This window comes from Heyndrickxia sp. FSL W8-0496 (assembly GCF_038007825.1).
In the GTDB taxonomy this organism is placed as follows: Bacteria; Bacillota; Bacilli; order Bacillales; family Bacillaceae_C; genus Heyndrickxia; species Heyndrickxia oleronia.
In genome coordinates this window covers 4,975,344-5,033,014 of sequence record NZ_JBBOXX010000001.1, presented here as the reverse complement: position 1 = coordinate 5,033,014, position 57,671 = coordinate 4,975,344, and the positions used below count along the sequence as shown (strand labels likewise).

55 protein-coding genes and 1 pseudogene (2 of these 56 cut by a window edge) are annotated in these 57,671 nt (G+C 36.0%); 43 read left to right on the top strand and 13 right to left on the bottom strand.

The window, feature by feature from the left end:
• The 17 genes from NST63_RS25505 to recQ all read left to right on the top strand — a co-directional run.
• Window positions 1–513 carry the 3' portion of an HAD family hydrolase gene (locus NST63_RS25505; RefSeq protein WP_341044045.1) on the top strand. It extends 252 nt beyond the left edge of the window, so the window shows 513 of its 765 coding nt (coding positions 253–765); its start codon lies beyond the left edge, outside the window; its stop codon occupies window positions 511–513.
• Window positions 514–744: 231 nt separating this feature from the next.
• On the top strand, window positions 745–1,704 hold the full coding sequence (locus NST63_RS25500; protein WP_341044044.1) for a GNAT family N-acetyltransferase: 960 nt from the start codon (window positions 745–747) through the stop codon (window positions 1,702–1,704).
• Window positions 1,705–1,760: 56 nt separating this feature from the next.
• On the top strand, window positions 1,761–2,690 hold the full coding sequence (gene murQ / locus NST63_RS25495; RefSeq protein WP_071977488.1) for an N-acetylmuramic acid 6-phosphate etherase: 930 nt from the start codon (window positions 1,761–1,763) through the stop codon (window positions 2,688–2,690).
• Window positions 2,680–3,717 (top strand): serine hydrolase domain-containing protein, encoded by a 1,038-nt coding sequence (locus tag NST63_RS25490; RefSeq protein WP_212945041.1) that lies wholly within the window; start codon window positions 2,680–2,682, stop codon window positions 3,715–3,717. Before murQ ends, NST63_RS25490 begins: the two co-directional genes overlap by 11 nt.
• An 18-nt stretch (window positions 3,718–3,735) precedes the next feature.
• Complete coding sequence (locus NST63_RS25485; protein ID WP_212945042.1) at window positions 3,736–4,437, top strand: PIG-L deacetylase family protein; 702 nt, start codon at window positions 3,736–3,738, stop codon at window positions 4,435–4,437.
• Between the two features lie 15 nt (window positions 4,438–4,452).
• The gene (gene nagZ, locus NST63_RS25480; RefSeq protein WP_341044043.1) at window positions 4,453–6,057 is read left to right on the top strand and encodes a beta-N-acetylhexosaminidase; all 1,605 of its coding nucleotides are present in this window, start codon (window positions 4,453–4,455) and stop codon (window positions 6,055–6,057) included.
• Window positions 6,058–6,160: 103 nt separating this feature from the next.
• On the top strand, window positions 6,161–7,528 hold the full coding sequence (locus NST63_RS25475; protein ID WP_212945043.1) for an ABC transporter substrate-binding protein: 1,368 nt from the start codon (window positions 6,161–6,163) through the stop codon (window positions 7,526–7,528).
• 84 nt (window positions 7,529–7,612) lie between these two features.
• Window positions 7,613–8,536: a carbohydrate ABC transporter permease gene (locus NST63_RS25470; RefSeq protein ID WP_078110345.1), complete on the top strand. Its 924-nt coding sequence runs from the start codon at window positions 7,613–7,615 to the stop codon at window positions 8,534–8,536.
• A gap of 11 nt (window positions 8,537–8,547) precedes the next feature.
• Entirely contained in the window at window positions 8,548–9,444 is an 897-nt protein-coding gene (locus NST63_RS25465) for a carbohydrate ABC transporter permease (protein ID WP_078110346.1), read from the top strand.
• An 11-nt stretch (window positions 9,445–9,455) separates the two neighbouring features.
• A complete protein-coding gene (locus NST63_RS25460) occupies window positions 9,456–10,556 on the top strand; it encodes an ABC transporter ATP-binding protein (protein WP_251339595.1) in 1,101 nt (366 codons plus the stop codon).
• 38 nt (window positions 10,557–10,594) lie between these two features.
• On the top strand, window positions 10,595–11,281 hold the full coding sequence (locus NST63_RS25455; RefSeq protein ID WP_212945045.1) for a DUF624 domain-containing protein: 687 nt from the start codon (window positions 10,595–10,597) through the stop codon (window positions 11,279–11,281).
• A gap of 22 nt (window positions 11,282–11,303) precedes the next feature.
• Entirely contained in the window at window positions 11,304–12,452 is a 1,149-nt protein-coding gene (locus NST63_RS25450) for an exo-beta-N-acetylmuramidase NamZ family protein (protein ID WP_341044039.1), read from the top strand.
• A gap of 31 nt (window positions 12,453–12,483) precedes the next feature.
• Entirely contained in the window at window positions 12,484–13,431 is a 948-nt protein-coding gene (locus NST63_RS25445) for a GNAT family N-acetyltransferase (RefSeq protein WP_212945046.1), read from the top strand.
• A gap of 106 nt (window positions 13,432–13,537) precedes the next feature.
• The gene (locus tag NST63_RS25440; protein ID WP_212945047.1) at window positions 13,538–14,413 is read left to right on the top strand and encodes a MurR/RpiR family transcriptional regulator; all 876 of its coding nucleotides are present in this window, start codon (window positions 13,538–13,540) and stop codon (window positions 14,411–14,413) included.
• 213 nt (window positions 14,414–14,626) lie between these two features.
• Entirely contained in the window at window positions 14,627–15,817 is a 1,191-nt protein-coding gene (locus NST63_RS25435; protein ID WP_058005740.1) for a glycine C-acetyltransferase, read from the top strand.
• Between the two features lie 297 nt (window positions 15,818–16,114).
• Entirely contained in the window at window positions 16,115–17,062 is a 948-nt protein-coding gene (locus NST63_RS25430) for an L-threonine 3-dehydrogenase (protein ID WP_212945048.1), read from the top strand.
• Between the two features lie 211 nt (window positions 17,063–17,273).
• Window positions 17,274–19,397: a DNA helicase RecQ gene (recQ, locus tag NST63_RS25425; protein WP_212945049.1), complete on the top strand. Its 2,124-nt coding sequence runs from the start codon at window positions 17,274–17,276 to the stop codon at window positions 19,395–19,397.
• Window positions 19,398–19,451: 54 nt separating this feature from the next.
• Here recQ and NST63_RS25420 read toward each other — a convergent pair.
• Window positions 19,452–20,778, bottom strand: a pseudogene (locus tag NST63_RS25420) (short-chain fatty acid transporter).
• Window positions 20,779–20,989: 211 nt separating this feature from the next.
• On the opposite strand from NST63_RS25420, the gene NST63_RS25415 reads away from it, so the two are divergent.
• Window positions 20,990–21,856, top strand: a complete 867-nt coding sequence (locus NST63_RS25415) for a Cof-type HAD-IIB family hydrolase (RefSeq protein WP_341044037.1) — start codon at window positions 20,990–20,992, stop codon at window positions 21,854–21,856.
• A 14-nt stretch (window positions 21,857–21,870) separates the two neighbouring features.
• On the opposite strand, the gene NST63_RS25410 is transcribed toward NST63_RS25415, so the two are convergent.
• The 6 genes from NST63_RS25410 to pdxK all read right to left on the bottom strand — a co-directional run bounded on the left by NST63_RS25410 (window position 21,871) and on the right by pdxK (window position 26,781).
• On the bottom strand, window positions 21,871–22,530 hold the full coding sequence (locus NST63_RS25410) for a TetR/AcrR family transcriptional regulator (RefSeq protein WP_212945050.1): 660 nt from the start codon (window positions 22,528–22,530) through the stop codon (window positions 21,871–21,873).
• 44 nt (window positions 22,531–22,574) lie between these two features.
• Window positions 22,575–23,630, bottom strand: coding sequence for an ABC transporter permease (locus NST63_RS25405; RefSeq protein WP_341044036.1), 1,056 nt, complete (start codon window positions 23,628–23,630; stop codon window positions 22,575–22,577).
• Window positions 23,608–24,348 carry an ABC transporter ATP-binding protein gene (locus tag NST63_RS25400; RefSeq protein ID WP_341044035.1) on the bottom strand — a complete coding sequence of 247 codons (741 nt, stop codon included), beginning with the start codon at window positions 24,346–24,348 and terminating at the stop codon, window positions 23,608–23,610. Before NST63_RS25400 ends, NST63_RS25405 begins: the two co-directional genes overlap by 23 nt.
• 415 nt (window positions 24,349–24,763) lie before the next feature.
• Entirely contained in the window at window positions 24,764–25,447 is a 684-nt protein-coding gene (gene bshB2 / locus NST63_RS25395) for a bacillithiol biosynthesis deacetylase BshB2 (RefSeq protein WP_058005748.1), read from the bottom strand.
• Between the two features lie 29 nt (window positions 25,448–25,476).
• Window positions 25,477–25,824 carry a YojF family protein gene (locus NST63_RS25390; RefSeq protein ID WP_071977497.1) on the bottom strand — a complete coding sequence of 116 codons (348 nt, stop codon included), beginning with the start codon at window positions 25,822–25,824 and terminating at the stop codon, window positions 25,477–25,479.
• 141 nt (window positions 25,825–25,965) lie between these two features.
• A complete protein-coding gene (gene pdxK, locus NST63_RS25385) occupies window positions 25,966–26,781 on the bottom strand; it encodes a pyridoxine/pyridoxal/pyridoxamine kinase (protein WP_071977498.1) in 816 nt (271 codons plus the stop codon).
• A gap of 1,009 nt (window positions 26,782–27,790) precedes the next feature.
• On the opposite strand from pdxK, the gene rsgA reads away from it, so the two are divergent.
• The 12 genes from rsgA to NST63_RS25325 all read left to right on the top strand — a co-directional run bounded on the left by rsgA (window position 27,791) and on the right by NST63_RS25325 (window position 38,430).
• The gene (gene rsgA, locus NST63_RS25380; RefSeq protein WP_341044034.1) at window positions 27,791–28,849 is read left to right on the top strand and encodes a ribosome small subunit-dependent GTPase A; all 1,059 of its coding nucleotides are present in this window, start codon (window positions 27,791–27,793) and stop codon (window positions 28,847–28,849) included.
• A gap of 362 nt (window positions 28,850–29,211) precedes the next feature.
• Window positions 29,212–29,883 (top strand): response regulator transcription factor, encoded by a 672-nt coding sequence (locus tag NST63_RS25375; protein WP_212945054.1) that lies wholly within the window; start codon window positions 29,212–29,214, stop codon window positions 29,881–29,883.
• Window positions 29,880–31,241 carry a HAMP domain-containing sensor histidine kinase gene (locus NST63_RS25370; RefSeq protein WP_341044033.1) on the top strand — a complete coding sequence of 454 codons (1,362 nt, stop codon included), beginning with the start codon at window positions 29,880–29,882 and terminating at the stop codon, window positions 31,239–31,241. Before NST63_RS25375 ends, NST63_RS25370 begins: the two co-directional genes overlap by 4 nt.
• Window positions 31,242–31,344: 103 nt before the next feature.
• On the top strand, window positions 31,345–33,045 hold the full coding sequence (locus NST63_RS25365; RefSeq protein ID WP_212945056.1) for a methyl-accepting chemotaxis protein: 1,701 nt from the start codon (window positions 31,345–31,347) through the stop codon (window positions 33,043–33,045).
• Between the two features lie 126 nt (window positions 33,046–33,171).
• On the top strand, window positions 33,172–34,086 hold the full coding sequence (locus NST63_RS25360) for an ABC transporter ATP-binding protein (RefSeq protein WP_212945057.1): 915 nt from the start codon (window positions 33,172–33,174) through the stop codon (window positions 34,084–34,086).
• The gene (locus NST63_RS25355) at window positions 34,083–34,793 is read left to right on the top strand and encodes an ABC transporter permease (RefSeq protein WP_341044032.1); all 711 of its coding nucleotides are present in this window, start codon (window positions 34,083–34,085) and stop codon (window positions 34,791–34,793) included. The genes NST63_RS25360 and NST63_RS25355 overlap by 4 nt, the downstream gene beginning before the upstream one ends.
• A complete protein-coding gene (locus tag NST63_RS25350) occupies window positions 34,794–35,519 on the top strand; it encodes an ABC transporter permease (protein WP_212945059.1) in 726 nt (241 codons plus the stop codon). It begins immediately after the preceding gene.
• A gap of 181 nt (window positions 35,520–35,700) precedes the next feature.
• On the top strand, window positions 35,701–36,084 hold the full coding sequence (locus NST63_RS25345; protein ID WP_078109663.1) for a VOC family protein: 384 nt from the start codon (window positions 35,701–35,703) through the stop codon (window positions 36,082–36,084).
• 12 nt (window positions 36,085–36,096) lie between these two features.
• Complete coding sequence (mobA, locus tag NST63_RS25340) at window positions 36,097–36,720, top strand: molybdenum cofactor guanylyltransferase (RefSeq protein WP_078109664.1); 624 nt, start codon at window positions 36,097–36,099, stop codon at window positions 36,718–36,720.
• Window positions 36,710–37,174 carry a molybdenum cofactor biosynthesis protein MoaE gene (locus NST63_RS25335; protein WP_058005760.1) on the top strand — a complete coding sequence of 155 codons (465 nt, stop codon included), beginning with the start codon at window positions 36,710–36,712 and terminating at the stop codon, window positions 37,172–37,174. Before mobA ends, NST63_RS25335 begins: the two co-directional genes overlap by 11 nt.
• A complete protein-coding gene (gene moaD, locus NST63_RS25330) occupies window positions 37,167–37,400 on the top strand; it encodes a molybdopterin converting factor subunit 1 (protein ID WP_212945060.1) in 234 nt (77 codons plus the stop codon). The genes NST63_RS25335 and moaD overlap by 8 nt, the downstream gene beginning before the upstream one ends.
• A 7-nt stretch (window positions 37,401–37,407) precedes the next feature.
• Entirely contained in the window at window positions 37,408–38,430 is a 1,023-nt protein-coding gene (locus NST63_RS25325) for a ThiF family adenylyltransferase (RefSeq protein WP_212945061.1), read from the top strand.
• Window positions 38,431–38,503: 73 nt separating this feature from the next.
• Here the strand turns inward: NST63_RS25325 and NST63_RS25320 are convergent, their stop codons facing one another.
• On the bottom strand, window positions 38,504–38,863 hold the full coding sequence (locus tag NST63_RS25320) for a general stress protein (RefSeq protein ID WP_078109668.1): 360 nt from the start codon (window positions 38,861–38,863) through the stop codon (window positions 38,504–38,506).
• Between the two features lie 397 nt (window positions 38,864–39,260).
• On the opposite strand from NST63_RS25320, the gene NST63_RS25315 reads away from it, so the two are divergent.
• Both NST63_RS25315 and NST63_RS25310 read left to right on the top strand, forming a co-directional pair.
• Window positions 39,261–39,539 carry a YwdI family protein gene (locus NST63_RS25315; RefSeq protein WP_212945062.1) on the top strand — a complete coding sequence of 93 codons (279 nt, stop codon included), beginning with the start codon at window positions 39,261–39,263 and terminating at the stop codon, window positions 39,537–39,539.
• A gap of 73 nt (window positions 39,540–39,612) precedes the next feature.
• A complete protein-coding gene (locus NST63_RS25310; protein ID WP_212945063.1) occupies window positions 39,613–39,984 on the top strand; it encodes a DUF423 domain-containing protein in 372 nt (123 codons plus the stop codon).
• Between the two features lie 86 nt (window positions 39,985–40,070).
• Here NST63_RS25310 and gerQ read toward each other — a convergent pair whose 3' ends face one another.
• Entirely contained in the window at window positions 40,071–40,541 is a 471-nt protein-coding gene (gene gerQ, locus NST63_RS25305; RefSeq protein ID WP_058005766.1) for a spore coat protein GerQ, read from the bottom strand.
• Between the two features lie 310 nt (window positions 40,542–40,851).
• A complete protein-coding gene (hemQ, locus tag NST63_RS25300; protein ID WP_212945064.1) occupies window positions 40,852–41,607 on the bottom strand; it encodes a hydrogen peroxide-dependent heme synthase in 756 nt (251 codons plus the stop codon).
• Window positions 41,608–41,809: 202 nt separating this feature from the next.
• On the opposite strand from hemQ, the gene pta reads away from it, so the two are divergent.
• The 4 genes from pta to NST63_RS25280 all read left to right on the top strand — a co-directional run bounded on the left by pta (window position 41,810) and on the right by NST63_RS25280 (window position 47,769).
• Window positions 41,810–42,781 carry a phosphate acetyltransferase gene (gene pta, locus NST63_RS25295; protein ID WP_212945065.1) on the top strand — a complete coding sequence of 324 codons (972 nt, stop codon included), beginning with the start codon at window positions 41,810–41,812 and terminating at the stop codon, window positions 42,779–42,781.
• Between the two features lie 54 nt (window positions 42,782–42,835).
• Window positions 42,836–43,669, top strand: a complete 834-nt coding sequence (locus tag NST63_RS25290; protein ID WP_341044031.1) for a lipoate--protein ligase family protein — start codon at window positions 42,836–42,838, stop codon at window positions 43,667–43,669.
• Window positions 43,670–44,005: 336 nt separating this feature from the next.
• Complete coding sequence (locus NST63_RS25285; protein ID WP_212945067.1) at window positions 44,006–45,763, top strand: ABC transporter ATP-binding protein; 1,758 nt, start codon at window positions 44,006–44,008, stop codon at window positions 45,761–45,763.
• Window positions 45,760–47,769 (top strand): ABC transporter ATP-binding protein, encoded by a 2,010-nt coding sequence (locus tag NST63_RS25280; RefSeq protein ID WP_341044030.1) that lies wholly within the window; start codon window positions 45,760–45,762, stop codon window positions 47,767–47,769. The genes NST63_RS25285 and NST63_RS25280 overlap by 4 nt, the downstream gene beginning before the upstream one ends.
• A 167-nt stretch (window positions 47,770–47,936) precedes the next feature.
• Here the strand turns inward: NST63_RS25280 and NST63_RS25275 are convergent, their stop codons facing one another.
• On the bottom strand, window positions 47,937–48,650 hold the full coding sequence (locus tag NST63_RS25275) for an RsfA family transcriptional regulator (RefSeq protein ID WP_212945069.1): 714 nt from the start codon (window positions 48,648–48,650) through the stop codon (window positions 47,937–47,939).
• 307 nt (window positions 48,651–48,957) lie between these two features.
• Between NST63_RS25275 and NST63_RS25270 the strand changes: the two genes are divergently transcribed.
• A complete protein-coding gene (locus tag NST63_RS25270) occupies window positions 48,958–50,259 on the top strand; it encodes an HD domain-containing protein (RefSeq protein WP_212945070.1) in 1,302 nt (433 codons plus the stop codon).
• A 41-nt stretch (window positions 50,260–50,300) separates the two neighbouring features.
• Window positions 50,301–50,813, top strand: a complete 513-nt coding sequence (locus NST63_RS25265; RefSeq protein ID WP_058005774.1) for a YwgA family protein — start codon at window positions 50,301–50,303, stop codon at window positions 50,811–50,813.
• Window positions 50,814–50,866: 53 nt separating this feature from the next.
• On the opposite strand, the gene NST63_RS25260 is transcribed toward NST63_RS25265, so the two are convergent.
• Window positions 50,867–51,070, bottom strand: a complete 204-nt coding sequence (locus NST63_RS25260; protein ID WP_251339699.1) for a 2-hydroxymuconate tautomerase — start codon at window positions 51,068–51,070, stop codon at window positions 50,867–50,869.
• A gap of 243 nt (window positions 51,071–51,313) precedes the next feature.
• Here NST63_RS25260 and NST63_RS25255 point away from each other — a divergent pair, with 243 nt between their 5' ends.
• Both NST63_RS25255 and NST63_RS25250 read left to right on the top strand, forming a co-directional pair.
• Window positions 51,314–51,988 carry a site-2 protease family protein gene (locus tag NST63_RS25255; protein WP_212945072.1) on the top strand — a complete coding sequence of 225 codons (675 nt, stop codon included), beginning with the start codon at window positions 51,314–51,316 and terminating at the stop codon, window positions 51,986–51,988.
• 11 nt (window positions 51,989–51,999) lie between these two features.
• Window positions 52,000–52,512: a YwhD family protein gene (locus NST63_RS25250; protein ID WP_058005777.1), complete on the top strand. Its 513-nt coding sequence runs from the start codon at window positions 52,000–52,002 to the stop codon at window positions 52,510–52,512.
• A 415-nt stretch (window positions 52,513–52,927) separates the two neighbouring features.
• Here the strand turns inward: NST63_RS25250 and NST63_RS25245 are convergent, their stop codons facing one another.
• Window positions 52,928–54,985: a transglycosylase domain-containing protein gene (locus NST63_RS25245; protein ID WP_212945073.1), complete on the bottom strand. Its 2,058-nt coding sequence runs from the start codon at window positions 54,983–54,985 to the stop codon at window positions 52,928–52,930.
• A gap of 299 nt (window positions 54,986–55,284) precedes the next feature.
• Here NST63_RS25245 and speE point away from each other — a divergent pair, with 299 nt between their 5' ends.
• The 3 genes from speE to NST63_RS25230 all read left to right on the top strand — a co-directional run.
• Entirely contained in the window at window positions 55,285–56,115 is an 831-nt protein-coding gene (speE, locus tag NST63_RS25240) for a spermidine synthase (RefSeq protein WP_212945074.1), read from the top strand.
• A 55-nt stretch (window positions 56,116–56,170) separates the two neighbouring features.
• Complete coding sequence (speB, locus tag NST63_RS25235) at window positions 56,171–57,043, top strand: agmatinase (RefSeq protein WP_058005779.1); 873 nt, start codon at window positions 56,171–56,173, stop codon at window positions 57,041–57,043.
• A gap of 191 nt (window positions 57,044–57,234) precedes the next feature.
• A protein-coding gene (locus NST63_RS25230) for a sulfite exporter TauE/SafE family protein (protein WP_341044028.1) crosses the window boundary here: on the top strand, window positions 57,235–57,671 show its 5' portion. 310 nt of this gene lie beyond the right edge of the window; only the first 437 of its 747 coding nucleotides appear in the window; the start codon lies at window positions 57,235–57,237; its stop codon lies off the right edge, out of view.

Genomic DNA, 57,671 nt, shown 5'->3' with positions numbered 1-57,671 from the left:
TTGGTGGAAAAACATTCAACCTTACCAAAAGTTTATCTCTTAGAGGATGAGTCTTTATCTGTTCTTGAATATTTAAAAGAAAGAGGGTACTCATTGGCAGCTGTAACAAATGGCTTTTATAAATATCAATATCCTGTAATGAGGGAATTAGGACTGACTCGCTATTTTGAAAGAATTATTACACCTGATCAAGTAGGGTATGGTAAGCCAGATCATAGAATTCTTCAATCACTTACTAAGGATGGAGAAATCATAGCACATATAGGTGACAGACTGGATGATGATGTTCAATTAGCGAATGCATTTGGGATTTATTCAGTTTTTATTTATCGTCAGCTACCATATCACTTACTTACAATTAAGGCTGACCAAAGAAGTAAGGATGTAGAAATAAAAAAAATCTTAGAATCGAAATGGAAAAGGGAAACACAACATCAATTAAATTCGCTAACTGAATCTGCTATTCCGGATATTATCGTATCTTCACTAAATGAATTAAAAGATATATGGTAACGTTCATTAGTCAGTAAAAATAAAAAAGTGGAATTTTATTTTAAAAATAGTTGAAAAATAATGAATATTAATTATAATTACTATATCAGGAATTATAAATTCTTTAAATAAATGACAGCGCTACCATTATTTAGAGAATTTTATTTTTGGTGTTTCTGAAATAATATTACATGTATTGTGACTGTTTTTTATTATTTTTTTTTACGTACGAAAGAAAAAGGGGTGAAAAACTTGCGCTTAACCAATTGGGATGAGGGGAAACTAAAGGAATTAGTAGATTTATGGAATAAAGAACTCGGTAAGCATTATCCAATGAGGGAAGAGTTATTTAAGCAAAATAGCTTTGATGATAAAAATATTTATTTATCAGGTTCTGCCATCGCTCTTGATAATGATAATAAAATTATAGGATTTGTAGTATCTAAGAAATGGAATGAGGATAATTGCCCTGTTCAATTAAGTAATAGGGTTGGATGGATTCAAATTCTCTTAGTTGCAACAGATCATCGAAATCAGGGGATCGGCCAAAAGTTACTAGAACACGCAGAAAAGGCATTAGCAGTAGCCGGTGTTCAGGAAATATTATTAGGTAGGGACCCATGGCATTATTTCCCTGGAATTCCCTCTGAATGTAAAGCGATTAACCCATGGTTTGAAAAACAAGGATATATAAATAATGGCTATGATTATGATTTAATCTCCCACTATAGTAAAGAATTAACTTCACAAATGCCCATTAAGGATAAAGTAGATTTTACTTTACTTAAAGAAACGGAAAAGGATGAACTATTAAGCTTCTTACATCGATGTTTTCCGGGTAGGTGGGAATATGAGGCCCTCCACTATTTTAATAAAGGTGGAACAGGACGTGAATTTGTAGTCTTGAAAAAGAATAATAGAATCATAGGTTTTTGCCGAGTAAATGACCCCGAATCACCATTTATTGCTCAAAATGTGTACTGGTCACCTCTATTGAATCGAGCATTAGGTGGAATTGGCCCTTTAGGTGTAGATTCTTCGGAAAGAAAGAAAGGTTATGGTATAGCCATCGTCGAAGCTGGAATTGCCGTCCTTCGATCACGTGGGATTAATGATATTGTCATAGATTGGACGGGGTTGGTAGATTTCTATGGGAAACTAGGTTATACCAAATGGAAAAGCTATGCTAAATATAGTAAAAGTTTAGACTAAACCTATTAATAAGTATTCTTATCTTATTTACGTAATGCTTGGAAAGGCGTGTGGAAATGAAAGTAAATCTTTCAACATTAATGACAGAACAAACAAATAATCGATCAAATAATATTGATCAACTTTCGACATTAGAAATTATCGAGCTGATGAATGATGAGGACTACACTGTTGCTGCTTCAGTAAAAAAGGTCCTTCCATTAATATCAGTAGGAATTGAGTTGATCTATACGGCTCTATCAAATGGAGGAAGATTATTTTATATTGGTGCCGGAACGAGCGGAAGAATAGGTGTCCTTGATGCTTCGGAATGTCCACCAACATTTTGCACTCCTCCTGAATTGATACAGGGAATTATAGCAGGCGGCAACACAGCCATGTTTACCGCTGTAGAAGGGGCAGAAGACAATCGAGAGAATGGAGCAAAAGATTTACAAGATAGACAACTAAAAGAAATGGATATAGTAGTCGGAATAGCCGCCAGTGGTCGAACTCCCTATGTTATTGGCGCACTAGAATATGCCAGAAGTATAGGCGCAAAAACCATTGCACTTTCATGTAATGAACAAGCTGAAATTAGTCATTATGCTGATTTGGGTATTGAAGTAATAGTTGGCCCGGAAATATTAACAGGCTCGACTCGCTTAAAATCTGCTACTGCACAAAAAATGGTGTTAAATATGTTTACTACAGCTACGATGATAAAACTTGGCAAAGTATACGGCAATTTGATGGTTGATTTGAATCCAAGTAACATCAAACTCATCGAAAGAGCTAGAAATATTGTGAAAAACATTACAGGAGTTAGCTATACAGAAGCAGCAAACATATTAAATAAGACCGATCAAAAAGTAAAGCCAGCAATCGTTATGCTTCTCGGTGGAGTTTCCTTTGAAAAAGCCAAACATTTACTGGATGTTACAAATGGATTTGTTCATGAGGCAATTGAAAAGGCGAAAGGAGGCACAGTAACCTGTGAAAAATAAGGTGATTCAATTCCTCGAACATGAGATTCTTTTAGGGAATATTCCAGGTGCTGTTATTCAGATTACCCACCAAGGTCAAACGCTTCTACAAGAATCGATAGGAAATCGTGTTTTATATCCAGAGAAAAAGCCTATGCATAATGATACAGTATTTGACCTTGCTTCCTTAACAAAGGTAGTCGCTACATTACCAGCTATATTGAAATTAATAGAAACAGGTACAATCAGACTTGACGACTCAGTTCATTTCTATCTTCCAAATTTCCACATCAAAGAAATCACTTTAAAGCATTTATTAACCCATACATCAGGACTTCCAGCACATCGACCGTTTTACAAAGAAAAGTTAAATAAAGATCAGATAATCGAGAAAATATGTCGAGAACCTTTGACATCAAAAGTTGGTGAAAAGGTAGTATATAGCGATCTTGGACTCATTCTACTATATAAAATAATTGAAATTGTCACAAAAGAAAAATTTGAAGACTTTATTCAAAGGGAGATTTTCAATCCGCTTGAAATGAAAGATACAGGATTTAACCCGAAGCATAATCGTGAGCAATATGCTGAAACAGAGTTTAATGAAACAATTGGTGATTATAAGGCGGGCATTGTTCATGATGAAAACGCAGAAAGTATGGGAGGAATAAGCGGTCATGCTGGTTTATTCTCTACAATTAAAGATTTACGAAATTATGCATTGATGATTGAAAACGAAGGATTGTATAAAGGCAAGCGAATTTTATCAAGTTCAGTTCTTTCATTAGCAAAGCAAAATTTCACTCCATTTGATAAGGAATATAGAGGATTAGGTTGGATGCTAAAGAGTAACACATATTCCTCATGTGGAGATTTGTTTTCCAATAACTCTTATGGACACACGGGTTTTACAGGAACTAGTATTTGGTTTGATCCAGAAATAAAGCTCCATGTCATCTTATTAACCAATCGTGTTCATTTAGGGAGAAAGGATGGCATTATCCGTTTACGTCCTCGCTTACATAATTTGATTCGTTCTTACTTTTAACAATTTGGAGGTATCATTATGCATTTAGTAGTTTTAGGTGCTCATTGTGGTGATGCGGAAATACAGGCTGGAGCGATTGCACATAAATATGCGAAGGCCGGGCATGAGGTAACCTTTGTTCATTTAACCGCAGGTGAAAAAGGAAATCCAGCAAACATCTCAGTAGAAGACTATAGAATACAAAAAATACAAGAGGCCGAAAAAGTCGCTAAAATTCTAGGGGGCAAAAGTATAACTCTAGATTATAAAGATGCAGAATTGACCTGTGATGATGCAACTATTACAAAGGTAGCAACTTTAATGCGAAAGCTTAAACCTAATGTGGTGATTACCCATTGGGTGAATAGTATCCACCCAGACCATGCACTATGTCCCAAAATTGTTCAAGCTGCTCAACTTAAGGCTGGTCTCCCTGGATTTGACTTAGACGGACTGCCACCCCATTATTACGGCTTTTACCATAGTGAAAACTGGGAGGATATGGAGGGATATGAACCAGATGTTTTTATTGATGTATCGGAGGAGTTTGATACATATTTAGAAGCATTGTCCAATTATTGGTTCATTATGAATTCAAAATCCTTTCGTTATTATGATTACTATAAAGCATTAGGCACGGTGAGAGGATGTGTGAATCGAACCCAATATGCACAAACTCTGAAGTTTCCTGTTGGAGCGAATGTAAGAAAGGGGTCTATTATTCCGGGCTTTGAACTATAGATTGGAGGGAATGTTTTGGACTTAAAGAAAAAAGTAGGGCAATTAATGGTATTTGGTTTTAATGGAAAAGAAGCTACACCTGAAATTAAACAATTAATCCGAGATTATCATTTAGGTGCCATTATTTTATTTGGAAGAAATATTGGAACACCTGAAGAGGTTCTTCATTTAACTACAGAATTGCAGATGGTGGCTAAGGAAGCAGGTCATAAACATCCATTATTAATATGTACAGATCAGGAAAATGGTGCCGTTCGCAGACTAGGCGAAGGTACTACTGTATTTCCAGGTGCCATGTTATTAGGAGCAACTAATAACCCAGACAACGCTTTTAAAGTTGGTAATGCTACGGGGAAAGAACTTAAAGCCTTGGGCATCAATTGGAATTTGTCTCCCGTTTTGGATGTTAATAATAATGCTGAAAATCCTGTTATTGGTGTACGGTCTTTTGGAGAGACACCATCAAATGTTTCATTGTTAGGTCAACAACTTATGAAAGGCATGCAGGATGCTGGAGTTATTACAACGTTAAAACATTTTCCTGGACATGGTGATACAAGTGTAGATTCTCATTTAGATCTGCCAACGATAGAACATGATTTAGAAAGATTAGAAGTTACCGAGTTACTTCCTTTTAAAGAGTGCATTAATAATGGAGCAGATACTGTTATGACTGCGCATATTTGTTTCCCTGCGATAGAAAGCCAAGCAGGTCTTCCTGCGACATTATCCAAAAAGGTTATCAGTGGTCTACTACGGGAGAAACTACATTTCGACGGGGTAGTAACAACGGATTGCATGGAGATGAAAGCCGTATCGGAAACATTCGGAACACCAAAAGGTGCAGTAGAGGCTATTAAGGCAGGGGTCGACTTAGTCATGATTTCACATAACTATACTCCTCAAATAAGGTCCCTTGAGGCAGTTATGGAAGCAGTAGAGTCAGGGGAAATTGAAAATGGTGTTATTGATTCTGCTCTAAGTCGGATCACTAAGCTGAAAGAAACATACTTAAATTGGGATGATATACCTCTTAATGAAAAAGGAAAAGTACCAGAATTAGTGGGGAGTAAGGAACATTTAGAAATGGTCAATGAGGTCTATCGCCAAGGGGTAACAGTAGTCAAGAATGATGCTGGGATTTTACCGTTATCAAATGACAAAGCAAGTAGAGTATTAATGGTTTACCCTGAAAATATATCCACAATGGTGGTTGAAGATAAAAGATACTCTACCTTTTCTTTAGGTGAATCGATTAAAGAGATCCACCCATCTGCGGAGGTGGTTAAATTATCGAACCCGCCAACAGAAGATGAAATACAAGAAATCGCAAAAAAAGCCAAACAATTTGATACCGTAATCATTGCAACATTATCAGCGCAGAAAGGTAGTAATCAAATAAAGTTAGTTGAAAAAGTTTTCGAGGTTAATAAAAGAGTCATAGTTGTAGCAACGAGAAGTCCCTATGATTTATCGAATCTTCCTGATATTCCTGGGTATATTTGTACTTATGAATTTACAACGCCTGCATTAAGAACAGCAGCAGAAGCGATATATGGTGAGAAGCAGGTAGAAGGTGAATTGCCTATTACACTACCAAACATTCTTGCTCAAATGTAAAAAATCATTTTTCTACTAAGGAGGTGAGGGGGAAGGGAACGGAACGGTCACATATCATTTTAGGCATTTATTATCACAGTTATGAATGATAGGGGGAAAGTATATGAAAAAGCTACTGGTCTTATTTGTTTCATTGATTCTAGTTGTTTCAATGGTTGGCTGTAGTAGTAAGGAATCAAGTGGGGAGTCAAAGGATGGGAAAGATGTAATCACAGTTTGGACGTTTCCACATTACCGAGAAAACAAGGAAACTGGCCAAAAGGGCTATGAGGACCATTTAAAGGAACTAATTGCTGATATTGAAAAAGAAAACCCAGATATTAAAGTAAAATATGAAATTTTATCATGGGAAGAAGGAGATAAAAAGTTTGATATTGCTTTAAACTCAGGCAATCCTCCTGATATCTTCTTTTCTGTTATGCAGCCAAAGTATATAAAAACAGGTTTAGCGGTTCCGTTAGATAAATATTTAACTCAGGAAGACTTAGATGATATAGAACCATTTGCTAAAAATAACTTCTCGAGTGATGGGAAGATTTGGGCTATTTCTCAATGGATTTCGATTCATACTTGGGGTGGAAATAAGAAACTGCTAGAAGCTGCTGGGGCTGATGTAGCGAAAATTCAAAAAGATGGATGGACATGGCAGGAATTTTACGATATTTCAGAAAAAATTTCGAAAATGAAATCAAAAGATGGAAAGAAAGTTTATGGATTTGCTACTCAAGGTAAAAATGAAGAAACATTTACCCACTTAATGAGAAATAACGGCGTTGTAAAGTCTGTATCCGAAGATGGAAAATTCCATTGGAATGATGAAAAGGCTGTTGAAACGCTTAATTTCATGAAGAAGCTAATGGATACAGGAGTAATGCCAAAGGAAACTGCTGGTATTGATGAACAAAAGGTTATTGATATGTTTACTGCTGGTGAGGTTGGCATCTATGGTAGAACTGGTCCGTATCAAGTCCGCTTTAATGATAACCGAAATAAAGAAATTGATGCAGGAAAAACAAAGGGTGAAAAAATCGACTTTGTTTTACTTCCATTCCCACATAATGAAGGGGAGAAAGAAGTAGCTACCGGTGGTGGTGGCGGTATGTGGTTATTTAAGCAAAAGAAATATAAAGGAGATAAACATACTGACAATGCAGCGAAAGTATTGAAATATATTACTGGCACAAAGTCTAGTGTAACAGCTGCAACAATGTTTATTCCGCCGGCAAGAAAATCTGGCCAAGAAATGTATAAAGATCTCTTACAATTAAATACTGATAACGGTCAATTTATTAAAAGAACATTGGATTATGTTGTTCCGGGTGCAAAATTAGAACCTGAACTTGCGCAAAAGCAAGACCAAATTCTAAATGATGGAATACGACCAAAATTCCAAGGATTTTTAGCTGGTGAACTAACACCTGAACAAGCTGTTAAGGAATGGTCAGAGGTTGCCAAAAATGTACTAAAGTAATAATCGCTAGGGCTGTCAAGGGGGGGCTTCTCCCTAAAGATAGCCCTATCTATACTAATAGAATTAGAGTGAGGGGATGAATCTATGGCCTTTGCAGTAAGAGGAACTCCTAAAAAATGGTCATGGGAAAACTTTAAACAGTTTATGAAGGATTATGGCTGGTGCTATGCATTTATTGCGTTACCATTTCTTTTATTTCTTGTTTTTACTGTGTATCCATTAATAACGGCCTTTATCATGAGTTTTCAAGAATATGGAATCATGGAATCAAAATTTATCGGATTAGATAATTATAAGTATTTACTAGAAAATGATATATTCTGGAAATCAATGAAAAATACAGTTATCTATACAATAGGTACTGTACCAGTGAATATCATTATTACATTTTTCTTAGCTTTAATGATTTTTCCCCTTAATAAACGTTCTCAAACATTTTTTAAGGCTTCATTTTATCTTCCGGCAGTCACATCGGGAATAACTATGTCATTAATTTGGTTATGGATGTTCGACCCTACTCAATCAGGATTAATGAATATTATTTTAGGTTGGTTTGGAATAGACCAACAAATGTGGCTTGCTAGTTCTAGTTCCGCATTATTCTCAATTATGTTAATGACATATATTGGAGGACATGGGAGTGGGGTTATCCTATATTTGGCAGCAATGGGTGGAATTCCGAGATCGCTTTATGAGGCTGCTGATATTGATGCTGCGAGCTGGTGGTCAAAATTGAAGAATATTACTTGGCCATTATTAAAACCAACCACACTTTATATGCTAATCACTGGTGTGATAGGCTCGTTCCAAGTATTTGAAGCTACATATGTGATGACCCAAGGTGGCCCTAACTTTGCCACGACAACCATTGCTTATTTAATTTATCAGCATGCCTTCCAATATTATCAATTTGGGTTAGCTTCTGCTGAGGCATTTATTTTAGGTTTTATTATTATCGTCATTTCAATCTTACAATTCAAATATATGTCTAGTGACGTAGAATACTAGGGGGAATTGATATGGAGCTTAAATCTGTAACTGATCCTCAATATCAAATTATACTTGATGAGAAAAGAGATTTAAGAAGAAAGACATTTAAACGGATAGGACTATCTGTTGTTTATATTATTTTAGGAATATGGGCAGTATTTACCTTCGTTCCTTTACTGTGGATGCTCAGTTCCTCCTTCAAGGATTCATCAGCAATTACGGCTGTCCCACCAGAATTAATACCTAAAAGGCCAACTTTAGATGCTTTTAAAAGAATTTTTGAGGTAGGTGGAATGGCGAGATGGTTTTTAAACAGTACGATTGTAGCGGGAGTAAGCACGATTATTAATGTATTTTTTGCTGCATTAGCTGGATATGCATTTTCGAAGCTTAAATTTCCGGGGAGAAACTCTATTTTTTGGATTTTGCTTTCATCGATGATGATTCCTGGACAAGTTACTCTTATTCCACTTTATATTTTGGTTGTAAATACATTCCAACTGGAAAATACATTTGTCGGTTTAATCGTACCAGGAATGATTAGTGTGGGCAGTATTTTCTTAATGAAGCAATTCATGAGTTCACTTCCAAGTTCTCTTATTGATGCTGGACGAATTGACGCATGTAGTGAATTCGGAATCTTTTGGAAGATCATTCTACCGATGTCTAAGCCTGGCTTAGCAGTTCTAGGTATTTTTACTTTCGTTGGTCATTGGAATAATTTTTTCTGGCCTTTCCTAGTAACGAATACTAATAGTATGAGAACTTTACAAGTTGGTTTAACAAGTTTTCGATTTGAGAATTTGCAAGATTATGGAGCAATGATGGCAGGAGCAGTATGCAGTGCCATTCCTATGATTATAGTATTCCTTGCGTTGCAAAAGTACTTCTTAAAAGGTATCACTATTGGGGCTGTTAAAGGATAGGGGGAATTTCTATGGCAGAAGTAAAATTTATTAATGTGGTAAAAGAATTTGAGGATGAAAGAAAGGGGAAAGTTCGCGCAGTAAATGATGCGAATTTTACTGTTAAAGATAAAGAATTTCTTGTATTCGTTGGTCCATCTGGTTGTGGGAAAACTACTTCCTTACGAATGATAGCTGGATTGGAAAGGCAATCTAGTGGAGATATCTATATTGGAAATCGACTAGTGAATAAGGTTCATCCAAAAGATAGAGATATAGCGATGGTATTCCAGGATTATGCACTCTATCCGCATATGACAATAAAGGAAAACTTAGCCTTTGGATTAAAAAATTTAAAAACTCCTAAGGCTGAAATAGAGAAAAAAATCAATGAGGCAGCAGCTATTTTAAGCATCGAAAATTTATTAGATAGAAAACCACGTGAATTAAGTGGTGGACAAAAGCAGCGTATTGCTGTTGGAAGAGCCATTGTCCGTAATCCTAGTGTATTTTTATTTGACGAACCATTAAGTAATTTAGACGCTAAATTACGGGTACAAATGCGTGTAGAGCTTTCGGAATTACATAAAAGATTAGGGGCAACTGTTATATATGTAACACATGATCAAGTAGAAGCGATGACACTAGGTCAAAGAATAGTAGTCATGAATCAAGGGGAAATTCAACAAATTGCTGCACCTGAAGAATTATATGAGAATCCTAATAATATGTTTGTTGCAGGTTTTATTGGTTCACCGCCAATGAACTTTATAAAATGTAGATTAGACGGAAATAAATTAATTGCTGCTGATTGTACTTTCACAGTACCTACAGAAAAGCTAGAAAAATACAAAGAGTATCAAGGTAAAGAGGTGATCTTAGGGATTCGACCTGAGGATATTCTTTCTACTAATCTATTAAGTTATCAACCTGAGACAAATATTGTCCAACGAACATTAAAGGTGGTCGAGCATCTCGGAGCGGAATTGCTATTTTACTTTAGTGTTGGTGATGATCAGGTTACAGGCAGAGTAAGTGCGGACGCAAAGCTTACTGGTCTGACGAAAGTTGAACTATTCTTTAATCTCGAAAAGATGCATCTATTCGACCCAACTACACAAGTAAGAATTTAGGAAAATATTTTAATGGAAAAGGAACGGTGATCATTTATATGTTATCAATCAGCAAACTTCTGAAAAAAACAGGACATCAAATATTTTTAAATATCCTTACAGTGCTGGGGGTTAGTATATGTTGGTCTTTATTTATCGTTCCTGCCATTTTTCTACTCCCTATTCAATGGGCAATTGTCTTTCTTATCTTAACCTTTATTCCCTCGACAACTGCTGCATATGCAGTCATGCATCATGTATTAGAAGGCAAAAAGTATAAGTTCGGAATGTTTTTAAAGTCATTTCTACGTTATTACAGAAGAGCATTTCTATTAGGATTGGTTTATAGCTTAGCTGTTCTTATTCCATTATCTGAATGGTGGTATTACTTCACTATCAATCATAGTTATTTTATTTTTATCTTTAGTGTCTTTCAGACGTATTTATGCTTAACATTTCTTGCAACCCAAGTTTACGCGATCCCAATGTTAGTCCTTAAAGATTGTAAGATGTTAGCAGCTATGAATCAATCGATTAAAGAGTTTATGGGGCACACTTGGTACACTATTGGTCTTTTTATACAAATTTTATGCATTACCGTATTGATTAGTTTTACAGTTATAGGTTTCTTTTTACTCTTCATCGGAATGCTAGCCGTTTTTGTATTAAATGCAACAAGGAACTTGGAGCTTGATAAGAAAAAAGAATCGATTATAGAAAAAAGTAGAATTGAGCAAACGGTATGAAGTAAAAGGATGTGTTGATTATATGAAATTGGGTGTAACGGTATTTTTAGAGGATTATATCCAAAAGTTCCAAGGACAGAGGATAGGATTAGTGACAAATATGACTGGGGTGGATAGTTCTCTAATTCCAACTATTGATTTATTTTATGAGCATTCTGACATTCAGTTAACCGCATTGTACGGTCCAGAGCATGGAATTAGAGGTGATATGAAAGAAGGAGAAAAAATAGAATCCTCTATTGATCCGTACACCAATCTACCAGTATATAGCCTATATGGAGAGCATCGAAAGCCAAGTAAGGAAATGCTTGATCCTGTTGATGTAGTTGTATTTGATTTGCAGGATATTGGTGCCAGGTATTATACCTATATCTATACAATGGCTTATGTAATGGAGGCATGTGCAGAGAATGGGAAGCATTTTGTTGTACTCGACAGACCGAATCCAATTTCAGGAATAGCGACAGAAGGAAATTTAGTAGAGGAAGATTTGCGTTCATTTGTTGGTCTATATCCCATTCCAAATAGACATGGGATGACAGTAGGGGAGATTGCTCAACTCTATAAATATGAGTTTGGAATCAAGTGTGAACTAACTGTTATTCCTATGCAAGATTGGCATCGAGATATGTATTTTGATGAAACAGGTCTTTTTTGGGTCCCGCCATCACCAAATTCAACTGGTATTGATATGAGTATTCTTTATCCAGGTACGTGCTTAATTGAGGGGACGAATTTATCAGAAGGAAGGGGGACGACGAAACCTTTTGAATATATTGGTGCTCCTTTTATTGAGGGTTATCGTCTAGCGAGAGCTTTCAATGAGAGAAACATACCTGGAATACTAGCGCGGCCAGTTTCCTTTATGCCTATGTATCAAAAGTATAAGAACGAGATTTGTGAGGGCGTGCAGTTACATATTGTTGATCGTTACCAACTGCATTCCCTATCTGCAGGCTTGACCTTACTTGAAATAATCGCCCAACTGCACCCTAATGAATTTGAGTTTAAGCAGGACAAAGAGAAAAATAGGTATTTTTTTGATTTAATTGCGGGAACTAGAAAGGTAAGAAATCACATATTAAAAGGTACAATACAGGACTTTGTGGATAATTGTCGTAAAGGTCTTGAAGATTTTAATAAGAGGAAACAAGCATATTTACTATATTAGTAGTGGTCTTTTTTGTTAAGGAGGACATATCATGATTAGCTACAATGATTATCGACCAGGCGACGAAAAGTCAATTGTACAACTATGGAACAAGTGTTTAGTCACAGACCCGATTAATCAAATTAGATTTAGAAATTTAGTTTTATTAGATGCTAATTTTGATCCTGAAGGGTTAAAACTTGCTTTTGATCAGAACCAACTGGTTGGTTGTGCTTATGCAGTTCGGAGAATATTACCTATGCATGGTACTGACTTGGAACAAGACAATGGGTGGATCACCTTCTTTTTCGTCCATCCATCCTATCGACATTCAGGAATTGGTAGGAAATTATTGGAGGATGCCATATTATTTTTGAAAACGAAAGGGAGAAGAAATGTATTCTTCTCCTCCTATGCACCAAACTATATATTACCTGGAATGGACGAAAGCGAATATCCTAATGCATATAAGCTATTACAAAGTCTAGGATTTGAGACATTATATTCGCCTGTAGCTATGGATAGAAATTTAGTTGGTTATGAGAAACCTCAGGATGTGAATACATTAAAAAGTCTAAGGGAATCGGAAGGATATGTTTTTTCTACAGCTGAAGATAAAGATTTATTTGAAGTTATTCAGTTTGCAAATGAGAAATTTAATCCTGATTGGGGAAGAGCAATTCGTGAGGGAATATTGCAAGGCCTTCCATTAAATCGAATATTAGTTGCTAGGCATGAGAAAAAGATAGTTGGATTCTGTATCTACGGAGGATATGAAGGGGTAGCCGATCGATTTGGCCCCTTTGGAGTTGATCCCGAACAGCAAGGTAAGGGATTGGGGAAGGTTCTCTTGCATGAATGTTTAACCTTAATGCGCTCTGAGGGACTACATGGAGCATGGTTTTTATGGACCGGAGAGAAAAGTTCGGCGGGTTATTTATATCGAAAAACAGGATTTGAAATTACCCGAAAATTTCATGTGATGAAGAAAACTCTTTAAAAATTATTTTAATAAGATCTTAAACAGCTATTTATATTGACATATATATCTTAAAATAGATATAAAATGACATAGTAAATAGAATGTTCGAAAGAGATGATGGTATATGACAGTTACAACTGGAGGATTAGCGATGCTTTCGGAAATGCTTTCAAAGCTACCTCCGTCCGAAAGGAAAATTGCCTCTTATATATTAGAAAACCCTCAAGAATCGATCTCGATGACTGCAAGTGAATTAGGGAAAAATAGTCTAACAAGTAGTGCAGCTGTTATTAGACTATGTAAATCCCTAGATTTAAAAGGTTTTCAGGATTTGAAGTTACGAATTGCAGGGGATTTACAAAAAACGGGTGAGAATGGTTTCAGAGATATTGAACCAAATGAATCGAAGTTTAATATTATTGAGAAAATGACAAGTAATAGTATCCAAACAATTAAAGAAACAGCAGAGCTGCTTAGTATTGATGAACTATCAAAGGCTGTAGAGGATCTGCAAAAGGCAAATAATATACACTTCTTTGGTGTAGGTGCATCTAGTATTATTGCTCAAGATGCTCAACAGAAATTTTTGCGGATAAACAAAAATGCCACTGCATTTTCTGATATTCATATGGCAGCGACCTTGGTGGCGAACTGCCAAGAAAATGATGTAGTGTTTGGTATTTCGTTTTCAGGAAAAACATTTGAGGTTGCAAAGCTACTTGAATTGGCCAATAAGCAGGGGGCTAAAACCATTAGTTTAACAAAATATGGAACATCCATTGTAGGTGATCAGGCGAAAATTAGGTTATATACCTCAGCTACAAGAGAACCCACTTTCAGGAGCGGGGCAACTTCATCACGAATTGCGCAATTGCATGTGATTGATATTCTTTTTATGTGTGTAGCATCACAGGCGTATGATGAAACGGTTACGTATTTAGACGAAACAAGAGATGCAATCAATTTTTTGCGAGAAAAAATAAAAATTAAATTAAAGTAAATGAGCAAAAGGATTAGAATTTCGTTTCTAATCCTTTTTATTATGGAATACTAAATGAAAGGTAAAATAGTTAATAAAAAATGTCCTCTACATATAAACATTTTTTTATATATGTGATAAAATGCTGCTATAAGAGGATTTATAATTGAATATTGTCTTTTTCTGGAGGACATGTGTTTGTAAAACGTTTACATAAAAATGGAGGGGTTGAATATGTCAAGTAACGCATTAGATCGCTTTTTAAATGAAAATCTCGAGGATTTAAGAGACAAAGGGCTTTACAATGAAATTGATGTTGTAGAAAGTGCAAATGGTCCAGTAATTAAAATTAAGGGAAAAGAACTTATCAATCTTTCATCCAATAACTACTTAGGATTAGCTACTGATAACCGCTTAAAAGAAGTAGCCGTTGAAGCGATTAAAGATTGGGGTGTAGGCGCAGGAGCCGTTCGTACAATCAATGGAACCTTAGACTTGCATATTCAATTAGAAAAAAAATTAGCAGAATTTAAAGGAACGGAAGCTGCTATTGCTTATCAATCTGGTTTTAATTGTAATATGGCTGCAATTTCTGCTGTTATGGATAAAAATGATGCGATTTTATCTGATGAACTAAACCATGCTTCAATTATTGACGGCTGCCGTTTGTCTAAGGCAAAAATTATTCGAGTGAACCATTCAGATATGGATGACCTTAGAAAAAAAGCCAAGGAAGCGAAGGAATCAGGTTTATACAATAAAATCATGGTCATTACTGATGGTGTATTTTCGATGGACGGGGATATTGCGAATCTTCCAGGGATTATTGAAATCGCAGAAGAATTTGATTTAATTACTTATGTCGATGATGCTCATGGTTCAGGTGTGACGGGAAAAGGTGCAGGTACAGTAAAACAGTTTGGCCTTGCCGATAAAATTGATTTTCAAATTGGAACACTATCTAAGGCAATTGGTGTTGTTGGTGGCTATGTTGCGGGTAAGAAAAATCTAATCGATTGGTTAAAAGTGCGTTCTCGTCCATTTTTGTTTTCAACCGCGGTTACTCCTGCAGATGCTGTAGCAGCTACGAAGGCGATTGAAATTCTAATGAGTTCAACTGAATTAAATGATCGTCTATGGGAAAACGGAAATTACTTGAAAAAGGGATTAAAACAACTTGGATTTAATATTGGCGACAGTGAAACTCCAATTACTCCATGCATTATAGGAGATGAAAAAGCAACACAAACATTCAGTAAACGTCTGATTGAAGAAGGGGTATATGCGAAATCAATCGTATTCCCAACTGTTCCAAAAGGTACTGGACGTGTCCGGAATATGCCGACTGCTGCACATACAAAAGAAATGCTAGATAAGGCAATTTCGATTTATGAAAAGGTTGGAAAGGAAATGGGTCTAATTTAAGTGTATTAATTTCTATAAATGAGCTGTTTTTTGAAAAGGGTGTTATCGTCTAGTTTGTTGTTTATGTAAAAGCCAAACAGCCGGCTTTTCCACCTAATATAGGATTCAACAGTCTAATGAAGTTTGCGGCTCTTTTCTCTGTGAAATGAAAGGTGTAGCCCTCTTCAATCGAAAGTTATTTTTTAAAACTTTACTTTAATAGCAACAATGACTGAGAAAAAAGCTTTTGAAAAACATTAGAAAACAGCTCACAGGAATTATCAACTAGAATGGGCAGCATTTACAGGAGGTATTCGTGTGAAAAAGATACTTGTGACCGGTTCATTAGGACAAATCGGCAGTGAGTTAGTAACAAAAATGAGAGGTATATATGGTTCAGACCATGTCATTGCCACAGATATAAGGGATAATGGCAGTGAGGTTGTAACATCAGGTCCCTTTGAAATACTTGATGTAACAGATGGAGCAAAGATGTATGAACTAGCAAAGAAATATGAAGTGGATACGATTGTCCATTTAGCCGCTCTCTTATCAGCAACTGCAGAAAAGAAGCCATTATTAGCATGGAATTTAAATATGGGTGGTTTGGTGAATGCACTCGAAACAGCTAGAGAACTAAATTGTCAGTTTTTCACTCCAAGCTCTATTGGTGCCTTTGGTCCAACTACACCAAAGGATCAAACACCACAGGATACCATTCAACGACCAACGACCATGTATGGAGTAAATAAGGTTTCGGGCGAACTTCTATGTGATTATTACTATACTAAATTTGGGGTAGATACAAGAGGTGTACGTTTTCCTGGGCTAATCTCTTATGTAGCAGAACCAGGCGGCGGAACAACTGACTATGCCGTTGAAATCTATTATGAGGCGATCAAAAATCAGCGATATACTTCTTATATCGATAAAGGTACATACATGGACATGATGTATATGCCGGATGCCTTACAAGCGATTATCGATTTAATGGAAGCAGATCCAAGTAAATTAAAACATAGAAATGCCTTTAATATTACGGCAATGAGCTTTGCTCCGGAGGAAATCGCTACAGAAATTAAAAAGCATATTCCTCATTTTGAAATGAGCTATCAAGTAGATCCTGCAAGACAAGCAATTGCAGATAGTTGGCCAAATTCCATAGATGCATCAGCTGCTAAGGAAGAATGGGGTTTTAAAGCGAATTATAATCTTGAAAAAATGACTATAGATATGTTAGACAAGCTAAAAATCAAATTAAAATAGGTGGGGACGGTGAAAACCGTTCTCTTCTTTTTTCATCTTTTAGCATGTATCTTACATACATTCCGAATCGCTTTTTATGCTAAAATAGTAGAAAGTCCTAAAGATAATGCTATACAGCCTATCAACATTACCGCAAATCTCTACTTCGTTTTTTATTCCTCTAATAAATATTCCAATACAAATAAAGTAATGATGAAAAGGAGGTTTTATTTTGCTTAATCATGCGAAGGAAATTCTTCAGACCTATTATGGATATGATGAATTTCGAAATGGACAAAGTGCAATTATCGAACAGGTACTTTCAGGGAAAGATACTGTTGCAATTATGCCCACTGGCGGAGGAAAGTCAATTTGCTATCAGGTTCCAGCTCTCATGTTACCAGGAATTACGATTGTTATTTCTCCGCTAATTTCATTGATGAAGGATCAGGTAGATGCATTAAATAATGCGGGTATACCTGCAACATTTATTAATAGTTCGATTAGTGGAAGTGAAATGTATGAACGGATACAAGCGATTGAAGAAGGTAAGTACAAATTACTGTATTTGGCTCCTGAAAGGTTAGAAGCACCTTCCTTTGTTGAATTAATCAAGAAAATGAATGTGTCATTAATAGCTATAGATGAAGCACATTGTATTTCTCAGTGGGGTCATGATTTCCGTCCTAGCTATCTCTCAATTAAAAAGTTTATTAATGGGATTCAACCAAAGCCTGTTATTTTGGCTTTAACGGCTACAGCAACACCAAATGTTAAGGAGGATATTTGTGAGTTACTTGATATCCCTTTAAATCATGTCGTTCTTACGGGTTTTGGGAGAGAGAATTTACTATTTAAAGTTGTTAAGGGACAGGATCGTGATGTTTTTATCGAGGAGTATATTAGGAAAAATAGCGGACAAGCTGGGATCATCTATGCCGCGACTAGAAAGGAGGTAGAGCGAATATATCTTCAACTAAAGAAAAAGGGAATATCTATTGGTAAATATCATGCTGGAATGACGGAAAACCAGCGGAATGAATATCAAGAACAATTTCTTTACGATAATATAAGTATCATGGTTGCAACAAGTGCATTTGGTATGGGAATCAATAAATCGAATGTACGATATGTCATCCATTATCATATTCCAAGAAATATGGAAGCTTACTATCAGGAGGCAGGGCGTGCTGGTCGTGACGGAGTAGAGAGTGAATGCATATTAATGTTTGCTCCTCAAGATGTTCATATTCAAAAGTTTCTAATTGATCAGTCTGAAATGGAAGTGGAACGAAAGGAATATGAGTATGCAAAGCTTCGGAAGATGGTTAGTTACTGTCATACGGAATCATGTTTTCAACAATATATCTTAAATTATTTTGGTGAGGATAATGCAGGGGAATGCCAAAAATGTGGCAACTGTACGGATGATCGATCCCAAGTGGATATAACGAAGGAAGCACAGATGGTATTATCCTGTATAAAACGAATGAATGAAAAGTTTGGCAAAACCTTTGTTACGAAAGTCCTTACAGGATCAGCAGACAAGAAGATTATTAGCTTTGGCTTTAACCAATTAACCACTTATGGAATTATGAGAGATCGAACTCAAAAAGATGTGAATGAGTTGATTGATTATTTAACAGCAGAAGGTTATTTACGCCCAACTGATGGTCAGTATCCTGTTTTAATGCTAACTAACTTAGCCGTTGATGTTCTTCGTGGGGAGATAAAGGTACTAAGAAAAGAAAAAATAAAGGTGAAACAAATAATTGAGGATAATCAACTATTCGAGCAATTGAGAATGCTACGGAGAGAAATTGCTGAACAAGAGAAGGTACCTCCATATATTATTTTTTCAGACCAAGCATTAAAAGAAATGAGTGCAAAATTACCTACAACTCCAAGTGCATTATTACAAATAAAGGGTGTAGGAGAAAGAAAGCTTGAGATGTATGGGGAATCTGTCCTTTCAACCATTCTTTCCTATTGTGAACAAAATCATATTGATTTAGGACAAAATCATAGTTCCGTCAATAGTAATGAATTGAAGCCACAGGAAGAAAAGGAAAAGAGTCATCATGCTACCTATTCTTTCCTTAAGAAGGGAATGTCGTTAGAGCAAATTGCTGCCCAAAGACAAATGACTGAAAGAACGATTGAAGGGCATGTAATGAAATGTGCAGATGAAGGATTGTCCATTGATTGGGAACAATTTATTCCTACACAGTTTGAACCGCTAATTGAAGAGGCAGTGAAAGAAGCTAACTCAGAAAGGTTAACTCCTATTAAAGAATTATTACCAGATGAAATTAGCTTTTTTATGATTAGAGCCTATTTACAAAAGAGTAAATGAATAAAAAGTGGATGTCTGAAGGAAATTTTCCTCTGACACCACTTTTTTGAGCATTTATAAAAATAACATTCCTAAACTAATAATCACTCCACTTACGATTAGAATAATGACACAGAACCCCATAATATCCTTTGCTTTTAATCCAGCAATAGCAAGTGCTGGCAATGCCCAGAATGGTTGAATCATATTGGTCCATGCATCCCCCCATGCCAATCGCCATTGCTGTTTTAGACAATGAAGCTCCCATTGATTGAGCAGCATCCAACATAATAGGGGCTTGAACCGCCCATTGTCCTCCTCCAGAAGGAACAAAGAAATTTACCAAACCACCACTAAGAAAAGCAAAGCAATAGAATGTAAAATCATTGGAAATGGATACAAATGCTTCTGACATAACTGCTGCAAGACCAGAAGCTGTCATCATTCCCATTATCCCTGCATAAAAAGGAAATTGAATGATGATTCCAGCTGCTCCTTTAACGGCGTTTGCAACGGCATCTAAAAAGCGCTTTGGTGTCCAATGACAGAGTATCCCTAGAAATAAAAATGTAAAGTTAACAATATTTAAATTTAATTGAAATCCATGAGTAATAATGTAATAACTAATGAAAATTAAACCTAAAATTCCTATAATAAGAGAAACAATAAAACTATTTTCTAATCTAGTAGCCGGAGTTATACTTTCTTTCTCAATAGAAGCTGCATGTGTACTTGTTGCATCATCAAGAATGGCTGGGTCAACGGTAATGGTTTTGTCTTTAGACGGCATCATAAATCGATTTAATAATGGTAGAATAATAAAAAGGGCGAGAACAATAGCGATATTATACGTAGAAAAAATAGTTTCACTTGTAGATATAATCCCCATTTTGCTTTCAAAAGGATGTTTGTCCGTTGCGATTGATAATGGTATCGATCCAGAAATACCACCATGCCACACAAGGAAACCGGAGTAAGCGCTTGCGATCAAGAGGCGATAATCTACACTTTTAACTCGTTTAGCTAGCTCTTTAGCAAATAGTGCTCCAATGACTAAGCCAAATCCCCAATTTATCCAGCTGGCAATGATTGAGATGACGGTGACAATAATAATAGCTGACCCCGGTGATTTTGCAGTGGTTGCCAGGCCACCTAATATTTTTTTAAATAATGGACTACTTGCTAAAACATGGCCAGTTACAAGGACCAAAACCATTTGCATCGAAAAATCGAGCAATTCCCAAAAACCCTCTCCCCAAAATTGTACCATCTCAATCGGGGAACTACCTGTAAAAATGAGTCCTAAAATAAACACGACAAAGGTTAGTAGGACAACAAATAAATAGGGATCGGGTAAATAGCGTTGCATCATATGATTGGAAAAGTTAATGATTCCCTTCAATCTAGTCATTCCTCCCTTTGATAAAATAAGATCTAGTTAGGTATTTATGAGTCACCTCACTCGAAATAATATTTTTATATTTTCTAAATATTCTATCCAATATGTGGAATTTCCTTCTTAATTCCATGCAAATCATTTATTTGAATGGAATTGTAAGCAATGATACAATATGGAAATACATGAGAATTCGGATAGAAAGGAAGATATCTTTATGATCCGATGTATTGCATCCGACATGGATGGTACACTATTAAATTCAAATCAAGAAATTAGCCAGCTCAATCGTGAAGCTATTTCATATGCTAAACAACAAGGGATTGAAGTGGTCATTGCTACTGGTCGATCCTATGAGGAAGCCCATTATATATTAGAGGAATCAGGTATTAAATGCCCAATTATTGCAGTTAATGGTGCTGAAATCAGAAATGAACATGGGGAAATTACGCAAACAGCTGGGATTGATGGAGAGGTTGCCAAGGAGATTGGGAAGGCTCTTAATCAAATAGGCATCTATTTCGAAATATATACAAATAAAGGGAAGTTTACAGAGGATTATGAACGAAGTATAAGTGTAATCGTGGATATATACAAAACGGCGAATCCGGAAAAAGATATAAACGAAATTCGTTCAACTGTTGAGGAACACTTTGCTGGAGGCTTTATCCAATCGATTCAGGACTATGGAGTGATATTCTCCGACCCTGAATATATCATTTATAAAATTATTGTCTTTTCAAAGGATCATGAGCTTCTAGAAAAAGCGAGTGAATCATTAAAACGAATCGAAAAGATTAAAGTAACCTCTTCGGCACAAGATAACCTGGAAATTAATGATATTCATGCACAGAAAGGGATAGCACTAGAAGCATTTGTAAAAGAAAAAGGGATTACCCTAGAGGAAACGATGGCAATGGGTGATAACTTTAACGATTTATCTATGCTGCAAAAGGTGGGACATCCTGTTGCAATGGGGAATGCTGAGCAGGAAATAAAAAACATCATTCTAAATCATACGACATCGAATAATGAAGATGGAGTGGGTAGGGCTATATATCAAGCATTGAATGTGTTGAAATAAAGAGGAGGAGTGTATTAACACTCCTCTTGCTTGACCGACAAACCATGTAAAATAAACTGAATCGTTCTTTCAATTTCTAGTTCATCTTCCCAGTCTGCTTCGGGAAACATTAAATATCGTCCGATCACAAATCCGAGGATAGATGATGCAATCAATCTAATGGCCGATGGTGGCGGTAACTGTATCATTTCTCCTTTCTTTTGATAGGCCTCCACAATAACTTTCAAACGCTCATATACTTTATTCATGACATGTTCTTTAAATTGTTCTCGTAATTCAGGATGGAAGGGGATTTCCTGTATGAGGATCTTTATGGATGGCAAATGTTTTTTTGCATATTCCATTCTGTTAATGATGACCGCTCTTAGAAAGTCTTCCAGGCTTTGATGCTCAGATAATAGGACCTTGTTAAAATCACGAATAAAAAGTGGCGCCATAAATTTGGCCATTGTTGGTGCAATAATCGATAGCAATAAATCTTTTTTTGTCTTATAATGGCGAAATATTGTTCCCTCCGCTACGCCGGCTTTTTTGGCAATTTCACTAGTTGAAGTACCCGAATATCCTTTTTCAGAAAAAATTTCAACCGCAGCTTCAAGAATTTTCTTTTGTTTTTCTGTCATGTTTTCTTGGTTTTCAAAAAGCATTTCAAAAATATCCTCTTTTTCAGGCATGAAACCACTCCGATCTATTCGATCATGTCGAAAATACTCATCCTTTATATTTTACGATACTTTTTTAAAGCAAACACGTTTAAAACGACAAAGAGAAGAGCAAATCCAAAAAGTATTAATAAATTTGTACGTATATCACTAAAGCCCTTTCCCATATACATGATACTTCGTAAAGCATCTCCACCGTAATACATAGGCATAATTTTTGCGACCGCTTGGAGCCAATTAGCCATTCCATCAACCGGTAAAATTCCTGCGAAAAATACTTGTGGAATAACAATAACAGGAATAAATTGCATCATTTGAAACTCCGTATTGGCAAATGCAGATAGTAAAGTCCCTAATGATAATGCAACAAGGGCTAACAATAAACTTATCAGCAGTACATTCCAGATAGAGCCTATCAGTGTTATATCTAAAATTTTTGTTGCATACAACACAATAATAACGGTCTGAATAATAGCAAAGATGCCATAGCCAAATAAATAACCGAGGACAATTTCACTTCGTTTGATAGGTGTTGCCACTAATCTTTCTAACGTACCTGTTGTTCGCTCCCTTAAAAGGGCAATTCCGGAAATAAGGAAAACGAAGAAAAAGACAAAGAATCCAACGAGAATGGGACTTAGTACATCAAAAAAGCTCGTATTTTTATTTCCATATACATAAGAAATATCCATATCCGGGCTCTGTAACGAAGTATTAGATACTTCATTTGCCTGCTTCATCTTCATTTCTAAAGTAAATAGTTGTTGAATTTTCATTTGTAATGCTTTGGCTGATGATGGGTCTGCGTTTTTTAACAGCAAGGTAGCATGATTATGGTCCATTTGAATCATGCCATCTAAATCCTTATTGATTAGTGTCTTCTCATTTAGTGATGTATATTTTTTTATTTGGATATCATTCTTTTCAAGCTGTTGGATGAATGAAGGATCCATGTTTGTTACACCAATTGTCATTTTTTTAGTTGAATCATTAGTAAATAGAAAGTGAACAAGTGTGAGAATGATGAGAGGTGCAATCATCATTAATGCTAATGTACGCTTATCTCGTATCATTTGCCGGCAGATCCTTTTAATTAATGCTGATATTTTCATTTCTTCTCCCCCCAGCCTTTAAAAATACTGCCTCTATTTGATTTACTTTGTACATCTTCATTAATTCTGCAGGTGAGCCAGTGGCAAGGATCTCTCCATCTCGAACCATTGCTAGACAATCACATTTTTCCGCCTCGTCCATGACATGTGTGGTGACGAGAATGGTCTTTCCAGCTTTTTTTAAATTGGCTAGCTCATTCCATATCGAGAGTCTTAGCTCTGGATCAATTCCAACTGTCGGTTCATCGAGAATGAGTATTTCAGGGTTATGAACTAAAGCGATAGCAAGAGATAGTCTCCGTTTCATGCCTCCGGAATAAGCTCCTACTTTTTTTGAGAGATGAGATGTAAGGTCTACTAATCTAGCTGCATAGGCAATTCGTTGCTTTAATTCTGCCTTTTTTAATTTAAACAAAGAAGCAAAGAAAACCATGTTTTCTTCTCCTGTTAGTTCAGGATAAAGTGCATCAGATTGAGCCATATAGCCAATCCTTTGTAGAATATTAAGATTAGGCATTGTCGTATTTAATACATAAACAGTGCCTTTTGATGCAGAGTCCATGCCAACAATAATTTTTATTAATGTAGTCTTCCCAGAGCCTGAAGGACCGATTAGGCCATAGATTTGCCCGGAACGGATGGATAAATCAATCTTGGATAAGACATTCTTTTTTCCAAAGCTCTTGCTTACCTGATTAATCTGAATGACAGGATCCATTTAAAATACCCCCTAATTAGAAAATGAGTGATTACTCACTTTAAATCATAAAGGGGGTTGGTATCTGATGTCAATCACAAAATGAGTGATTACTCACTTTGGGTGTGTAATGGAAGACACATAATCATAAATAGGGGGGAGAAATTTCCTTCATGTGAGAGATTAAGGACAAATGCCTTAGGGGAAAGTGTCCGCTTGAAAGAATATACCAAACTAACCCTATTAAACAAAGCTTTTACTCCCAATAAAGGATTCTAGCGGTTCTTATGGAGATTGCAGCTCTTTCTCAGTAAAATGATACGCATAGCAATCCTCAGACGATATTTAATCGTTATAACTTTACTTAAATAGCAACAATGTTTGAGAAAAGAGCCTAAACAAAAAAGCTACCCTTTAGGGTAGCCTGCTGTATAAATTATTTCACTTGATCATTTTCCCATTGGTAGTTCCAAAATCTTTCGTATTGTAGCCATGCGAGGGTTTCGGGATCTTTTTGCTTTAATTTTTCCTCACGATCAGCAATCATCCAACCAGTTTGTGAGATATGTGCTTTCATGGCACCGATTTTTTGATCAGTTACCGCACTTACATCATTGATGACATCCGGAGCTCCGATTTCTTCTTCGTGATTATTAGAAAACGCAACACAATGGAGCTTTGGTCGTTGTTCAACAGGTAGACGTCTCACGGCACGGACAACAGCTCTTCCGGTTGCTTCGTGATCTGGATGGACGGAATAACCTGGGTAAAAGGTGATAATAAGTGAAGGATTTAATTCTTCGATGAGACCTGTTACCATTTTTGTTAGTTTTTCATCATCCTCAAATTCAACTGTTTTATCTCTGTAACCCATCATTCTTAAATCTTGAATTCCCATGACTTCTGCTGCTTTTTGAAGTTCCTTTTTTCGAATGTTAGGCAATGACTCTCTTGTTGCAAATGGAGGATTTCCAAGATTTCTCCCCATTTCTCCAAGGGTTAAGCATGCATAAGTAACTGGTGTTCCGTTATTGACATGCGTGGAAATGGTGCCTGATACACCAAAGGCTTCATCATCGGGATGTGGGAATATAACTAGAACTTGACGTTCTTTTTCCATAAAAAAAACTCCTTTCAACTTTTTGTCTTTTATTCAAATGGTGTTTCACTAATTTCTAGTGCAACTGCAAGTTTCCCGTCATATCCATGGCCGGCCAGAAGCAAACGTCCTAGGTCATCTACTTCAAAATGGGTTAAGCCTTCCGCATAAATCCAGCCGATTGCAAGCTTCAATCCTACACGGTAAGGACCATCTCCAATAATCTTCCCATGTTCGTAACTTACTTGGGCATTTCTTATATATGCTCCAGCGGAAAAAAAGGATTCATTAAAATGAGACGCATAAGCCCCATTAGTTGTTTCTAAATGTATATAGACCGTCTTACCTGATAACTCATTGATTTTTTCTTGCACAGCGGAGATTTGTATAGGCTCCATTTAAGAACCCTCCTTTTATAAAAATATTATCTACAAATCAATATAAATAAAGTATGTGATTATTTTACTAAAAATAGAAGGGGAAAGCGAAGAGATTGCTTTATAGAAAAAAAGGAGTGGGTCTCCACTCCTCTTTAAAGATTATTTATTTGCTACAAAACGTGTGTATGCACCATGCATTACAGGTCCAACATATTGATTTAGTTTAAATCCATGTTCTATAGCAGCTGCTACAAATTTTTTCGCTAGGCTAACTGCTTCTTTTACAGAGCTTCCTTTTGCAAGCTCTGCAGTAATGGCTGCAGCAAATGTACAACCTGCCCCATGATTATATGTTGTATCTATTTTTTCATTTTCAAGTAAGGTAAATTCTGAACCATCATAGAATAAGTCAATAGCTTTATCATGATCTAGTTGTTTACCACCTTTAATAACTACATTTTTTGCCCCAAGATCATGAATTTTTACAGCTGCTGTCTTCATCTCATCGATAGTTTTAATTGGACCCGTTTTTGCAAGTTGTCCAGCCTCGAATAGATTTGGTGTAACAATCATTGCGCGTGGTACTAATAATTCCCGCATAGCATCTGTATTTTCAGGCTGTAAAACCTCATCTTCACCTTTACATACCATAACAGGATCAATGACGACCTGAGTTAGTTTATGCTCATCAATTTTACGGGCAGCTAACTCGATAATATCTACTGAACCGAGCATACCTGTTTTCATTGCATCAATTCCGACAGATAGAATCGTTTCTAATTGTGGTTCAACCGTTTTTACATCAATTGGGAATACATTATGATGCCAGTCATTATTTGGATCCATGGCAACAATGGATGTTAAGGCAGTCATCCCATAGACACCTAGTTCCTGGAATGTTTTTAAATCTGCTTGAATTCCTGCTCCACCACTTGAATCAGATCCTGCTAGAGTTAAAGTTTTTTTCATTGTCATGACTACTTCCTCCTCAATCAACGCGATAGATGAATTTTGATGAAAGGCTCTTTTCTTAAACTTTTGCTATTTAGTAAAAATATTCTTACTATCGATTTTTTTACGGTTGTTTTCTGTCTTCCTTTTTAGAATACAGAAAAGAGCTCGTAGCCTTAATTATAGGCTATAATCTATAGGCGAAAAGCAATAGGCTAAATCCTTTGGTGATTTGAACAATCCATGCGAAAACAGCCTTCCGAAATGAGTTCTATTTTAGAATAAACTAATAATTACATGATGACAAATGGATTTAACTGATAAAAGAAAAAAAGGGCGATTTTACAGTCCATATACATAAAAAGGCTCTTTTCAAAAATATTGTTGCTATATGTAAGTAAGGTTTTATCAAAAATCGATCGGTTAAAGGCAGCTACATCTTCTATTTCATAGAGAAATGAAAAACAACTGAATCCTTTACTGGGTTAAAAGCAAGCAGTTGGACATTTACAAAACCAACAAACTATACAAAAACTGCCTTAAAAAAAGACTTTCTGTAAAGAATTTGTCGGTCGCACTACCTCATTATAGTATGGTAATCTCTAAAAAAGATCCATCTTTTGAGGTGAGCATTATGACAAATATTTATCAGAAAGCCTTTAAAAAAAGGGGGGATCATCGTCTTTCATTAGTATGGTCAGATTCTATGAATCTATACATCAAAATTTGAATAAAATCAATTTTTCGAAAAAAATATTTACAATTCACAGTTAACGGTATACAATAAGATCAATTAATACCAAAAAAAATTCCTGGAGGTGCATATATGATGAAAAATACATTAATTGCAGTTACATTCAATTTCATAATGCAGTCCATGGGAAATAATGATATTTAGTATTTTCTGTTTTTACCATTAATGAATTTCTCTATATTCATGTATTGAATTAAAGACCATGGACTGCGACAAATCAGTTCATGGTTTTATTTTATTTAAAAATAATCATTACATTGAAAATGGAGGAAATTCAATTTGAATTTACAAACATTAGGCTGGAATCAATATTTTGAGGAAGCATTTAAAGAGTATAAAGAACAAGGTTATGAAGTGGGAAGAGTTATTTTAGAGCATAAAAGAATCTATCGTGTGTTAACAGAGAAGGGAGAACTGCTTGCAGAAGTTTCAGGGAAGATGCGTTTTCAAGCCTTGGAGCGACAAGACTATCCTGCAATAGGAGATTGGGTTGTGCTCACGCCTAGGTATGAAGAAAACAAGGCAACTATTCATGATATTTTGCCTAGAAAAAGCAAATTTTCTAGAAAAGTTGCCGGTATGACAACAGAGGAACAGATAGTTGCAACAAATGTGGACACAATTTTTCTTGTAAATGCATTGAATGCAGATTTTAATATTCGCAGGATTGAACGGTATGTATTAACTGCATGGGAAAGCGGAGCAAACCCAGTTATCATTTTAAGCAAGTCCGATTTATGTGAGGATATCGAGGAAAAGATTGCGCAGGTTGAATCTGTAGCATTTGGTGTTCCTATTCATGCAATTAGTGCCGAGCAGAATATAGGGATGGATCAGCTTGCTCCATATGTATATGAAGGTCAGACAATTGCTTTACTAGGTTCCTCGGGCGTTGGGAAATCAACCCTTACGAATGCATTATTAGGTAGTACGAAGCAAGAGGTGCAATCTGTGCGCGAAGGTGATGATCGTGGACGTCATACAACGACCCATCGTGAATTAATTATTTTAGATAAAGGCGGTATATTAATTGATACGCCGGGGATGCGTGAATTACAGCTTTGGGAAGCTGATGAAGGCTTTAGTCAGAGTTTTTCTGATGTGGAGGCGTTGGCTGAGAATTGTCGCTTTAGAGATTGCTCTCATATGAAAGAACCAGGCTGTGCTATACAAGAAGCGATTGATGATGGGATTTTAGAAAGAGATAGATATAATAGCTATGTTAAATTACAAAAAGAGCTTGCCTTTCTAGAAAGGAAGGAAAATAAGCGAGCAGCACTTTTAGAAAAGGCGAAGTGGAAAAAGATTTCAAGTACTCAAAAAAAGAGTAAGAGATAAGAAAAGCGGAAAGCACCTTGTTCTAGTATTAACAAGCGATTATTCTCTTTAAGAGGAAGTTAGCTTTTTGACCTATGCTGTTTTCGTCCAATAAAGAATTCAGCGGTTCTTATTGGGTGCAGCACTTTTCCCAATGAAATGAAAGGTGTAGCGTACTTCAACCGATATTTATTAATTAAAACTTTTATTAATTAGCAACAAAGTATGAGAAGGGCCTTGACCTAAAAGGGCTAGGACCTGGACATTGAATTCGATAGTTTCTTATCTGTTAAAATGGGGACCTCTAGATTAGGTCCCCTTTAAAAATTTTAAAACTAATAATATACTAATTCCAGATATAGTTAATTAAGGTGGAATGCGAAATGGTACAGATTTTATACATAGAGGATGATCATGAAATTGGCAAATGGGTCACAGAAGAATTACATGATAGAGGTTATAAAGTGAAATGGCTTCAAACAGGTGAAGGATCTTTGGGATATATACAGGAAGCGGATATTGTTGTATTAGATGTTATGCTCCCTGGCTTAGATGGATTTACTATAGGAAAACGTTTGAAAAAGGAAGCACCAAATGTACCCATCATGATGTTATCTGCACGGACTTCTGTGGAGGATAAGCTACAAGGTTTAGAGTTCTCTGATGACTATTTAACGAAACCGTTCCATCCAGATGAGCTTGTAGCTAGAATCGAAGTCTTATTAAGAAGGTTTCAGAAGCAGAAAAGGGAATCGTTTATTATCCAGCATTTAGAAATTATTCCATCCGAAAACAGGATTATTGATCAGCGAACAGGAGATGAAATTCTCCTTACTGGAAAGCAATATCATATCTTTCATTACTTTTTAAAGCATCCAAATCAAATATTAACGAAAGAACAAATTTATGAAGGTGTATGGGAAGAGCCTTATATTGATGGAGATAAAACATTAATGGTCCATATTCGCTATCTACGTGAAAAAGTTGAACAAGATCCTGCAAATCCCAAAATTATTGAAACGATCAGAGGAATCGGCTATCGGGTGAGGCAATGAAGCTTAGACATTCAATCCTTGGGAAGTTCCTCCTTATCATTATGATTGCCGTATTATTTATTCCTATAGTCATTCCGGTTACTTCAGCCATTTTTTATATCCCCATTCTGACGAGGGATCAAGGAGATACAGATAATTATTATAACGGTGTTGATTTAGAGAAGATGTGGCACAAAGAAGCAGCCTTATTGGGCGAAGCCGATGCCAGAGAGATTAATAATAAGCTTATTGAAATAAAAGAAAAATACCCAGATGCTACATTATTTTGGGTGAATAATGAGGGGAAAACGCAAAAGCAATTACCAGTAAAAGAAGGGATTCCACAAATTTGGAGCTCTTCCTTTACGGTTGATTTTATGAAGAAAAGCTATGATAGTGATCCTTTTACGACGGTTGCTTTTATCGGCGGAAATAGGCAAAAAGGATTTATGGTTTTGCAAATGCCCCGTAACAGAATGAATGCACCAATTGACGAACTAAGAAGTCGTTATGATTTTCTTTATAGTGTAGGGTTGCTTGGCTTATTTGTTATCTTTATTTTTCTTTCCTGGTTATTTGTTTATAAGCTACGAAAACGTCTCCTTTATTTGCAAAATGCAATGGCAGAGAAAGGTCCCCATGGAATTCCGGAGCCAGTTTCTGTAGGGAAAAAGGATGAAATTGGTCAGTTAGAGCATGCCTTTAATCGAATGATTGGCCAATTAAAGGAAGGAAGGGAACGAGAACAAGAAGAGGAAATGTTACGTCGTCAATTAATTGCAAATCTATCACATGATTTGCGGACGCCTCTTACTACTCTACGTGGTCATGTATATTCATTAAAAAAGGATCAATTGAGTGATCAGGGAAAAGAGTCTATCGAGATGATCGATCGAAAAATCACTTATATTGGACAATTGCTCGACAATCTTCTTTCCTACACACTATTATCTTCGGGTAAATACCCTTATTATCCACAAAAGGTAGATGTATTAAGAAATATTCGCCTAATTGTAGCTTCTTGGTATCCTGTATTTGAAAAAGAAGGTTTCAATGTAAATATTGATCTACCAGAGAAAAAGATTGAATGGACAATCGATCCAGGGTGGTTTGAACGCATTATTGATAATTTATTTCAGAATATCATTCGTCATACAAAAGAGGGAAGATATGTTGGAATTTCTGGATTCGAAATTGATGGACAATTTACTTTAATGTTAGAGGATCATGGGCAGGGATTAAACAAAGAATCAACGGATAAAGGAGCAGGAATCGGGCTTTCCATTGTTTCAATGATGTTAAAAGAAATGGATCTAACCTGGGAGATTAATTCAGATCGTCAAGGTACAAGAATAATGATAACAAATGTGAAAAAATAAGGAGTGTGATCACTCCTTATTTTTTTAACCACTAGAAAATTAATAAATTTTGTCGAAATAAAGAATGAAGATGACAAATATGTTGAAGTGGAGAAATGAACGAATGAAATGGAATGTACAAAGAAAGATTTTATTTGGATTTATTAGTGTTTTAATTTTATTACTTGTTTTAGCAGGAATTAGTTATAGTCAGCTTTTAACTGTCGATAAAACATATAGTAAATTGTTAGACGACCAAGTTGAAAAGGTTTCAATGGCAAAAGAATTAGATTTACTCTTTCAACGTCAAAGTGCAAGCATACGTGGTTATATTGTTACAAATAATTCTGATTACTATGATCAATATCAGGAGGATAAATCTCTGTATTTATATACATTGGAAAAAATACAAAAGCTTATTTCCAGTACAAAGGGTAAGCAGCTTTATGCGCAGATTGATTCGATTGATGATCAATATTTTGATGCTGTTGATCTTGAAGTGAAATTATTTAAGGAGCATAATCAGGGGGAGCTTAATAAATTTATTACCAATGATTTGAAAGGTATAAGCGAAAATTTTACCGCTAGTGTGGATGCCCTAGTAGATCATCAGCAAAAACAATTAGATAAGACTCATAATCAAGTTAGGGAAAAAGTTAATAACATTAAGGTATTTATTATTATTATTACTATATTTGCACTCTTAGTTGGTATTGTTATTGCGCTAGTAATAGGGAGAATGATTTCGAGACCAATTAAAAAAGTATCCGGTATTATGAAATTAGTATCAGAGGGCGATTTAAGGATTGATCCAGTAAAGGTTAGGTCTGAGGATGAAATTGGGGAGTTAGCTCGTTCATTTAATCAGATGGTAGAGGATCTCGCATTGGTAGTAAGACAAGTATCTGACTCTAGCATGCAGGTGGCTTCTAGTTCAGAGCAACTTACAGCTAGTGCACAGCAGAGCGCTAGTGCAGCAGAGCAAGTAACTCGTGTAATAACAGAAAATGCGAATGGAACGGAAAAGCAGCTAGAAACATTTTATGAAGTCAATGGTGCAGTAAATGAAATGGCAGAAGGAATGAACCAAATTGCACGAGCTAGTGAGGAAATGCTACATTCATCAGAAGAAACTAGTACACTTTCAGAACAAGGTGTTGCATCGATAACAAAGGTAGTAGCTCAAATGAATGAGATTCATACAACGGTTGAAGAAGCAACTAATATGATTCATTCTTTAGGAAAACATTCAGAGGATATTAGAAAGATCACTGAAATAATTACTGGTATTGCTAACCAAACAAACTTACTTGCTCTTAATGCAGCAATTGAAGCCGCAAGAGCTGGAGAGCATGGAAAAGGATTTGCTGTTGTAGCAGATGAGGTAAGAATATTAGCAGAAGAATCGCGTAAGTCTTCTGATCAAATCTCAGCTATGATTGAACAAATCCAAGCGGAAACGAAAAAAACAGTTATATCAATGGAAGCAGGAAATAATAAGGTGGAGCAAGGACTTGCTTTTTCCAATGAGGCAAATGAATCCTTTTTCAAGATATCCCAATCAATTTCCACTGTGGCAAATAGGGCGGAACACGTGTCATCGTCTGTTGAAAATATACAAAATATAACATTAAAAGTAGCTAAGGCGATGGAGGGGGCTAAAAAGATATCTGAACAGGTAGCAAATGGTAGCCAAGAAAATGCAAGTGCATCTGAAGAACAGCTAGCAACGATGGAAGAAATCGCAAGCTCGGCAGAAAGTCTGTCTCACTTAGCAGAGGAATTACAGATGGTTATTTCAAAATTTAAACTAACGCAACAATGAAATAAATGAAAAGGAGTCGCTAATAAGTCGACTTCTTTTTTTTGTTACTTTTTAAACAAAATTTAAACGATCACTAGCGCTTCATTTAACCTTGCATGACTAGAATAGGAAAAGAGGTGAGAGAAGATGAAGGAATTTATTATTAAGACAAATAATTTAACAAAAAAATTTAAAGGTAAAAAGGTAGTTAATGGTGTGAATTTAGAAATAAAAAAAGGTGAAATTTATGGATTTCTCGGCCCTAATGGGGCAGGAAAAACAACGACGATTCGCATGCTATTGGGTTTAATGAAACCTACATATGGGTCTATTCATGTTTTTAATAAGGATTTAAGGAAGGAAAAACTATCTATATTAAAAAAAGTAGGTTCACTTGTAGAATCTCCATCTTATTATGGTCATTTAACAGCAAGGGAAAACTTGGAGGCATTGAGAAGAATATTAAATGTACCTAAAACAAGAATTGATGAAGTGCTCAGTATTGTTCGTTTAAGTAATGAGGCGAACCGACCTGTGAAAGGCTATTCACTTGGGATGAAACAGCGCCTTGGTATTGCAGCCTCACTTTTAGGAAACCCAGAACTTCTTATTTTAGACGAGCCAACAAATGGATTAGATCCATCTGGGATCATCGAGATGCGTGAATTAATAAAAGACATGCCTAAGAAACATGGAATTACAGTTATCGTTTCGAGTCATTTATTAAGTGAAATGGATCAGATGGCGACACAAGTTGGAATTATCACCAAAGGCTCTATTATTTTTCAGGACTCTATTTCAGTATTAAAACAACGTTCAAAAAGCCAAATCCAGATTCTGACCAACCATAATGAATCAGCATGGCGAACGTTATTAGCGAATGGGATTAAAGCAGATTTTCACGAAGGTCATATTTTTGTAGAGGAAAGTGAGAATCAGCAAATCGCCAATGCAGTTGAAAAGCTTGTTCATCATGACTTTTCCATCTATCGTGTGGAGGAGAAAAAAATGTCCTTAGAAGATATTTTCCTTGAGCTTACGAAGGAGGCTTCTAGTTTATGATGTTCAAAGTAATTAAAGCAGACTTGCTTAAAATGAAAAGAAAGTGGATATGGTTTTTAGTTGTCCTGGGTCCCTTGGGAGTCGTCTTATTACAGGCAGCGAACTATGGACTTCGCTATGACTACTTGGTGAAACCAGGTGATGACCATTGGAAGGGGCTATTAGAAAATATACAACTTTTTATCCCAATCACCTTAGGGCTCGGTTTCACAATTATTGCCTCCATGACGGCTAATGTAGAGCATCAACAAAATGCCTGGAAGCAGCTCTTGGCACTGCCTATCTCAAAAAAATCGGTATATACTGCAAAATTTATAGCAAATGGATTCCTCCTTTTTATTTCCTGCTTTCTATTAGTTATTATGACCTGTGTTCTAGGGATTAGTTTAAAATTTGGTAGTAATATACCATACTTACAAGTTATAAAAATGAGCTTTTTTCCTTTGCTTGCAGGGATTCCTATCCTTGGATTACAGGTATGGCTTTCTATCACATTTAGAAATCAAGCATTGCCATTAACAATTGGGATATTAGGTGCAATTTTCTCGATGTATGCCATTTTAGTACCCGATTGGGTGATCTGGAAATGGCCATTATTAATTGGCGAACACCATGATTCATTATGGTTTGTCAGTATGGGGCTTGGCGTAGGTCTTATTATCTTTTTAATTGGAATGCTAGATTTTATCAAACGGGATGTGAAATAGATGTTTTGGAAAATTGTAAGATCCGAATGGCTTAAATTTAGAAAATCAAATATATGGTTATTATTATTTGTGAGTCCAGCACTTGCCTTTTTACTTGGAATATTGCAAGGCTATGAAGATTCACCAGTTCAATGGATTACTTTATATACAACGATGATTTCCATTCATGCCCTTCTCTTTATGCCATTACTGACAGGGATATTCTCCGCTTTTGTTTGTCGATATGAACACCAGGGGGGAGGATGGAAGCAATTACTCGCCCTACCTGTTTCTAGAGCACAAGTATTTTTAGGCAAAGGATTTTTGGTGATTCTTTTCTTAGCAATTACTCAGCTTCTATTTTTCATTAGTTTCTATTCAATTGGATTGATCAAGGGATTCTCAAGCAGTTTTCCTACTGAAATAGTATGGAGAGGAATTTTAGGAGGCTGGCTTGCGTGTTTACCATTAGCTGCTTTGCAGTTATGGATATCAAGTGCATGGGCGAGCTTTGCGGCGCCGCTTGCTTTAAATGTCATCCTTACCTTGCCGAATATACTTGTGGCGAACTCAGCAAAATATGGTCCGTGGTATCCATGGGCGCAGCCTTTTCTGATTATGATTCCAAAGGAAGGGGATATCGGTTCATTATATGTATCAACTGAAACCCTTTTATATGTTATATTAGGAAGCTTTATTATTTTTCTATTCTGTGGTTTTACTTATTTTCAAAAAAAAGCTGTTTAAAGAAGTTCGTGTACATTGCTTCGTTCGTGCCCATCATGTCATGTAGAAAAAGGGTAGGAAAGGCTTATTTAAAGACTTAAATATAGCTTAAAAAGTGACAGTTCTCACTGTGGGGACTGTTCTTTTCATGTTAAAGTAAGATTATAGAAATAGATACATACGCTTATAGGGGGAGTTTGTTTTGCTTCATCACTTAGAAATATATGTTTCGAATTTAGAGGAATCGGCGAAATTTTGGGGATGGTTTTTAGAAAGGCTAGGATATGAACCATTTCAAAAATGGGAGTCTGGTATCAGTTGGAAGTGTGAGAACACTTATCTAGTTTTTGTACAGACACAGGAAAAATATCTGGAGATTCCTTACCATCGTTGCCGAGTAGGATTGAATCATTTAGCCTTTCATGCGCATTCAAAAGAACAAGTGGATGATATATCGAATGAATTATTGAAAAAGGGAATAAACATTCTTTATGCTGATCGACATCCTTATGCTGGAGGAGAACATCACTATGCCTTATACTTTGAAGACCCAGATAGGATTAAAGTCGAATTAGTCGCACCTTAAAGGAGCTGAATAATGGATACAATTATACTGGCGGGTGGAAAGTCAAGTCGAATGGGAGAAAATAAAGCCTTACTAACAATTGGTGAGATGAGAGTAATTGATCGATTAGTAGATGAATATTCTACTATTTCCCATCAGATTATTCTTATCACTAACCAACCTGAGGTATATGATGATTTACGAGTTACCATAAAAAGTGATGTGAAAGAATTTAGGGGACAAGGTCCTCTTGCAGGAATATATACTGGATTAAAGGAGGCGACAACAGCTACTTCTTTAATCATAGCATGTGATATGCCTTTTGCATCAAGTGCTATGGGAGGGTGGTTAGAAGCTGAACTTGTTCAGGGAGATTATGATGCGGTGATACCTTCTGAGGACGGTCAATTACATCCTTTGTTTGGAGCTTATAATAGACGAATTGTTCCAGTTGTTCGAAATTGTTTAGTAGAGAAAAAAAGACGGGTGACTGATCTATTAAGCCAATTACATATGAAAATCGTTGAAAAACAGGATGCACCAAAGGATTTACAAGATATATGGAATGATAGCTTTTGGAATATGAATACAAAGGAAGATTACAGGCTTGCGTTAGAGATTGATAGAAGGATTAGAGGTGACAAACATGAATTATGAAATTACCAAAGAACCGATTGTGTTAGAAGCTGTTGTTCAAAAAGTTGTTCAAAGAAATGCAGGAGCTATTACTACTTTTATTGGTACTGTAAGAGAATTAACTGAGGGAAAGCGAACGGTGTATTTAGAATATGAAGCTTATGAATCCATGGCTATTAAAAAGCTTGAGCAAATTGGTAACGAGATTAGTGAGCGTTGGCCAGGTACGAAAACAGCCATAACGCATCGGATTGGACGTTTGGAAATTACTGATATTGCGGTAGTAATTGCAACATCGACTCCCCATCGTGCTGAAAGCTATGAGGCAAATCGCTATGCTATTGAACGAATAAAGGAAATGGTGCCAATTTGGAAAAAGGAATATTGGGAAGATGGAGAAGAATGGATCGGTAATCAGTTAGGAACGAAGGAATATGAAACAGGGAAACCAAAGGAGGTTGATCTTAATGATTAAAGTGATGTTATTCGCACAGTTGCGAGAGCAGGTAGGAGAAGCCGAAATAAAAATTGACGCCTTTGAGGGCTCTGTTAAAGATTTATTAGACTATTTACACGAAAAATATTCATTACTCAATATTGAAAATCTTATGATTGCAGTTAATGAGGAATTTAGCCCTACTGATACAGTTTTACAAGAAGGCGATGTTGTTGCACTCATTCCACCTGTAAGTGGAGGGTGAGAATGAAATGAGTGATCGATATTCAAGGCAAATTCTCTTTGCGCCAATTGGCATTGATGGTCAGCGACGCATAGAGAAAAAGCATGTTCTCATTATAGGTTTAGGTGCTTTAGGCTCTAGTATTTCTGAGATGCTCACTAGAGCAGGAGTAGGGAAATTAACTTTAATAGATCGAGACTATGTAGAAGAAAGTAATCTTCAACGTCAGCAATTATATACAGAAATGGATGCTAAGGAAAAAATGCCAAAAGTAGTTGCTGCTAAACATAGACTTTCTGAGATTAACCATGATGTCTACATTAATGCAATCGTTGGTGAAGCAGATATCCTTATATTAGAACAACTAGCTCCAAACGTTGATCTAATTATAGATGGAACTGATAATTTTGAAATTAGATTCATTTTGAATGATATTGCTCATAAATATAATGTTCCATGGATTTTTGGATCATGTGTTGGTAGCTTCGGTTCAACCTATACAATTATTCCGGGGAAAACTCCTTGTCTACATTGTCTGCTCCAAAAGATTCCAATGAGGGGACAAACCTGTGACACGGTCGGAATTATTGCACCAACAGTACAAATGGTCACTTCATATCAGGTAGCAGAGGCGTTGAAAATTTTAAGCGAGAGTGAGAAGTCTCTTCGGAATACGTATATTACTTTTGATCTTTGGGAGAACCAGTATTTATCAATTAAAACAAGTGATGCGATAAGAAATATGGATTGTCCAACATGTGGGAAAGAGAGAACGTATCCATTTTTGGCATTTGAGGAGCAAACAAAATTTGCTGTTCTTTGTGGGAGAAATACCGTACAAATTCGTCCATCAACTATTTCATATCTATCTTTGGGAGAACTTGCGTCCCAATGGAAACAAGCTGGATACGAGGTAAAACAAAATCCTTATTTAGTATCTATCCAAAAAGAAGAAATAAGGCTGGTTTTATTTAAGGATGGGCGTGCACTCATTCATGGGACAAACGATCCAGCAAAAGCTAGAAGGATTTATTATTCCTTAATGGGGTAGAAAGACAAAAAGAGGGCCTGACCCCCACAATCACTCTTTAGTGAGGGCCAGGCCTTTTTAATGGACGATGCAATTAAATATAGGGATTCCCTATTAGGGGTTCCTTAGTTGTTTCCTTTGATGCGATGACAACTAATTTCCCTTGATCAAGCTGTTTTTCACAATCGGCAGCTTGATGATCAGTTAAGCCTAGGGCAGACATTTTTGATCTAAGCTCGTCCCCTCTTTTTTTAAATACATTCCCCAAAGTATTTAAAACACCTTGTTCTTCTACGCCAACTTTACCTGTTTCAGTTGCTTCAGTAATATCTTTTGACCTTTCTTCCCCGTGAGCAAATATATAAATTTCACTTTTTAGATATCCTTCATTCTGTAATTCGCTAATAAGATTTGATGCTTCCAATCCATTTTCAACTATGTTTACTTTATACATGGAAAAATCTCCTCCTTTAGTTTTGAGGTCTCTATCACCTCGTCTACTATTTATATAACCGATTATTAAATGGATAAACATAATTTTTTTTATGGCTGTTTTCGTATATTTGTTGCTTTTACACCCAATATAGAATTCTGCAGTTCTACTAAAGATTGCAGCTCTTTTTCTAGTAAAACGAAAGGACTACCGATCTTCAGACGATATTTATTAGTTAAATTTCACTTTAATAGCAACAATGGTTTAGAAAAGAGCCTTTTTAAAAGATTTTGAATTATGACAAATAACTACATGTTTCACGTGAAACATGTCGAATGAAGTTAAATGTGTAAAGGGAGGATTTAAACTAAGTGTGGTAAAATAACTCATAACAATTCATATAATTGGAGATGAAAGAATGAGTATATCAGTGACGTCTTTATTAAATAGAATGGAACAGGAAATCACTTTTGCAAAAAACGTAGATGATAAAGGAAAATTGAAGAATCATATTTATTCAATTAAGACGCTTTGTGAGATTATTTTATCTAATGATCAAGAGGTTGCTGGAATGGGAGATGTGCAACGAAAGCACCAGCAAAATTTCTCTACGACTGTTTCCTCTATTACATTAACGGAAAATAAACCACTTAAAACAGATGATGGGGCAAATGGGGAGTCAATTTTTGATTTCTAGACGTACTTTTCATAAAATGAAAATGAATGGATAGGCAAAAATGTAGTACTTATAAAAAGAAGGAGTGAAAAGGTTGAAGGTATTTATTATTATTGGTGCAATTAATGCATTTCTATCAGTTGCTCTTGGCGCATTTGGAGCACATGGCCTGGCAGATAAATTAGATCCGAAATATCTAGACATTTGGAAAACAGGGGTAAACTATCAAATGTTCCATGCTTTAGGGATTATTGCGGTCGGCATCATTGCTGGTAATATACAGGGTTCCTCACTTATTTCTTGGTCTGGCTGGTTAATGTTAGTTGGTATTATTCTATTCTCTGGAAGCTTATATATATTAAGCCTAACCAAGATTGGTATATTAGGAGCAATTACCCCTATTGGGGGAGTGGCATTTTTAGTAGCTTGGGTTCTGTTAGTTATAGCCGCAGTAAAATACCTATAAAAATATGGCTGTCTTCAAGGCTCCAACCCCACATGAATTATTATTCAGTCGTGGGGTCAGCGCTTTAACTTGTAGACAGCCTTGTTTTATCTTGGGGAATACGTAGAAAGATTTGGAGCAGCTCCGAATGGATACTCGTATTCAATTTCCTCACTAAATGTAATGTAATCTACATAAACCATTGGAATTAAGTTACGTTCCCCAGATTGTGGGTCACTTAAAATAACATGATCCCGTCCTGCAGCTTCAATAATTCCTTTAAATATCTTTGCATTCCACTCTCGGTTATTTTCAAAAGTGGCATGCAAAGTGACTAGCTTTCCTTTGTTTAGACGTAAAATATTCTCAATATACGATTGCTCAGGTGGCAGCATGCCTGGAACATTAGGTCCAGTTGCGTTTGAGCCTCCCCCTTGTTGAGGTGAAAATGGAATACCTGCTGGTGGTACTTGTTGCTGTGCAGTATACTGTGGAGGATACCCCCCATAATATCCCTGTGATCCAGAACCCTGCGGGGCTTGGTAACCATAAGGTGGATTATAATTTGACTTTGACAAACTTCTCCCTCCCTAACGAAAATTTCTCTATTTACTGATTAATCGTTACGTGTCACGTTGTCATGAATAATCATGATCGCATAGACGAAGGTATAACGAATCAGTATGTCACCTCTCTTTGTTCATTTCATAACAGTTATGTGGTGAGTGATATAAGATAAGCTTTTACAATTCATATGTATGTATGAGGAAGGGGAGATATGCTAGAAAAATCTATTTTACTATCCAATTATTCTTAGTGAGATACAGAATTGGAATAAAAAAGGATGCTAACCGGTAAGTGTGTTAGCATCCTTGCATTTAGATTTTGTTAGTTTACATGTAAAAATTGAGCAATTTTTTCCTCTTCTAAAAGATTTCCTACGAAGAAAGAGCCGAATTCACCATAACGTGCACTCACTTCATCAAATCTCATTTCATAGACAAGCTTCTTGAATTGAAGCATATCGTCAGAGAATAAAGTGACACCCCATTCATAATCATCTAAACCAACGGAACCAGTAATAATTTGTTTCACCTTGCCTGCATATTTACGTCCAATAAGGCCATGGCTTCTCATTAATTCACGACGGTCATCCATAGAAAGCATGTACCAGTTATCATTACCTTGTCTCCGCTTATCCATTGGATAGAAGCAAATATATTTAGATTTTGGAAGGATTGGATACAATCTTGATTTTACATATGGATTTTCATATGGATCCTCGTTAGAATCTCCACCACCTACATAATTACTTAACTCTACAACTGACACATAAGAGTATGTAGGAATCGTATATTCTGCGATTGTGAGTTTATTAAATTCATTTTCTAAGTCATTTAACTCTTCCATTGTTGGGCGAAGCATCCAAAGGATAAAATCAGCTTTTTGCCCAACGATTGTGTATAAAGCATGACTTCCTTCTTTCTTTTCTTGTGTTTCATTTAATTTATTTAGAAATTGGTGAAATTCTTGGATAGCTGCTTGTCTTTCATCACTTGAAAGTTCTTTCCAAGCCGTCCAATTCATCGCTCTTAAATCATGTAAGGAATACCAACCATCTAATGTTTGAGCTGCTTCACTCATCTAGATCACTCCTATTCTTAATTATCTCTATCATTACTATAGCATAGTTTTTCCAAATCACTCATTTTCAATCTTAATTGTTGAAAAACAGACAAGAACCGGAATACAATTTTACGATTTAATGAAATCTGTTCATTTATCACTTACGATTATGATAAATTTGGTTATGCTAAAAGAAATGATTTATTAAGGAGGATCAATTTTGAGTAATCTTTTTACTGAATTGAAACGTAAATTATCTGGAAAGAATCTATCGATTGTTTTTCCTGAAGGCTTAGATGAGAGAATTTTAGGTGCGGCTGGAAGACTTGCAGCGGAAAAGGTTATTAAGCCAATCGTACTGGGGGATGAAAAAGAAATTCTGAAGAAAGCAAATCAGCTAGGTATTGCTATAGACAATATCGATGTGTTGAACCCGAAAAAATATGAGCTTATGGACGAAATGGTTCATTCCTTTGTTACTAGAAGAAAAGGTAAGGTGACTGAGGAAGAGGCACGAAAAATATTATTGGATGAAAACTATTTTGGAACAATGCTTGTTTATATGGAAAAAGCAAATGGACTAGTAAGTGGTGCGGCCCACTCGACAGCAGATACAGTAAGACCTGCTTTGCAAATTATCAAGACAAAGGAAGGAGTTCAAAAAACTTCTGGAGTATTCATTATGGTAAGGAATGAAGAGAAATATGTGTTTGCTGACTGTGCCATTAATATTGCTCCAGATAGTCAAGATTTAGCTGAAATAGCGATTGAAAGTGCGAAAACTGCTAAAATGTTTGATATAGAGCCAAAGGTTGCTATGTTAAGTTTTTCAACAAAAGGATCAGCAAAATCTCCTGAAACAGAAAGAGTAACCGAGGCTGTGGAAATTGCTAAACAACTTGCACCTAACCTTACTTTAGATGGGGAGTTTCAGTTTGATGCGGCATTTGTTCCATCAGTAGCAAAGAAAAAGGCACCAGATTCTGTTATACAAGGGGATGCAAATGTATTTGTCTTTCCAAGTTTAGAGGCAGGGAACATTGGCTATAAAATCGCACAGCGTTTAGGTGGGTTTGAGGCAGTTGGACCAATTTTGCAAGGGCTAAATGCTCCTGTCAATGATTTATCTAGAGGCTGCAATGAGGAGGATGTTTATAATTTAGCACTAATTACAGCAGCCCAAGTTTTGTAAGAAGGGACCTTCTTTTATCTTATAAAATAATAAGTGGTACGAAGGAGAAGCAAGATGGAGCAGGCACTAACATTATTAAAACAGGAAAAGTGGAGAATTATTGATCAATCAAGCTTAGGGGTGCAATTTGATGCATTACAATCCTTTGCAATGGATGATACTCTTTGTGCATCCGTTGGTTCAGGCTATTCAACAGCAACTGCGAGATCATGGGTCCATCATCAAACAATTGTATTAGGAATACAAGATACGAAGCTGCCTTTTCTAGAAGATGGATTGCATTATTTAGAACAGCAAGGGTATCGATATATTGTTCGTAACTCAGGAGGATTAGCAGTTGTTTTAGATGAAGGAGTATTAAATCTTTCGCTAATTTTTCCAGATACGGACAAGGGAATCGATATTAATAGAGGATACGATGCCATGTGGTCCCTAATTAAATTGATGTTTTCTGATTATGAAGCTGTCATTGATGCAAGAGAAATCATTGGATCCTACTGTCCAGGAAGCTATGATTTAAGTATAGATGGAAAAAAATTTGCAGGCATTTCACAGAGGCGCATTAGAAAAGGGGTAGCTGTGCAAATTTATTTATGTGTGACTGGAAGTGGACAGGAGCGTGCTAGACATATTCAACACTTTTATGAAAAGGCAAGAAAAGGAATCGAAACCAAATGGACTTATCCGGATATTTACCCAGAAGTCATGGCATCACTTGAAGAATTACTAGATGCTCAAATCACGGTACAGGATGTTATGCTTCGCTTTCTAAAAGCACTTAAGGGAATGTCTCAGCAAATATTTTCTGAGCCCTTAACAGGTGAAGAGTTAAGGTGGTATGAAGAATATTATCAGAGAATTGTAGAGAGAAATGAACGATTTGTGTAAATAGGATATTAAATTAAAAATTAGCAATTGACACACAATTTAAATGATGGTAATCTAACAAAGTATTACCAAAATACTTGAAAGCAAGGGAGGTATTGTGATGATATACATTGATTTTAATCATACTGAATTAACTAACTTTATATATCACGCTACCTGTCCAACGCTTTGGATCTAATTTATTCTCTTTTTACTATTGATATGATTAAGCACAGGAGGCGTATTGTTTTCTGTGCTTTTTTGTTGTCTTCACTACAACTGTTCTTTAGTTGTAGTTTAATGGGCAGCTGCTAGTGCAGCTGCCCATTTTTTTATCTCGAATTGGGTGGTGGGAAAATGTTTCGAGTTTTGTGGAAGCTTCGTTGGTTTTTTAAGGAGCAGTGGAAGCGGTATGTTATTGCAGTGCTATTATTATTGATTGTTGGTATTTTAGAAGTAATTCCGCCGAAGCTAGTGGGTATGGCCATTGATGATATTCATGTTGGCAGTTTAACATGGGATGGCGTAATAAAATACTTACTCTATTTATTGCTTATTACGGTTGTTTGTTATGGTATTACGTATGTTTGGATGTATCAATTATTTGGCGGAGCATACCTCGTTGAGAGGAAACTTCGTTCACGTTTAATGGGGCATTTTTTTAAAATGTCACCTGCGTTTTTTGAAAGAAATCGAACGGGTGATTTAATGGCTCGTGCAACCAATGATTTAAAAGCCGTCTCCGTAACTGCAGGCTTTGGTATTTTAACGTTAACAGATTCAACTATATATATGATTACAATATTGTTTACAATGAGTTTTCTCATTAGTTGGAAGCTTACTTTAGCCGCTATATTGCCATTACCAATTATGGCGGCTTTAATGACTATTTACGGAAAAAAAATCCATGAGCGGTTTATTGCAGCCCAAGATTCATTTGGTGATTTGAACGATAAAGTGCTTGAATCAGTTGCAGGAGTGAGAGTAATACGGGCATATGTTCAGGAAAGGGCGGATGAAGAGCGTTTCCACCAAATGACTGAAGATGTTTATGTAAAAAATATGAAGGTAGCAAAAATTGATTCTTTATTTGACCCGACAATAAAAGTTTTAACCGGGCTCAGCTATTTGATTGGTTTAGGCTATGGTGCATATCTCGTTTTCCATCAAACAATTACTTTAGGAGATTTAGTATCCTTTAATGTTTACCTAGGTATGCTGATTTGGCCAATGTTTGCCATTGGGGAATTAATGAACCTCATGCAGAGAGGAAGCGCATCATTGGATCGCGTAGAGGAAACGCTAAGTGCATCTGAGGACGTTAAAAATCCAGAGAAACCAGTACAGGTTAATCAACCGAATAGGCTGCAATTTCACGAATATAATTTTCAATATCCTTCTTCCTCTGTGGAGAATTTAAAGAATATTCATGTAGATTTAAAAAGAGGAAAGACCTTAGGAATCGTGGGGAAAACGGGAAGCGGGAAAACAACCTTTGTTAAACAACTTCTCCGAGAATACGAAAAGGGTTCAGGTAGCTTTGCACTTTCTGGCGTGGATATTAGTGATCAAACAAAGGAACAAGTTCGCGATTGGATTGGCTATGTACCACAGGATCATGTTCTTTTTTCACGTACTATTAGGGAAAATATTTTATTTGGTCATCCAGATGCTAAGGAATATGAAATTCAAAAGGCTATTGATCTAGCATCTTTTAGAAAGGATTTAGAGCTTTTGCCAGAGGGATTAGAAACCTTAGTAGGGGAAAAGGGAGTTGCTCTTTCCGGAGGGCAAAAGCAAAGAATCTCTATCGCCCGTGCATTAATTAAAAATCCTGAGATTTTAATTTTAGATGATTCTCTATCTGCCGTTGATGCTAAAACGGAAACTAGGATTATTGAAAATATTCAACGGGAACGAAAGGGGAAAACGACAATTATTACAACTCATCGTCTATCTGGAGTAGAGCATGCAGATTGGATTCTAGTATTAGATGATGGGGCAATTTTGCAGGAGGGAACACATGAGACTTTAATTCAGGAGGAAGGTTGGTATTTAGAACAATTTCAACGTCAGCAGCTAGAAGCTTCTGATAGTCAGGAGGTGTTACGATGAAGGTTGGCAAAAAATTAGTTAAATATGCGATGGAATATAGAAAGTTTATAATTATTGCTTTACTTATGCTTACATTTTCAGTAGGTGCAGAGTTAACTGGTCCTTTTATTGCAAAGAAGATGATTGATAGCCATGTTTTAGGGATTGAATCCCCATGGTTTGAAACCGTCAAAGGAAAAGATACGGTTTTATATGAGGGTAAATACTATAAAAGATCTCAATATTTCCGTACGGATGAGCAGAAAGGAAAAGAGGTACGTATAATCCAAGTGGGAAAAGGCTTTTATTTTATTAATGGAGCCATTCAAATGGATGGAGAAAGATCCTACCATAAAGGAAAAATAACAATTAAACAAGGGGATTCTATTCAAACATTAACAGCTAAAAAAATATCTACTACGCAGTTATTGGAATTTTATCAGCCTGAAATTCCACGTATTATTCGCCTGATTTTGTTCTACTTTGGACTTTTATTATGTGCTTCATTATTTCAATATGGTCAGCATTATTATTTACAAAAGGCCGCTAATCGGATCATTCAAAGGATGCGCACAGATATTTTTGCACATATTCAAAAATTGCCTATTCGTTATTTCGATAATTTACCCGCAGGAAAAGTAGTATCCCGCATAACAAATGATACAGAGGCGATTCGAGAATTGTATGTGACCGTTCTAGCCACTTTCTTTACAAGTACTATCTATATTACAGGGATATATATTGCATTATTTATATTAAACGTAAAGTTGGCAGCTATTTGTCTTCTATTACTACCATTACTTTATCTTTGGATTATCGTTTATCGCAAATATGCATCAAAATATAATCATGTGATTCGTTCTAAAGTCAGCGAAATTAATGCCACAATTAATGAATCTATTAATGGGATGAATATCATCCAAGCCTTTCGCCGTGAAGAAAAAATGAAAGAAGAATTTGAGGAGCTTAATCACACACATTTTAACTATCAAAATAAACTTTTAAGCTTAAATGCTCTTACTTCTCATAATCTAGTTTCAGTGTTAAGGAATATTACATTTGTAGCTTTTATTTGGTATTTTGGCGGTGGCTCGATCGGTGTAGGCTCTTTTGTTACCCTTGGTGTTTTATATGCTTTCGTGGATTACATCAATCGTTTATTCCAACCAGTGACAGGTGTGGTTAATCAATTGGCCAACTTGGAGCAGGCTTTAGTAGCAGGTGAACGTGTTTTTGAATTACTTAATGAGAAAGGAACAGAGGTGAGTGATGAGCGTATTCCAAGGTATAAGGGCGATGTGACCTTTGACCATGTTTATTTTGGCTATAAAGAGAATAATGATGTGTTGAAAAATATAACCTTTGAAGCAAAGCATGGTGAAACAGTTGCATTAGTTGGGCACACAGGCTCTGGCAAAAGTTCGATAATGAATCTCTTGTTTAGATTTTATGATTCCACGAGAGGGAATATAAAAATAGATGGAGTTAGCATTAAAAATATATCGATACAAAGTTTGAGAGAGCATATGGCAATTGTACTTCAGGATCCATATTTATTCACAGGTACGATTGCTACCAATGTTAGTCTAAATGATCCTAGGATTACACGTGAGGTTGTAGAAAAGGCATTAAAGGATGTTGGAGCAGATAAAGTCTTAAAAAATCTAGAAAAAGGCATTGATGAACCAGTTATTGAAAAAGGTAGCACACTTTCATCGGGGCAACGCCAACTCATTTCCTTTGCTAGAGCATTAGCTTTTGATCCTGCTATACTTATTCTAGATGAAGCCACATCGAATATTGATACCGAAACAGAAGCATTGATTCAAGAGGCAATGGATGTATTAAAAAAAGGGAGAACGACTTTCATCATTGCTCATCGATTATCGACTATACGTAGCGCGGATCAAATACTTGTTTTAGATAAAGGTGAAATTGTTGAAAAAGGCAATCATGAGGAATTAATGGAACGTAAAGGAAAGTACTACCAAATGTATCAATTACAGCAAATTAAGAAGGTAGGATAATTCTTAATAGCAACAAGTACACCCCGCCACATGTTTTGGGAACGGGGTGTAACTTTTTTATATATGTTGGTCTTTCTTTATCCAGCTCCTGTCTCTTTGGTGAGATCGAGGAGCTTACCTATTTCTGATTCTCATAGCTGGCTAAACAAGGAGCATGTGCTTTATAATTACTCCGCCAGTTTCTCCAAATTTCCATTGCGATCCATTTTGAAGGTTGAATTCGATGGTTCATCTTCTTCAAATAGTACAAGCTTTCTAGCTCTATTCATTATTTTCATCATGGTTTCATAATCTTCCTGCATTGTAACAGAATTCTTTTCCAGCTCGTGGATTCGATTTTGCAAATCCTCGTTTTGATGTTTTAAATCTAAATTTTCTCGCTTTAATCTTGCATTCTCGCTTTTTAAAATGGTTGATTGAAACTGTGTGCTATTTAAGTATTGTAAATAGCTTATAACCTTCTGCAGATTTAATTCCTCGTTAATTTTATTCATGGATGTAGAAGCAGCTGTAATTGGCGTTTTAACTACATCATTTTCTTCTGCAAATTCCTGATTAATAGTTTCCAAAGGTGTATCTCCAACTTCTTCTAAGGTTGGAGTAGGTGGCTGATAGAGTAGCTTTTTCTTTCCACCTTGGTCTTTTCCAAGTAAACGTTGTCTTTGTTTACGTTGCTTCTTTGCTAATTGTAATGCTTGCTCATAGTCGTGACGCACTACAGCATTCCAGCGAAAACCACAGGCTGCAGATGTTCTGTTTAGTCTGTCTCCTACCTCTTCGAAGGCATTTAATTGGGTACTGCCTTCACGAACATGTCGTAAAACTGTTTCTGCTAAAATTAAATCATTTTCTTCTGTCCAAGCATCTTGGCGATCTTTCATTCTTCTCAACTCCCATTTCATAATTAACTTTCCCCGTTAATCAAAGGATGGACAAAAGAAACAACTTTTATACCAATATTGTAAAAAATAAAAATTATAATAGTTTCGCAAATTTCCATAAGAAGAATTTAAATACATTATTTTGAAACAGACGGTAAATAATCCTTACCTTTACCAATTTATTTCTGCTTATCACTAGCCAAAAAGATGGAATGCTAATTTTCAGGGTAATTATTCCGAGCCACTTTCCTATTGAAGAATAACTCGGGTATAATAAAATTATGATAGTCTAGGAAGAGGGTTAGACATGGAATATTCTAAACAGAAGTTAACCGAAGAGAAGGTGTTTAAGGATCCTGTTCACCGTTATGTCCATGTACGGGATAAGGTAATATGGGATTTGATAGCTACAAAAGAATTTCAACGCCTGCGTCGAATACGCCAGCTTGGAACAACTTACTTTACTTTCCATGGAGCGGAACATAGTCGCTTTAATCATTCCCTAGGTGTATATGAAATTATTAGAAGAATTATTGACGATGTTTTTGACGGAAGACCGGAATGGGACCCAGAAGATCGCCTTCTTACCCTATGTGCAGCCCTTTTGCATGACTTAGGACATGGTCCATTCTCACACTCTTTTGAAAAGGTATTTCATCTGGATCATGAAGAGTTCACACAGGATATTATTGTTGGGAATACGGAAGTGAATGCCATTTTAAGTAAGGTGAATGCAGATTTTCCAACAAAGGTAGCTGAAGTAATTGCGAAAACATATGAAAATAAGTTGATTGTTAGTTTGATATCCAGTCAATTGGATGCAGATCGTATGGATTATTTACTTAGAGATGCTTACTTTACCGGAGTAAGTTATGGTAATTTTGATATGGAAAGATTGCTGCGCGTTATGAGACCGAGAGAAGACCAGGTGGTATTTAAATATAGTGGCATGCACGCAGTTGAGGATTATATCTTGAGCCGCTATCAAATGTACTGGCAGGTTTATTTTCACCCAGTTACAAGAAGTGCGGAGGTAATCCTTACGAAAATCCTCCATCGAGCAAAAGAGCTTCACGATGAATATTATTCATTCAAACATCATCCGATCCACTTCTATTCCCTTTTTGAGGATGAATTAACATTAGAAGACTATTTAAAATTGGATGAACATATTATATTATATTATTTTCAAATGTGGCAGGAAGAAGATGATGAGATTCTAAGTGATTTATGTACGAGATTTGTGAATAGAAGCCTATTTAAATATGTTGACTTTGATCCGGCAAAACAGTTTAAAGTACATAGCCAATTAGAAACTCTTTTTAAACAAGTAGGAATTGATCCTAATTATTATTTAGTCGTTGACTCGTCCTCAGATCTACCATATGACTTCTATCGCCCAGGTGAAGAGGAAGAAAGATTACCTATTCATTTATTAAAAAGGAGCGGGGAAATCCGAGAATTATCGAGAGAATCTGATATTGTTGATGCCATTTCGGGAAAACGGAGAACGGATCATAAGTTATATTATCCAGCCGATCTCATTCAGGATGATACGACTAACAGTGAAATGAAGCAGAAGATTCGTTCTATATTGGAAAGTTTATGATGTAATATTTCTAGTTTGAGTAAAGCAGGAGATGAGTTTCATTGTTAAATGATCATGTTAGATTAATGGGGGCACTTGCTGCTTCAGGAGAAATCATTGGACGAAAAAAGCTGCAAAAAATGATTTATATCGCGAAAAAATTAGATTTTCCATTTCAAGAGAAATTCCAGTTTCACTTCTATGGGCCATATTCAGAAGAATTGACATTAAGAGTGGAAGAACTTTCAAATTTAGGTTTTATAGAAGAAACTAAGGAAAAAAAGGGCGGCTATTTTCAATACCGATATTCCATCAGTGATAGTGGAAGAGAGTTTTTAAGTATGTATGAAACGAAGATGCCCTATTTGGATGAGTGCTTAGAAAATATGAATGACCAAAATGCTCGTTTCTTAGAATTGGTATCAACTGTACTCTATTTTGATAATCTTTCACGCACAGAGGTTATTGAAAAGATTCATAAAGTAAAGGCTAAACAAAATTATACTGAAGATGAAATTGACCAAGCATATCAATATATTGACTCACTAAAAAAAATCGCTAAGCCCCATCAATGAGGCGTAGCGATTTTTTATAAGTTAAACTGTTGTTACTATGTCCTGTGTTCGAATTATTTTTCACTAAGTCGTTTTCCACCGACAGCATAATGATTTTTTGACATTTCTTCAATAAAAACAACAATGTTTTCTTTAGGTGCTCCAGCAGTTTCACTTACAGCCTCGGTCACTTTTTCTACAAGTGCTTTTTTCTGCTCTTCAGTACGTCCTTCTAACATCTTTACTGTAATGTATGGCATCTTTTGTATCTCCTTTATGTAGATATATAATAATCACTATAATAAAAGTGTATGGTTTTATGCAGAAGGAAGCAAGGGAATAATAGTGATTGACATCCTTTTTAAACTGGAAAAAAGAAATTCATCCAATGTTGTTGTATACTTATAAAAAGTGGTTTTTTCGCTAGGATTTTAAATTGGTGAATACGGAAATAAGAATGTTATTGCTAGAAATAAAGTTTAAAAAGAACATAATAAAATATTTTAAAAAGGGGATAGGTTGTGGATCAGTTATCAAATTTTTTATCTGGAATATTAAGATATCCAATTGAACAACTTCCATTTGTGGTAATTACTTTATTAATCGCATTTACTGTTCATGAGTTTGCCCATGCATATACTGCTTATAAATTTGGAGACCCTACAGCAAAAGATCAAGGTCGTTTGACGCTAAATCCGATTCAACATCTCGATCCATTGGGTACGATTCTTATATTAATTGCTGGATTTGGTTGGGCACGTCCGGTACCAGTGAATCGCCGTCATTTTAAAAACCCAAGGGCAGCAGGAGTTTTAGTTTCTCTCATGGGTCCTGTAAGCAATTTGCTAATGGCCTTTATCGGATATGGGATTTTTTATTTTATCATTTCTACGGGTTCTTGGACGACGACATCTAATTTCATCATAGATTTTTTAAATGTATTTATCCAACTAAATATGATGCTTTTTGTTTTTAATTTATTTCCGCTACCACCGCTTGATGGGTATCGAATTGTAGAAGATTTAGTAAGTCCTTCGATGAGGGCAAAGCTAACACAATATGAACAATATAGTATTTTAGTTTTTTTAATTATTTTAGTTACTCCATTAGATAGATATACAATTTATCCGATCATGCAAGCTGTCAGTACATTCTTTATTAGGTGCTTTCAATCGATATTTTCGATGTTTATGTAGGAGGTCTTACAATGGAACAAGGAAAAAAGAAGGTAGAATTTAATATTATTAAAAATGACCCTACTGATGGACATAGAGGGTTTGGAATTGGCTCATTAAGTCTAGAAAATGTTTCACCAGTTTTTATTGATGTAGAAGAAGGGGAAGCATTTGTTGATATTGGTGCGATGCATGCAAGAAGCTCCGTAGAAAAGAGGGTAAAGTTTTTGCCCAATCGTGATGAGGTTCCGGAGGGAGCGAAGCCCTATTGGTTGGTATGGGTGACGATTGATCGGAAGGTAGAGGGCCCTTATTATGCTGGGGTTACAGCGTGTGAAATGACTGTCAATAAGGAAGCACGTAGGGGCTACAAATCATTGCCAGAGCATGTCAATCGTTTGGATAAATCACTAAAACGTCATATTATTGTCGAGCATATGGATGAAAATTCGAAAAAAGTATTGGAGAAATTTTTAAAAGACCATAATGAGGAAATGTGGAATCTTTCAAGTGATGAGTTGAAGCAAGGCTTACATGTTGAGTAAAGAAGAGTAGGATTCAAAGTGATGCTTTGTTAAGGCTCTTTTTCTCAAACATGGTTGCTATTTAAGTAAAGTTATAACTTATCAACTGAGATCGCTACACGTTTCATTTTACTGAGAAAAGTGCTGCAATCTCCATAAGAACCGCTAGAATCCTTTATTGGGAGTAAAAGCCGGAAGTTGGGCTTTTACAAAAGCAACTTTAACGATACGAAAACAGCCATTGTTAAAGATAAATGTGAACAAAAAGTGACAGTTGTTTGAATTTATCCACAGTCACTTGCTGATTTTTAAGAAAATAAGTAAACTTAAATTGATGGTTTGCAATTACAAACTAGGACACGAAAAACTCGGGGACGCACACCCCGAGTTTTTTCATGTATCAGTATATTTTCCTTCATTTACATATACACTCTTTCTAAAATAGGCGGAAAAGTTTGTTAAACCACGATTTATCCTCCTTTTTTGACTTTTTATGTTTATGTGGATGGGAGGAGTTGCCAATGTGTGTATCACAGTAATCGGTTGGCTCTGTGCCAGCCACAAAATAGGTTAATCGTGAAACAGGGCAATCATCTGTTGCTATTTTACCGCTTTCTGGGTCTATAGGAACAGAAACGACTCCTTTTGGTTTTTTAAAGGTTTTAATGGGTTGATGTTCGAGTGAACGTTCCATAAAACGTATCCAAATATTTTTTGCATATAATTTATCAGCTGTTAATGTGATAGTCTTTCCTTCATCATATCCGGTCCATACTCCAGCTGTCAGTTGAGGTGTGAATCCGATCATCCAACTGTCGGAATTAGTTGAACCTGATTTTCCAGCATAAAGCCTAGTCATTTGGTTAGCAATCGTTGCGCCGGTTACAGAGGAATAACCATTTAATTTTTTATCAAACATTCCTGTCATCATTTGGTCCAAAACAAAGGTTAATTTAGGATCTAGTACCTGCTCTTTTTTCGGTTCATATTGGTAGAGAATATTTCCTTGATAATCCTCCACTTTAGTAATAAAGACAGGCTCTACTTGATTTCCGCCGTTAGCTAATAGGCTATATGCATTGACCATATCAATGACACGTACGCCCGAAGTGCCGAGTGCAAGGGAAGGAACCTTGGCCATTTTTGAATGAATTCCAAATTGCTTTGCTGTATCAATTAAAGTTTGTTGCCCAAGAAAGAGATGAGTTTTTACAGCAAAGACATTATCTGAAAGTGCGAGTGCTTGTGCCATTGAAATATCACCATTTGCATATTTGCTATTAAAATTATGTGGGGTATATTCTGATCGGCCATCATCAAAACGAAAAGTGGTAGGTTCACTCTTCATCATTGTGGTTGGAGTAAATCCCTTTTCTAACGCTGCATAGTATAATAGCGGCTTTATCGTTGATCCTGGTTGGCGTAGTGCTTGAACAGCTCGATTATATTGACTCTTATTGTAGTCCCTCCCACCAACAAGGGCGGAAACAAATCCTGTTTCAGGATCCATTGCAGCAAATCCAATTTGAATATTGGAATTCTCCGAAATGGTTTCCTCTACTACTTCTTCTGCAATTTTCTGTTGATTCGTATTTAATGTTGTGTATACATGTAACCCTCCTAAATCAATGATGCGATCATCGATATTTAGCTTAGATTTTAGGAGACTTCTAACTGTATCTTGAAAATAGGGAGCGATTGTAGCAGTTTGATATGAATGTTCCCCTACAATGGCGAGTTTCTCCTTTTCAGCTAGATTTGCTTCTTTTTGTGTTATATATTTATTTTTAACCATTGCTTGAAGAATGATTTTTTGCCTTGTTTTTGCTCTATCAAAATTAGTAATGGGTGAATAGATACTTGGTCCCTTTGGAATTCCGGCTAAAATAGATGCTTCTCCAAGACTTAGGTCTTTTGCACTTTTTCCAAAATAAAATTGACTTGCAGCTTCAATCCCGTAGGCTTGATTGCCATAATTAATAGTATTTAAATACCCTTCTAAGATCTGGTTTTTATCATAATTCATCTCAAGTCTTATTGTAAAAAATGCTTCTGAGAGCTTTCTTTTCCAAGTTTTATCTAATGTTAAAAAAAGATTTCTTGCATATTGCTGTGATATGGTGCTGGCTCCCTGTACCTTATCCATTGCTTTAATATCCGCGATAATTGCCCCACCAATGCGCTTTACATCAAACCCGTGGTGACCATAGAAATTTTGATCTTCAATCGATATGGTCGCATGAATTAGATCAGTAGAAATATCATCGATATTAACCCAATATCGTTTTTCACCATTATTACTCTCTCCAATAATCTTTCCATCGCTGGAATAGTATAATGATGATTGTGGTACAGATAGAGGCGGTGGACCTAAAATTTTTGCGTAAATGAGTATTCCAGCAATAAAAATAATGAATATAGTAAGAACGATTAAAAAGGCTAATAAGGATAGCCTAAAATATCGCTTCGTTTTTTTTATTTTGGGACTTGGCATTGTTTCTATGATGATCACCTCATTTATCTTATATGCGTGGGTGGCAGTGCTAGATTTATTTTGCAAATAAAACATAGGTCTTATGTTTATAAAATGTATATTCTATCAGTATGAAAAAACAGAGCCTTTTTTAAACATAAGGTGACAAATTTCTTAGAAAACAATTAAAAATTTTTCTTGCAATTTGACTAGAATTCTTTATACTTTTTCTCATGTTTGTATTTAATGTCTTAGGGAAAAATGGATGTAGAAGCATCTATAAGAAGACAAAAACTATTGAAACGGAAAGGAAGTTTACAATGGGTGGTTTATGGTTTACAGAGAAACAAACAGAGCATTTTGGAATTACAATGGAGATAAAACAAACTTTACATACAGAACAAACCGAGTTTCAAAAGTTAGACATGGTTGAAACTGAGGAATGGGGCAATATGTTACTCTTGGATGATATGGTCATGACTACTGAAAAGGACGAGTTTGTCTATCATGAGATGGTAGCTCATGTCCCTTTATTTACTCACCCGAATCCAGAAAATGTTCTAGTTGTTGGTGGTGGTGATGGCGGAGTTATTCGTGAAATTTTAAAACATCCAAGTGTGAAGAAGGCAACTCTTGTGGATATCGATGGAAAGGTTATTGAGTATTCTAAAAAGTTCCTACCTGAAATTGCTGGTGAATTAGAAAATCCACGTGTAGATGTACAGGTTGACGATGGTTTTATGCATATTGCAAATAGTGAAAATGAGTATGATGTCATTATGGTAGATTCAACTGAACCTGTAGGTCCAGCGGTTAACCTATTTACAAAAGGCTTCTATGCTGGAATTTCTAAAGCATTAAAAGAAGATGGACTTTTCGTTGCTCAAACAGACAATCCTTGGTTCAAAGCTGATCTCATTCGTGAGGTACAAAAAGATGTGAAGGAAATTTTCCCGATCACTAGACTTTATATTGCTAATGTACCGACGTATCCAAGTGGAATGTGGACATTTACTGTAGGTTCTAAAAAATATGATCCACTTGAAGTAAGTGAAGACCGTTTTCATGATATTAACACGAAGTATTATACGAAAGAGCTTCATAAAGCAGCATTCGTATTGCCAAAATTCGTAAAGGATTTAACAGAATAATTATTTTTAACAGTAGATATCAGAGGATATCCTTTTATAGAAGGGGGATCACCAAATGAGATTTGATGAAGCCTACTCAGGAAATGTATTCATTAAAAGTCATCCTCATTATGAGGATAGTCAAGCGGTCATTTATGGAATGCCGATGGATTGGACGGTAAGCTATCGACCAGGCTCACGCTTCGGTCCTGGAAGGATTAGAGAGGTATCTATAGGATTAGAAGAATATAGTCCATATTTGGATCGTGAATTAGAAGAAGTAAAATACTTTGATGCAGGAGATATTCCATTACCGTTCGGGAATCCACAACGCAGTATTGAATTAATTGAGGAATATATTGATGGCCTATTAAAGGATAATAAATTTCCACTTGGAATGGGTGGAGAACACCTAGTTTCATGGCCTGTTATTAAGGCAATGTATAAAAAATACCCTGATCTAGCGATTATCCATATGGATGCGCATACGGATTTACGCTCGGAATATGAAGGGGAACCATTGTCACATTCTACACCTATTCGTAAAGCTGCGGAATTAATAGGTCCTGGAAATGTTTATTCATTTGGTATTCGTTCAGGAATGAAAGAAGAATTTGAATGGGCAAAAGAAAATGGAATGCATATCTCAAAGTTTGAAGTACTTGAACCATTAAGAAAGGTTCTACCTTTATTAGCAGGACGTCCGGTTTATGTAACTATTGATATTGATGTTCTTGATCCTGCACATGCACCAGGGACTGGTACGGTTGATTGCGGTGGTATTACTTCTAAAGAACTATTAGCCTCCATACATGAAATCGCTCGTTCGAAAGTAAAGGTAGTAGGTGGTGATTTAGTAGAAGTAGCTCCAATCTATGATCCATCTGAACAAACGGCCAACACAGCAAGCAAATTAATTCGCGAAATGATCCTTGGATGGGTTAAATAAATATGTAACAATATAGAGTATTTTATACATTGGTAAGAAAGACTGGATAGAAAGGATTATTTCCTTTCTTATTCAGTCTTTTTCTTTGTCCATGGCTTCAAGTTCTAATGGTGTTACCATATGCTATAATGTTCTGGTGATCATAAATATTTTAAAGCAATTTTTGTGAACGTTTGATTGGAGTGTCATTCATGGCAATCGTATTAACTATGTTACTTTTAGGAGCAATTCTTGGCTTTGTAGGTGCAGGTGGATCGGGATTTATTATTGCTATTCTTACACTTGTATTCAAAATTCCAATTCATACTGCATTGGCCACCTCCTTAACCGCAATGGCATTTACAAGTTTATCTGGTGCTTTTAGTCACTATCGAGAAGGAAATATTTCTATAAAGGCAGGACTGTTAGTAGGCGGCTTTGGAGCAATTGGAGCTTTAATTGGATCGAAAATTGCAGCCTTTATTCCTACAAATGAGATGCATTATTTAACAGGTGGAATGTTATTTCTTTCTGCAATTTTATTAATTCTTCGATTATTACTGTTGAAAAATAAAGATGCAGAAGACAAAAAATGGTCCATCCATTCGGTTCAAATCATGAAAGCAGCGTGCTTAGGTATAATTACGGG

Excerpts from the sequence above, each read along its gene's own strand:
- NST63_RS25370 (WP_341044033.1), top strand. The coding sequence starts at position 29,880 with ATGAAGCTTAGACATTCAATCCTTGGGAAGTTCCTCCTTATCATTATG.
- NST63_RS25435 (WP_058005740.1), top strand. The coding sequence starts at position 14,627 with ATGTCAAGTAACGCATTAGATCGCTTTTTAAATGAAAATCTCGAGGAT.
- NST63_RS25460 (WP_251339595.1), top strand. The coding sequence starts at position 9,456 with ATGGCAGAAGTAAAATTTATTAATGTGGTAAAAGAATTTGAGGATGAA.
- NST63_RS25245 (WP_212945073.1), bottom strand. The coding sequence starts at position 54,985 with ATGCCAAGTCCCAAAATAAAAAAAACGAAGCGATATTTTAGGCTATCC.
- NST63_RS25270 (WP_212945070.1), top strand. The coding sequence starts at position 48,958 with ATGGAATATTCTAAACAGAAGTTAACCGAAGAGAAGGTGTTTAAGGAT.
- NST63_RS25360 (WP_212945057.1), top strand. The coding sequence starts at position 33,172 with ATGAAGGAATTTATTATTAAGACAAATAATTTAACAAAAAAATTTAAA.
- NST63_RS25445 (WP_212945046.1), top strand. The coding sequence starts at position 12,484 with ATGATTAGCTACAATGATTATCGACCAGGCGACGAAAAGTCAATTGTA.
- speE (WP_212945074.1), top strand. The coding sequence starts at position 55,285 with ATGGGTGGTTTATGGTTTACAGAGAAACAAACAGAGCATTTTGGAATT.
- NST63_RS25400 (WP_341044035.1), bottom strand. The coding sequence starts at position 24,348 with ATGGATCCTGTCATTCAGATTAATCAGGTAAGCAAGAGCTTTGGAAAA.
- NST63_RS25455 (WP_212945045.1), top strand. The coding sequence starts at position 10,595 with ATGTTATCAATCAGCAAACTTCTGAAAAAAACAGGACATCAAATATTT.
- speB (WP_058005779.1), top strand. The coding sequence starts at position 56,171 with ATGAGATTTGATGAAGCCTACTCAGGAAATGTATTCATTAAAAGTCAT.
- NST63_RS25415 (WP_341044037.1), top strand. The coding sequence starts at position 20,990 with ATGATCCGATGTATTGCATCCGACATGGATGGTACACTATTAAATTCA.
- moaD (WP_212945060.1), top strand. The coding sequence starts at position 37,167 with ATGATTAAAGTGATGTTATTCGCACAGTTGCGAGAGCAGGTAGGAGAA.
- NST63_RS25280 (WP_341044030.1), top strand. The coding sequence starts at position 45,760 with ATGAAGGTTGGCAAAAAATTAGTTAAATATGCGATGGAATATAGAAAG.
- murQ (WP_071977488.1), top strand. The coding sequence starts at position 1,761 with ATGAAAGTAAATCTTTCAACATTAATGACAGAACAAACAAATAATCGA.
- NST63_RS25410 (WP_212945050.1), bottom strand. The coding sequence starts at position 22,530 with ATGCCTGAAAAAGAGGATATTTTTGAAATGCTTTTTGAAAACCAAGAA.
- mobA (WP_078109664.1), top strand. The coding sequence starts at position 36,097 with ATGGATACAATTATACTGGCGGGTGGAAAGTCAAGTCGAATGGGAGAA.
- NST63_RS25365 (WP_212945056.1), top strand. The coding sequence starts at position 31,345 with ATGAAATGGAATGTACAAAGAAAGATTTTATTTGGATTTATTAGTGTT.
- NST63_RS25450 (WP_341044039.1), top strand. The coding sequence starts at position 11,304 with ATGAAATTGGGTGTAACGGTATTTTTAGAGGATTATATCCAAAAGTTC.
- NST63_RS25485 (WP_212945042.1), top strand. The coding sequence starts at position 3,736 with ATGCATTTAGTAGTTTTAGGTGCTCATTGTGGTGATGCGGAAATACAG.
- NST63_RS25320 (WP_078109668.1), bottom strand. The coding sequence starts at position 38,863 with ATGTATAAAGTAAACATAGTTGAAAATGGATTGGAAGCATCAAATCTT.
- pdxK (WP_071977498.1), bottom strand. The coding sequence starts at position 26,781 with ATGACAATGAAAAAAACTTTAACTCTAGCAGGATCTGATTCAAGTGGT.
- NST63_RS25475 (WP_212945043.1), top strand. The coding sequence starts at position 6,161 with ATGAAAAAGCTACTGGTCTTATTTGTTTCATTGATTCTAGTTGTTTCA.
- hemQ (WP_212945064.1), bottom strand. The coding sequence starts at position 41,607 with ATGAGTGAAGCAGCTCAAACATTAGATGGTTGGTATTCCTTACATGAT.
- NST63_RS25440 (WP_212945047.1), top strand. The coding sequence starts at position 13,538 with ATGACAGTTACAACTGGAGGATTAGCGATGCTTTCGGAAATGCTTTCA.
- NST63_RS25315 (WP_212945062.1), top strand. The coding sequence starts at position 39,261 with ATGAGTATATCAGTGACGTCTTTATTAAATAGAATGGAACAGGAAATC.
- NST63_RS25350 (WP_212945059.1), top strand. The coding sequence starts at position 34,794 with ATGTTTTGGAAAATTGTAAGATCCGAATGGCTTAAATTTAGAAAATCA.
- NST63_RS25355 (WP_341044032.1), top strand. The coding sequence starts at position 34,083 with ATGATGTTCAAAGTAATTAAAGCAGACTTGCTTAAAATGAAAAGAAAG.
- NST63_RS25405 (WP_341044036.1), bottom strand. The coding sequence starts at position 23,630 with ATGAAAATATCAGCATTAATTAAAAGGATCTGCCGGCAAATGATACGA.
- NST63_RS25285 (WP_212945067.1), top strand. The coding sequence starts at position 44,006 with ATGTTTCGAGTTTTGTGGAAGCTTCGTTGGTTTTTTAAGGAGCAGTGG.
- NST63_RS25390 (WP_071977497.1), bottom strand. The coding sequence starts at position 25,824 with ATGGAGCCTATACAAATCTCCGCTGTGCAAGAAAAAATCAATGAGTTA.
- NST63_RS25375 (WP_212945054.1), top strand. The coding sequence starts at position 29,212 with ATGGTACAGATTTTATACATAGAGGATGATCATGAAATTGGCAAATGG.
- bshB2 (WP_058005748.1), bottom strand. The coding sequence starts at position 25,447 with ATGGAAAAAGAACGTCAAGTTCTAGTTATATTCCCACATCCCGATGAT.
- NST63_RS25275 (WP_212945069.1), bottom strand. The coding sequence starts at position 48,650 with ATGAAAGATCGCCAAGATGCTTGGACAGAAGAAAATGATTTAATTTTA.
- NST63_RS25470 (WP_078110345.1), top strand. The coding sequence starts at position 7,613 with ATGGCCTTTGCAGTAAGAGGAACTCCTAAAAAATGGTCATGGGAAAAC.
- NST63_RS25325 (WP_212945061.1), top strand. The coding sequence starts at position 37,408 with ATGAGTGATCGATATTCAAGGCAAATTCTCTTTGCGCCAATTGGCATT.
- NST63_RS25250 (WP_058005777.1), top strand. The coding sequence starts at position 52,000 with ATGGAACAAGGAAAAAAGAAGGTAGAATTTAATATTATTAAAAATGAC.
- NST63_RS25465 (WP_078110346.1), top strand. The coding sequence starts at position 8,548 with ATGGAGCTTAAATCTGTAACTGATCCTCAATATCAAATTATACTTGAT.
- NST63_RS25290 (WP_341044031.1), top strand. The coding sequence starts at position 42,836 with ATGGAGCAGGCACTAACATTATTAAAACAGGAAAAGTGGAGAATTATT.
- NST63_RS25335 (WP_058005760.1), top strand. The coding sequence starts at position 36,710 with ATGAATTATGAAATTACCAAAGAACCGATTGTGTTAGAAGCTGTTGTT.